Origin of the sequence: Bosea sp. RAC05, from assembly GCF_001713455.1 — a bacterium.
Classification (GTDB): Bacteria; Pseudomonadota; Alphaproteobacteria; order Rhizobiales; family Beijerinckiaceae; genus Allobosea.
This window is the reverse complement of record NZ_CP016464.1, coordinates 3,762,468-3,818,006: the sequence shown is the minus strand read 5'-3', so window position 1 is coordinate 3,818,006 and position 55,539 is coordinate 3,762,468. Positions and strand designations below refer to the sequence as shown.

Annotated in this window: 53 protein-coding genes (2 of these 53 running past the window's edge); 33 read left to right on the top strand and 20 right to left on the bottom strand. The window is 69.3% G+C overall.

The genetic code is table 11. The annotated features are described in order from the left end of the window. A protein-coding gene (locus tag BSY19_RS21555; RefSeq protein WP_069055937.1) for an aminotransferase class III-fold pyridoxal phosphate-dependent enzyme crosses the window boundary here: on the top strand, positions 1-326 show its 3' portion. Its footprint begins 1,069 nt before the window's first position; only the last 326 of its 1,395 coding nucleotides appear in the window; its start codon lies beyond the left edge, outside the window; its stop codon occupies positions 324-326. 118 nt (positions 327-444) lie between these two features. Next, positions 445-921: an Lrp/AsnC family transcriptional regulator gene (locus tag BSY19_RS21550; protein WP_210184465.1), complete on the top strand. Its 477-nt coding sequence runs from the start codon at positions 445-447 to the stop codon at positions 919-921. A gap of 107 nt (positions 922-1,028) precedes the next feature. Here the strand turns inward: BSY19_RS21550 and BSY19_RS21545 are convergent, their stop codons facing one another. Beyond that, positions 1,029-1,904: a GNAT family N-acetyltransferase gene (locus BSY19_RS21545; protein WP_069055935.1), complete on the bottom strand. Its 876-nt coding sequence runs from the start codon at positions 1,902-1,904 to the stop codon at positions 1,029-1,031. Positions 1,905-2,088: 184 nt separating this feature from the next. On the opposite strand from BSY19_RS21545, the gene BSY19_RS21540 reads away from it, so the two are divergent. After that, positions 2,089-3,366, top strand: a complete 1,278-nt coding sequence (locus BSY19_RS21540; protein ID WP_069055934.1) for an NAD(P)/FAD-dependent oxidoreductase — start codon at positions 2,089-2,091, stop codon at positions 3,364-3,366. A 169-nt stretch (positions 3,367-3,535) separates the two neighbouring features. On the opposite strand, the gene BSY19_RS21535 is transcribed toward BSY19_RS21540, so the two are convergent. The 5 genes from BSY19_RS21535 to BSY19_RS21515 all read right to left on the bottom strand — a co-directional run bounded on the left by BSY19_RS21535 (position 3,536) and on the right by BSY19_RS21515 (position 9,998). After that, positions 3,536-5,005, bottom strand: a complete 1,470-nt coding sequence (locus BSY19_RS21535; RefSeq protein WP_069055933.1) for an aldehyde dehydrogenase family protein — start codon at positions 5,003-5,005, stop codon at positions 3,536-3,538. Between the two features lie 4 nt (positions 5,006-5,009). Next, a complete protein-coding gene (locus tag BSY19_RS21530; RefSeq protein ID WP_069055932.1) occupies positions 5,010-5,678 on the bottom strand; it encodes a haloacid dehalogenase type II in 669 nt (222 codons plus the stop codon). Positions 5,679-5,838: 160 nt separating this feature from the next. Next, entirely contained in the window at positions 5,839-7,161 is a 1,323-nt protein-coding gene (locus BSY19_RS21525) for an NAD(P)/FAD-dependent oxidoreductase (RefSeq protein WP_069055931.1), read from the bottom strand. Positions 7,162-7,232: 71 nt separating this feature from the next. After that, on the bottom strand, positions 7,233-8,576 hold the full coding sequence (locus tag BSY19_RS21520) for an amidase (RefSeq protein WP_069055930.1): 1,344 nt from the start codon (positions 8,574-8,576) through the stop codon (positions 7,233-7,235). A gap of 87 nt (positions 8,577-8,663) precedes the next feature. Continuing rightward, positions 8,664-9,998 carry an NAD(P)/FAD-dependent oxidoreductase gene (locus BSY19_RS21515; protein ID WP_069055929.1) on the bottom strand — a complete coding sequence of 445 codons (1,335 nt, stop codon included), beginning with the start codon at positions 9,996-9,998 and terminating at the stop codon, positions 8,664-8,666. Between the two features lie 232 nt (positions 9,999-10,230). On the opposite strand from BSY19_RS21515, the gene BSY19_RS21510 reads away from it, so the two are divergent. The 4 genes from BSY19_RS21510 (at position 10,231) to BSY19_RS21495 (ending at position 14,527) form a co-directional block, all read left to right on the top strand. Then, positions 10,231-11,922, top strand: a complete 1,692-nt coding sequence (locus BSY19_RS21510) for a peptide ABC transporter substrate-binding protein (RefSeq protein WP_083247758.1) — start codon at positions 10,231-10,233, stop codon at positions 11,920-11,922. A 51-nt stretch (positions 11,923-11,973) separates the two neighbouring features. Next, positions 11,974-12,930 carry an ABC transporter permease gene (locus tag BSY19_RS21505; protein WP_069055928.1) on the top strand — a complete coding sequence of 319 codons (957 nt, stop codon included), beginning with the start codon at positions 11,974-11,976 and terminating at the stop codon, positions 12,928-12,930. A gap of 62 nt (positions 12,931-12,992) precedes the next feature. Next, positions 12,993-13,817 (top strand): ABC transporter permease, encoded by an 825-nt coding sequence (locus tag BSY19_RS21500; protein WP_069057296.1) that lies wholly within the window; start codon positions 12,993-12,995, stop codon positions 13,815-13,817. After that, the gene (locus BSY19_RS21495) at positions 13,814-14,527 is read left to right on the top strand and encodes an MOSC domain-containing protein (RefSeq protein WP_069055927.1); all 714 of its coding nucleotides are present in this window, start codon (positions 13,814-13,816) and stop codon (positions 14,525-14,527) included. The genes BSY19_RS21500 and BSY19_RS21495 overlap by 4 nt, the downstream gene beginning before the upstream one ends. A gap of 115 nt (positions 14,528-14,642) precedes the next feature. Here BSY19_RS21495 and BSY19_RS21490 read toward each other — a convergent pair whose 3' ends face one another. The 4 genes from BSY19_RS21490 to BSY19_RS28530 all read right to left on the bottom strand — a co-directional run bounded on the left by BSY19_RS21490 (position 14,643) and on the right by BSY19_RS28530 (position 19,914). Then, positions 14,643-16,613: a hydantoinase B/oxoprolinase family protein gene (locus BSY19_RS21490; protein WP_069055926.1), complete on the bottom strand. Its 1,971-nt coding sequence runs from the start codon at positions 16,611-16,613 to the stop codon at positions 14,643-14,645. Positions 16,614-16,615: 2 nt separating this feature from the next. Further along, positions 16,616-18,667 (bottom strand): hydantoinase/oxoprolinase family protein, encoded by a 2,052-nt coding sequence (locus BSY19_RS21485; RefSeq protein WP_069055925.1) that lies wholly within the window; start codon positions 18,665-18,667, stop codon positions 16,616-16,618. Between the two features lie 76 nt (positions 18,668-18,743). Further along, on the bottom strand, positions 18,744-19,667 hold the full coding sequence (locus tag BSY19_RS21480) for a LysR family transcriptional regulator (protein WP_069055924.1): 924 nt from the start codon (positions 19,665-19,667) through the stop codon (positions 18,744-18,746). 124 nt (positions 19,668-19,791) lie between these two features. Next, positions 19,792-19,914 carry a hypothetical protein gene (locus tag BSY19_RS28530; RefSeq protein ID WP_257785729.1) on the bottom strand — a complete coding sequence of 41 codons (123 nt, stop codon included), beginning with the start codon at positions 19,912-19,914 and terminating at the stop codon, positions 19,792-19,794. A gap of 77 nt (positions 19,915-19,991) precedes the next feature. Here BSY19_RS28530 and BSY19_RS21475 point away from each other — a divergent pair, with 77 nt between their 5' ends. From BSY19_RS21475 to BSY19_RS21450, 6 genes are all read left to right on the top strand, one after another. Further along, on the top strand, positions 19,992-21,581 hold the full coding sequence (locus BSY19_RS21475) for an ABC transporter substrate-binding protein (protein ID WP_069055923.1): 1,590 nt from the start codon (positions 19,992-19,994) through the stop codon (positions 21,579-21,581). Positions 21,582-21,717: 136 nt separating this feature from the next. After that, positions 21,718-22,731 (top strand): ABC transporter permease, encoded by a 1,014-nt coding sequence (locus BSY19_RS21470; RefSeq protein WP_069055922.1) that lies wholly within the window; start codon positions 21,718-21,720, stop codon positions 22,729-22,731. A gap of 13 nt (positions 22,732-22,744) precedes the next feature. After that, the gene (locus BSY19_RS21465; RefSeq protein WP_069057295.1) at positions 22,745-23,644 is read left to right on the top strand and encodes an ABC transporter permease; all 900 of its coding nucleotides are present in this window, start codon (positions 22,745-22,747) and stop codon (positions 23,642-23,644) included. Positions 23,645-23,756: 112 nt separating this feature from the next. Further along, the gene (locus BSY19_RS21460; RefSeq protein ID WP_069055921.1) at positions 23,757-25,460 is read left to right on the top strand and encodes a dipeptide ABC transporter ATP-binding protein; all 1,704 of its coding nucleotides are present in this window, start codon (positions 23,757-23,759) and stop codon (positions 25,458-25,460) included. A 157-nt stretch (positions 25,461-25,617) separates the two neighbouring features. Continuing rightward, complete coding sequence (gene hpxZ / locus BSY19_RS21455) at positions 25,618-25,998, top strand: oxalurate catabolism protein HpxZ (protein ID WP_069055920.1); 381 nt, start codon at positions 25,618-25,620, stop codon at positions 25,996-25,998. Between the two features lie 67 nt (positions 25,999-26,065). Beyond that, complete coding sequence (locus tag BSY19_RS21450; RefSeq protein ID WP_069055919.1) at positions 26,066-26,752, top strand: GntR family transcriptional regulator; 687 nt, start codon at positions 26,066-26,068, stop codon at positions 26,750-26,752. Positions 26,753-26,785: 33 nt separating this feature from the next. Here the strand turns inward: BSY19_RS21450 and atzF are convergent, their stop codons facing one another. Further along, positions 26,786-28,582 carry an allophanate hydrolase gene (gene atzF / locus BSY19_RS21445; protein ID WP_069055918.1) on the bottom strand — a complete coding sequence of 599 codons (1,797 nt, stop codon included), beginning with the start codon at positions 28,580-28,582 and terminating at the stop codon, positions 26,786-26,788. 317 nt (positions 28,583-28,899) lie between these two features. Here atzF and BSY19_RS21440 point away from each other — a divergent pair, with 317 nt between their 5' ends. Genes BSY19_RS21440 through BSY19_RS21430 form a run of 3 tightly spaced genes read left to right on the top strand, consistent with a single transcriptional unit; the run spans position 28,900 to position 31,186 of the window. Next, complete coding sequence (locus tag BSY19_RS21440) at positions 28,900-29,577, top strand: cysteine hydrolase family protein (protein WP_083247964.1); 678 nt, start codon at positions 28,900-28,902, stop codon at positions 29,575-29,577. After that, entirely contained in the window at positions 29,574-29,798 is a 225-nt protein-coding gene (locus BSY19_RS21435; RefSeq protein ID WP_171905188.1) for a DUF4089 domain-containing protein, read from the top strand. Before BSY19_RS21440 ends, BSY19_RS21435 begins: the two co-directional genes overlap by 4 nt. After that, positions 29,795-31,186: an AtzE family amidohydrolase gene (locus BSY19_RS21430; RefSeq protein WP_069055915.1), complete on the top strand. Its 1,392-nt coding sequence runs from the start codon at positions 29,795-29,797 to the stop codon at positions 31,184-31,186. Before BSY19_RS21435 ends, BSY19_RS21430 begins: the two co-directional genes overlap by 4 nt. Before the next feature lie 21 nt (positions 31,187-31,207). Here the strand turns inward: BSY19_RS21430 and mbfA are convergent, their stop codons facing one another. Beyond that, the gene (mbfA, locus tag BSY19_RS21425) at positions 31,208-32,200 is read right to left on the bottom strand and encodes an iron exporter MbfA (RefSeq protein ID WP_069055914.1); all 993 of its coding nucleotides are present in this window, start codon (positions 32,198-32,200) and stop codon (positions 31,208-31,210) included. A gap of 144 nt (positions 32,201-32,344) precedes the next feature. After that, complete coding sequence (locus tag BSY19_RS21420) at positions 32,345-33,091, bottom strand: superoxide dismutase (RefSeq protein ID WP_069055913.1); 747 nt, start codon at positions 33,089-33,091, stop codon at positions 32,345-32,347. Positions 33,092-33,334: 243 nt separating this feature from the next. Here BSY19_RS21420 and BSY19_RS21415 point away from each other — a divergent pair, with 243 nt between their 5' ends. The 15 genes from BSY19_RS21415 (at position 33,335) to BSY19_RS21340 (ending at position 46,311) form a co-directional block, all read left to right on the top strand. Next, complete coding sequence (locus BSY19_RS21415; RefSeq protein WP_083247755.1) at positions 33,335-34,789, top strand: methyl-accepting chemotaxis protein; 1,455 nt, start codon at positions 33,335-33,337, stop codon at positions 34,787-34,789. A 69-nt stretch (positions 34,790-34,858) separates the two neighbouring features. Then, positions 34,859-35,326: a response regulator gene (locus BSY19_RS21410; protein ID WP_069055911.1), complete on the top strand. Its 468-nt coding sequence runs from the start codon at positions 34,859-34,861 to the stop codon at positions 35,324-35,326. A gap of 170 nt (positions 35,327-35,496) precedes the next feature. Continuing rightward, positions 35,497-35,778 (top strand): STAS domain-containing protein, encoded by a 282-nt coding sequence (locus BSY19_RS21405; RefSeq protein ID WP_069055910.1) that lies wholly within the window; start codon positions 35,497-35,499, stop codon positions 35,776-35,778. Positions 35,779-35,783: 5 nt separating this feature from the next. Next, the gene (locus tag BSY19_RS21400; protein ID WP_054210774.1) at positions 35,784-36,143 is read left to right on the top strand and encodes a response regulator; all 360 of its coding nucleotides are present in this window, start codon (positions 35,784-35,786) and stop codon (positions 36,141-36,143) included. An 11-nt stretch (positions 36,144-36,154) separates the two neighbouring features. Further along, positions 36,155-36,775 carry an Hpt domain-containing protein gene (locus BSY19_RS28655; RefSeq protein ID WP_083247754.1) on the top strand — a complete coding sequence of 207 codons (621 nt, stop codon included), beginning with the start codon at positions 36,155-36,157 and terminating at the stop codon, positions 36,773-36,775. Positions 36,776-37,157: 382 nt separating this feature from the next. After that, positions 37,158-38,456, top strand: coding sequence for a chemotaxis protein CheA (locus tag BSY19_RS21385; protein WP_171905186.1), 1,299 nt, complete (start codon positions 37,158-37,160; stop codon positions 38,454-38,456). Between the two features lie 4 nt (positions 38,457-38,460). Continuing rightward, entirely contained in the window at positions 38,461-38,973 is a 513-nt protein-coding gene (locus BSY19_RS21380) for a chemotaxis protein CheW (RefSeq protein ID WP_069055906.1), read from the top strand. Between the two features lie 72 nt (positions 38,974-39,045). Then, positions 39,046-40,953: a methyl-accepting chemotaxis protein gene (locus BSY19_RS21375; protein ID WP_069055905.1), complete on the top strand. Its 1,908-nt coding sequence runs from the start codon at positions 39,046-39,048 to the stop codon at positions 40,951-40,953. 5 nt (positions 40,954-40,958) lie between these two features. Next, the gene (locus tag BSY19_RS21370; protein ID WP_236840422.1) at positions 40,959-41,822 is read left to right on the top strand and encodes a CheR family methyltransferase; all 864 of its coding nucleotides are present in this window, start codon (positions 40,959-40,961) and stop codon (positions 41,820-41,822) included. Further along, the gene (locus BSY19_RS21365; protein WP_069055904.1) at positions 41,819-42,412 is read left to right on the top strand and encodes a hypothetical protein; all 594 of its coding nucleotides are present in this window, start codon (positions 41,819-41,821) and stop codon (positions 42,410-42,412) included. Before BSY19_RS21370 ends, BSY19_RS21365 begins: the two co-directional genes overlap by 4 nt. Then, complete coding sequence (gene cheB / locus BSY19_RS21360; protein ID WP_083247752.1) at positions 42,412-43,503, top strand: chemotaxis-specific protein-glutamate methyltransferase CheB; 1,092 nt, start codon at positions 42,412-42,414, stop codon at positions 43,501-43,503. The genes BSY19_RS21365 and cheB overlap by 1 nt, the downstream gene beginning before the upstream one ends. Before the next feature lie 10 nt (positions 43,504-43,513). Continuing rightward, positions 43,514-43,903 carry a response regulator gene (locus BSY19_RS21355; RefSeq protein WP_069055903.1) on the top strand — a complete coding sequence of 130 codons (390 nt, stop codon included), beginning with the start codon at positions 43,514-43,516 and terminating at the stop codon, positions 43,901-43,903. Positions 43,904-44,062: 159 nt separating this feature from the next. Further along, positions 44,063-44,632 carry a glutathione peroxidase gene (locus tag BSY19_RS21350; RefSeq protein ID WP_069055902.1) on the top strand — a complete coding sequence of 190 codons (570 nt, stop codon included), beginning with the start codon at positions 44,063-44,065 and terminating at the stop codon, positions 44,630-44,632. 103 nt (positions 44,633-44,735) lie between these two features. Beyond that, a complete protein-coding gene (locus BSY19_RS21345) occupies positions 44,736-45,665 on the top strand; it encodes an N-carbamoyl-D-amino-acid hydrolase (RefSeq protein WP_069055901.1) in 930 nt (309 codons plus the stop codon). Between the two features lie 4 nt (positions 45,666-45,669). Beyond that, positions 45,670-46,311, top strand: coding sequence for a flavin reductase family protein (locus tag BSY19_RS21340; RefSeq protein ID WP_069055900.1), 642 nt, complete (start codon positions 45,670-45,672; stop codon positions 46,309-46,311). A gap of 12 nt (positions 46,312-46,323) precedes the next feature. Here the strand turns inward: BSY19_RS21340 and BSY19_RS21335 are convergent, their stop codons facing one another. The 5 genes from BSY19_RS21335 to fliK form a co-directional block, all read right to left on the bottom strand. Then, on the bottom strand, positions 46,324-47,307 hold the full coding sequence (locus BSY19_RS21335; protein WP_069055899.1) for a Bug family tripartite tricarboxylate transporter substrate binding protein: 984 nt from the start codon (positions 47,305-47,307) through the stop codon (positions 46,324-46,326). Between the two features lie 160 nt (positions 47,308-47,467). Beyond that, positions 47,468-48,013: a molybdopterin adenylyltransferase gene (gene mog, locus BSY19_RS21330; protein ID WP_069055898.1), complete on the bottom strand. Its 546-nt coding sequence runs from the start codon at positions 48,011-48,013 to the stop codon at positions 47,468-47,470. A gap of 49 nt (positions 48,014-48,062) precedes the next feature. Next, complete coding sequence (locus BSY19_RS21325) at positions 48,063-49,214, bottom strand: GNAT family N-acetyltransferase (RefSeq protein WP_069055897.1); 1,152 nt, start codon at positions 49,212-49,214, stop codon at positions 48,063-48,065. Next, positions 49,211-49,528 (bottom strand): EscU/YscU/HrcU family type III secretion system export apparatus switch protein, encoded by a 318-nt coding sequence (locus BSY19_RS21320; RefSeq protein WP_069055896.1) that lies wholly within the window; start codon positions 49,526-49,528, stop codon positions 49,211-49,213. Before BSY19_RS21320 ends, BSY19_RS21325 begins: the two co-directional genes overlap by 4 nt. Next, entirely contained in the window at positions 49,525-51,129 is a 1,605-nt protein-coding gene (fliK, locus tag BSY19_RS21315) for a flagellar hook-length control protein FliK (protein ID WP_069055895.1), read from the bottom strand. Before fliK ends, BSY19_RS21320 begins: the two co-directional genes overlap by 4 nt. A 218-nt stretch (positions 51,130-51,347) precedes the next feature. Here fliK and BSY19_RS21310 point away from each other — a divergent pair, with 218 nt between their 5' ends. Next, on the top strand, positions 51,348-52,361 hold the full coding sequence (locus BSY19_RS21310) for an aldo/keto reductase (protein WP_069055894.1): 1,014 nt from the start codon (positions 51,348-51,350) through the stop codon (positions 52,359-52,361). A gap of 92 nt (positions 52,362-52,453) precedes the next feature. Next, the gene (locus BSY19_RS21305) at positions 52,454-54,262 is read left to right on the top strand and encodes a monovalent cation:proton antiporter-2 (CPA2) family protein (RefSeq protein WP_069055893.1); all 1,809 of its coding nucleotides are present in this window, start codon (positions 52,454-52,456) and stop codon (positions 54,260-54,262) included. A gap of 26 nt (positions 54,263-54,288) precedes the next feature. Here BSY19_RS21305 and BSY19_RS21300 read toward each other — a convergent pair whose 3' ends face one another. Both BSY19_RS21300 and BSY19_RS21295 read right to left on the bottom strand, forming a co-directional pair. Then, complete coding sequence (locus BSY19_RS21300; protein ID WP_069055892.1) at positions 54,289-55,125, bottom strand: MBL fold metallo-hydrolase; 837 nt, start codon at positions 55,123-55,125, stop codon at positions 54,289-54,291. Positions 55,126-55,241: 116 nt separating this feature from the next. After that, positions 55,242-55,539 carry the 3' end of a Bug family tripartite tricarboxylate transporter substrate binding protein gene (locus BSY19_RS21295; RefSeq protein WP_069055891.1) on the bottom strand. 665 nt of this gene lie beyond the right edge of the window, so 298 of the gene's 963 nt are visible here — the last part of the coding sequence; the start codon falls outside the window, past its right edge — the gene reads right to left on this strand; its stop codon occupies positions 55,242-55,244.

Genomic DNA, 55,539 nt, shown 5'->3' with positions numbered 1-55,539 from the left:
AGAGGCTCGCCACCCTGGCCGACCATCCGCTGGTCGGCGAAGTGCGGGCGCGCGGCCTGCTCGCCGGCATCGAACTCGTCGCCGACAAGGCGAGCAAGGACAAGCTGCCGCGCAGCGTCAAGCTGGCCGACCATCTCTTCGCTCGCGGCTATGCCAATGGCGTGATCTTCCGCGCCTTCGCCGACGACATCATCGGGCTGGCGCCGCCGCTGTGCTGCAGCGAGAGCGAGATCGACCTGATCGTCTCGCGCCTGCGCCAGACGCTCGACGACATGCTCGATCTGCCCGAAGTGCAGGCGGCTCTTGCGCCCGCAAAGGCGGCCTGAGGCGGCGCGATCCTTGCTTTGCCGGGAGGCGCCGACGGTCTAGGTTGACGCGACGGCGGCGGCTCCGCGAGGGGCTGCGCGCCGGGGGTGGGGTGAGGCTTTCGACGTGACACCGGGCGTGCGGCTCGACCGCATCGACATGAAAATCCTGATCGAGCTGCAGAACAACAGCCGGATCACCAACGTCAATCTGGCCGATGCGGTCGGCCTTTCGCCGAGCCCCTGCCTGCTGCGCGTCAAGCGGCTGGAGCAGGCGGGGTTCATCTCCGGCTATGGCGCGACGATCAACCTGCAGAAGCTCGGCGAGACGATCACCGTCTTCACCGAGGTGACGCTGGCCGACCACACCAAGGAGTATTTCATCCGCTTCGAGACGGCCCTGCGCCGGGTCGACGAGGTGGTGGAGTGCCACATGGTCAGCGGCGGCTACGACTATCTCGTCAAGTTCGTCACGCGCGGGCTGACGCATTACCAGTCGCTGATCGAGACCCTGCTCGACCGCAACATCGGCATCTCCAAGTACTTCAGCTATGTCGTGATCAAGTCGCCGATCCAGAAGCCGGGTTATCCGCTGCCGGTTCTCTTCGACGTATGAGCGACGCGGGTCCCTGACCCGTCATTGCGAGCGTAGCGAAGGAATCCAGGGGGACGTCGGGCGAGCGGAGCTGGATTGCTTCGCTGCGCTCGCAATGACGAGTGGATTCAGCCCAGCGCCTGGTTGACCAGCCCGAAGATGCGCGCGGGGCCGCTGGGGCCGTGGCTGCGGCCGCGGATCATCGGGGTGACCGTATCGAAGATCGTCAGGCCGCAGGATTCGAGGAAGGCGCCGAAGGCGCCCTGTTCCTGCGCGGTGTCGACGCGCAGGAATTCGCCCTGATGGGCCTCGACATGCGGCGTGAGCAAGGCGATCGCCATCGCATCATCCTCCGCCACGATGGGCCCGACGACATGGCCGCGGCCGAAGGGGCGGCAGAGGGCGAAGCCGACGATCGCGCCGTCACGCTCCACGAGCGTGCCGACCGAGGTCGAGAGCAGCGCGGCGAGGGCCTGATGACGGTCGGCGCCATAGGCGCTCGCGTCGAGGCGGGCGAGCGCGTCGAGATCGCCGGGGACCACCGGGCGCAGGCCGGGCAGGGCGGCGACCGGGGCAGCGGGCGGCAGCGCCTTGCCCTGATGCTGGAAGACGCGGCCGATCGCCTCGAAGCCGAGCGAGCGGTAGAGCCGGTAGCCGGCCTTGGTGGAGTTGAGGCGCAGGTCGCGCGTGCCCGACTGCGCGAAGATCATGTCCATCAGCTCGCGGCCGGCACCTTGCGCCTGCAGGCGCGGCGAGGTGATGACCATGCCCACCGTCGCGAAGCTCTCGCCGAAGGGCCACCACATCGCCGAGCCCAGCACCCGGCCGATCGCGTCGCAGGCGACGACGCCGTGGCCGAGCCCGATGACGAGGCGCCAGTCCTCGGGGCGATGCGGCCAGCCGACGCCGATCGAGAGCTGATGCAGCTGGTCGAGATCGGCCTCCGCCATCGGCCGGATGGCGATCTCGTAGCCGAGCCGGCGCTTTGCCGTTCTGTAAGCCAAGGCCTGTGCCTCACGGGAAGTCGCCGATCATAGGGCCGCCGAGGCCGCTCGGGAATAGCATAATTCATACAATACAGCGGGTTAGGCTCGTGCAAGCTATGTGTTCTCCGCCCCGGCGCGGCGGCCCGTCGCGCCTGCGCGCGGGTGCCGGCCGGGCCCTGCTCCCGATCGAGGCCGATCCGCGATGAAGCTCGAACCCTATTGGCTGGCCTCCGCGCCGCGCTTCACTTCGGGCTCGACGGAGCCGGTCGAAGGCCAGGTCGACGTCGCGGTGATCGGCGGGGGCTTCACCGGTCTGTCGGCCGCGCGCAGCCTGGCGAAGGCCGGCGCGCGCGTTGCCGTGCTGGAGGCCGGACGCGTCGTCGGCGAGGCCTCGGGCCGCAATGGCGGGCATTGCAACAACGGTCTGGCGCATGATCTCGGCGGGCTGGCGGCGCAGATCGGCATCGAGCGGGCGAGCGCGCTCTACCGGGTCTTCGACGACGGCGTCGACACGGTCGAGGCGCTGGTGAAGGAGGAGGCGATCGACTGCGACTTCACCCGCACCGGCAAGATCAAGCTCGCGGCCAAGCCCGGCCATTTCGCCAAGCTCCAGAAGAGCGCCGAGTTGCTCAAGTCCACCGTCGAGCCCGATCTCGAGGTCGTCGCGCCGGGCGATGTCCAGAGCGAGATCGGCTCCTCGGGTTTCCATGGCGGGCTCGTCTTCCCGCGCAGCGCGCATATGCATATGGGCCGCTTCGGCGTCGGTCTGGCGGAGGCCGCGGCCCGGGCGGGGGCCCAGATTCATGAAGGCGCCGCGGTCACGTCGCTTCAGCGGATCGCCGGGCAGGCGCATCGCGTCGTCACGACGCGCGGGTCGCTGGAAGCCAGTCAGGTGCTGCTGGCGACCGGCGCCTCGCGCCAGGGGCCGTTCGCCTGGCTGCGCCGCCGGATCGTGCCCGTCGGCAGCTTCATCATCGCGACCGAGCCGCTCTCGGACAATCTCGCCGCCTCGATCATGCCGACGCGCCGCACGGCGACGACGACGATGAACATCGGCAACTACTTCCGGCTGACGCCCGACAACCGCCTGATCTTCGGCGGGCGGGCCCGCTTCGCCCTGTCGAGCCCGTCGTCCGACGCCAAGAGCGGCGCCATCCTGAAGGCGCGGATGCTCGAGCTGTTCCCGCAGCTCGCGCAGACGCGGATCGACTATTGCTGGGGCGGGCTCGTCGACATGACCGCCGACCGGCTGCCGCGCGCCGGTGAGCGCGACGGCGTGTTCTACGCGACCGGCTATAGCGGCCACGGCACGCAGATGTCGGTGCATATGGGGAAGATCATGGCCCGGGTGATGGGCGGGGACACCGCCGCCAACCCGCTCGCCGGGCTCGACTGGCCGGTGGTGCCCGGCCATTTCGGCCCGCCCTGGTTCCTGCCCTTCGTCGGGATGTATTACCGCTATCAGGACTGGCGGCACTGAGGCGGATCGCTTCGCGCACGAACCGCGGCGTCATCCCGGACAAGCGGCGAATGCCGCGCCGCTCCGGGATCCATCATCGGGCGCCGAGCCCTCCGATGGATCCCGGCGCTCCGCTTCGCTGCGGCCGGGATGACGCGGTGTTTCCGAGGCGAGCGGGCAGGCTGTTCGCTCACCCGCCGATGTCGATCAGCACCGTCTTGTGGCGCAGATTGGCCTCCACCGCCTGGCGGCCGAGGTCCTTGCCGATGCCGGAGCTCTTGTAGCCGCCGGTCGGCAGGATGAAGTCGAGCGTGCGGCTGTAGCGGTTGATCCAGACGGTGCCGGCCTTGAGCGCCCGCATGGCGCGCAGGCCGCGGCCGAGATCGGCGGTATAGACGCCGGCCGCGAGCCCGTATTCGGGATGGTCGGCGAGGCTCAACCCCTCGGCCTCGTCGTCGAAGGCCTGGATCGTCAGCACCGGGCCGAAGATCTCCTCGCGCACCGCCGCCGTCTGTGCGGTCACGCCTGCAAGCAGCGTCGGCTGGTAGAAAGCGCCGCCATGGCCCTCGATGCGCGCCCCGCCGAGCAGGCATTCCGCGCCCTGCAGGCGGCTGCGTTCGAGGATGTCGTCGATGCGCCGGGCCTGCGTCTCCGAGATGATCGGCGCATAGCCCGTCGCGGCCTTCCAGGTCGGGCCCGGCGTGACCGTGGCGAGCCTCGCCTGCAGCCGCGCCACCAGTTCTGCCATGACCGGGCGCTGGACGATCAGCCGCGAGCCGGCGACGCAGGCCTGGCCGGCATTGGCGAGCAGCGAACCGGCGATGCAGGCGGCGGCCTTGTCCAGATCGGCATCGGCGAAGACGAGTTGCGGGCTCTTCCCGCCGAGTTCCAGCGTCACCGGCTTGATGCCGCTTTCGGCGGCCGCCTTCATCACGGCGATGCCGGTGCGGGTCGAGCCGGTAAAGGAGAGCTTGGCGATGCCCTGGTGGCGCGACAGCGCATCGCCGGTGACGACGCCATTGCCCTGCACGACATTGAAGATGCCGGCAGGGATGCCTGCTTCCACGGCGAGTTCCGCCAGCCGCACAGTCGAAAACGGCGTCAGCTCCGAGGGCTTCAGCACGATGGCGTTGCCCGCCGCGAGCGCCGGGCCGACCTTCCAGGAGGCCATGCTGAGCGGGAAGTTCCACGGCGTGATCGCGCCGACGACGCCATAGGGCTCCGAGACGATCAGGCCGAGATGGTCCTGGCGGGTGGCCGCGACCTCGCCGCCGAGCTTGTCGGCCCATTCGGAGAAGAAGCGGATGCCCTCGGCGACGCTGGCGACGTCTCCCGTCACAGCCTGGGCGATCGGCCGGGTTGAGCCGACCGACTCGAGCCGGCCGAGTTCGACCGCGCGCTCCTCGATCAGGTCGGCCCAGCGGCGCAGGACGCGGGCGCGTTCGCGCGGCGGCTGCGTCGCCCAGCCGCTCGCCGCGACCGCCTTCGTCGCATTGGTGACGGCGCGGTCGACGATGGCGGCGCCGGCGATCGGCAGATCGGCGTAAGTCGTGCCGTCCGAAGGGCGGGCGACGGCGATGCGCTCGCCCGCCTGGACGACCTCGCCGCCGATGTAGTGGCCGGTCGAAAAGGTGACCGAATCCGGCGCGAAATCGGTCATCGCCTCAGAGCCCGACGAGGCCGGGGAGCCCGTCGATGCCGCTGATCTCGCTGTAGCCGTAATAGGGGTTGGGCGGCTCGTGGCCGCGATTGACGAAGACGCGCTGGCCGATCTTCATGTCATGGGCCGTCATCAGGTCGTAGCGGAAGCTGGACGAGCAGTGCATCACGTCCTGCGGCCCGCAGCCGAGCTGGTCGAACATGTATTCGAAGGCCTGCATGCGGGGCTTGTAGGCCTGGGCCTCCTGCGCCGTGTAGGCAGCATGGAAGGGCGCGCCGAGCCGGGCGACCGAATGCGGGATCAGGTCGGTCATCGAGTTCGAGAGGATGACGAGGGGGATTTCCTTCGCGACCTTGGCGAGGCCGGCCGGCACGTCGGGATGCGGGCCCCAGGTCGGGATCTCGTCGATGATTGCCTGGGCATCGGCGGGGTCATAGGCGAAGCCGTGGAGCTTGCAGGTGCGCGCGACGGCGTTGCGGACGACGTCCTGATAGGGCTTCCAGGGGCCGAGCACCTCATCGAGGCGATAGCTGCTGAAATCCTCGACGAAGGCGTCCATCTGCGCAGGCGACAGGCGCGCGCCATAGACGCGACGCGCGGCGGGGCCCATCTCGAAATAGATCAGGGTGCCGTAGCAGTCGAAGGTGATGAATTTCGGCCGCCAGGTGGTCATGGTCCGCACTCGCTCTGTCGAAGGGGCGGACACAGCCGCCGATGAGGCGAGACTAGCGACAGGAGGCAGGGGCGGGCGCGGATTTGCGGGCGGGCCGCCCAAGAATCTGCCGATCAATCGGGCATCGGCAGCATGGATTGCCACGCCGCCGGTGGGCGCTTCAGAACTCGCCGACCTCGCCCTGCGACCCGTCGAGGAGGCGGGCATGGCGGAAGGGGCGGGGGTCTACGATCGGGGTGTCGCCGGTGGCGAGATCGGCGGCGAGATGGCCGGCACCGGGGCCGAGCCCGAAGCCATGGCCGCTGAGGCCGGCGGCCAGGACGAGGCCCTTCAGGCCCACGGTCGGCGAGATCACCGGCACGGCATCGGGCGTCGAGTCGATGTAGCTGCCCCAGCTTTCGCGCACAGGGACGGCGCGCAGGGCCGGCACGAGCGCATGGGCGCGCTCCAGCAGGGTCGCGATCGCCTTCTGGCTGGGGGCGGGGTCGAGCACGCGGATGCGCTCGAACGGGGTTTCCTTGTCGAGCGTCCAGCTGCCCAGAGCTTCAGGCCCGTTGAAGAAGGAGGAGCCGATGCCGAACTCCACCGCCTTCAGCCGCTTGACGAACATCGGCATGAACTGGCGGGCGAAGCGGATGCCCTGTGGCGTCAGCTCGAGCGTGCCCTTGCCGCTGATGGCGATGGTGTAGCTGCCGTCGAGCCGTCGCGTCAGGGCGATCTCCGGGGTGTAGAAGGCTTCCAGCCAGGCCGGCGCCACCTCCGTGCGCAGGCTGGTGGCGCGGATGCTGGCCTGCGGGAAGACGACGCCGTGATGGCGGCAGAATCCCGAGGCCCAGGCGCCGCCCGCGAGGATGACCGACTGTGTGCGGATCGTGCCTGTCTCGGTCACGACACCGGTGACGGTGCCATTGGTCACGTCGAGCCCGCGCGCTGCGCAGCCCTGATGGATCGTCGCGCCATGCTTGCGGGCGCCGAGCGCGAGCACCGGCGCGGCGAGCGCCGGCTCGGCCTTGCCGTCGGTCATCGAATGCACGCCGCCGAGCCAGGTGCGGCCGGTGCCCGCCGTCATGGCGGAGGCTTCCGGGCCGCTCAGCATCCGCGTCTCGACGCCGAACTGCCGGGCCGTCTCGCGCCAGCGCTCCCATTGCGCGATCTGCGCGGCGTCGTTGCTGGTGTAGACCAGTCCGCAGCGGCGGAAGCCGGGATCCTCGCCGATCTCGGCGGCAAGTGCGTCCCACAGCTCCATGGAGCGGATCGCGAGCGGCAATTCACGGGCGTCGCGGTTCTGCTGGCGGCACCAGCCCCAGTTGCGGCTGGACTGCTCGCCGCCGACGACGCCCTTCTCGACGAGCGCCACCGAGCGGCCGCGCTTCGCCAGAAAATACGCCGCCGCTGCGCCGACGATGCCGCCGCCGATGACGACGACATCGGCCTGAGCGGGCAGGGCGGCGTCGCTGGCGATGGGCTTGATCGTGGGGCTCATGGCAGGTCTCCGGCGGATCCAGGCCGGACCACTAGCGGCGTTTGGTGCCGCTGCCTTGGATCATTTTCGCATCAGGCGGCCAATGCCGCCTCGACGGCGGCCGCGACCGCGAACAGAGCCGCGTCGCCACCGGTCTCCCCCATCAGCATCAGGCCGACGGGGGCCTCGCCGGGGCGGTTGCAGGGCAGGCTGATGGCGCAGCGGTCGAGGAAGTTGCCGAGGCTGGGATTGCGCAGCAGAAGCGCGTTGAGACGGTAGTATTCCACGTCCTCGGCCAGCTCTGCGATGCGCGGCGCCACGATCGGGCAGGTCGGCATCAGCAGCGCGTCGAAGGGGGCGGTCCGCGCGTCCATCGCCGCGATGATGCGACGGCGTGCCGCGGTCAGGGCGACATAGTCGGCGGCTGTCATTGCGGCGCCGGCCTCGATGCGGCTGCGCACGCGCGGATCGTAGAGCGCGCCCTTCGCGGCGAGCAGATCGCGATGCCAGTCATAGGATTCCGGGCCTGTGAGGCCGCCGCGGCTCATCGCGGGCGCGATGTCGAGCAGCGGCGCAAACGAGGTCTCGGTGATCCGGGCGCCCAGCGCCGCCAGCGCCGCGACGGCGCGTTCGAAGGTGGTGGCGACGGTTGCGTCCATGCCGTCGCGCATGATCTCGCGGGGAATGGCGAGGCGCAGGCCCGCGAGTGGGCGCGGCGCCGGAAGGGCAGGGACGTCTCCGGCGAGGATCGCATCGACGATCGCGCAGCAGGCGACGCTGGCGCCGAGCGGCCCGAGCGAATCGAGGCTGCCCGAGAGCGGCACGACCCCGTCGAGGGGCACGCGCCGCGCGGTCGGCTTGTAGCCGACGATGCCGCAAAGCGCGGCGGGGATGCGGCAGGAGCCGCCGGTGTCGCTGCCGAGCGCGACGACCGCCATGCCGTCGGCGACCGCCACCGCCGAGCCGGAGGAGGAGCCGCCGGGGATGCGCGCGGAGGCGCGGTCCCAGGGGCTGAGCGGCGTGCCGTAATGCGGGTTGGCGCCGATGCCGGAATAGGCGAACTCGGTCATGTTGGTGCGGCCGACAGGGATGAAGCCGGCCGCCAGCATGCGCGCGATCGTCGGGGCATGGGCTCTGGCCGGGGTGGCGTCGGCGAGCGCGCGCGAGCCCGCCTTCGAAACCTCGCCGGCGACGTCGAACAGATCCTTCACCGCGAAGGGGATGCCGGCATAGGGCGATGGCTGACGGCCGGCCCGGCGCAGGGCGTCATGGGCGTCGGCCGCGGCACGAGCGGATTCGGCTGAAACGGAGATGAAGGTGCGGGCACCTTCGCCTGCCCGATCGGCGATCGCCGTCAGGGAGTCCTCGACCAGGGCGCGCGACGTCGTGGCGCCGCTCGCGAGGGCCTCGGCGCAGCCTTGCACGGTCCGCAGCATGATCGTCTCTCCTGATGCAGTCAGGCGTCCGGCTTACCGCTGCGCGCCGGCGAAATCCATGCCGGCGCCGGGGGGCCTAACCCCCGCTCACATCAGACCGGGTTCGCCCAGATCGGAGCCGTCGACGAGGCGGCTGTAGCGGTAGGGGTGGGGATCGACGATGGGGGCGTCGCCGGTGATGAGGTCGGCCGCGAGCTTGCCCGCGGCCGGCCCGACGCCGAAGCCGTGGCCGCTGTAGCCGGCGGAGACATAAAGGCCCGGCAGCTTGTCGATGGGAGAGATCACCGGCACCCAGTCGGGCGTGAAGTCGATCAGCCCGCCATATTTCTGCACGATCTTCACATCGGCCAGCTGCGGATAGATCTCGGCGATGCGCTTCAGCGCGAAGGTGATCAGCTTCTCCTGCGGCGGCGGATCGAAGGTGCGCATCCGCTCGAAGGGCGAGATGCTGTCGTTGCTCCAGCGCATCAGCGCCTCCGGCCCGGCGAAGAAGGTCTTATCCGCGGTGATGGTCAGAAGCTTGTGGCGCTTCTTGAAGGTGCGCCAGAACGGCCTGGCATACATCATCCCCTGCGGGCTGAGCCGCAGCAGGCCGCGGCCGCTGATGCCGATGGTGTAGCCGCCATCGAGCCGGCGACGGAAGGTGACGTCCGGCGTCGAGATGCCGCCCAGCGTGATGTCGGGGCCGGAAATCGGCGCGGTGAACATCGACGTCGACTGCACGCCTGCAAGCGGCATGTCGATGCCGTGATGGCGGCAGAACATCGAGGTCCAGACGCCGCCGGCGACGAGCACGCTGCTGGTCCTGATCGTGCCCTTTTCGGTGACGACGGCCGAGACACGCCCTGCGGTGGTTTCGAGACCGCGCGCCGCGCAGTCCTGGTGGATGGTGACGCCGAGCCGGCGCGCGGCCTCGGCGAAAGCCGGCACGGCCAGCGCCGGCTCGGCCTTGCCGTCGCTGGGCGAATGCACGCCGCCGATCCAGTTCTCGGTCGAGCCCGGGGACATCTCCCTGGCCTCGGCGGCGGAGAGGACGCGGCTGTGCATCTGCATCTCGCGGGCCTTGTCGATCCAGCCGGACCAGGCCGCGAGATCGGACGGCTTGGTCGTGACATAGACGAGGCCGGTGTGGCGGAAGCCGGTCTCGGCGCCGAGTTCCTCGTTCATGCCCTTCCACATTTCCAACGCGCGCTGGGCGAGGGGGAGTTCGCGCAGGTCCCGGTTCTGCTGGCGGCACCAGCCCCAGTTCCGGCTCGACTGCTCGCCGGCGACATAGCCCTTCTCGACCACCGCGACCGAATGGCCCTTCTTGGCGAGATTATACGCCGCGGTGATGCCGGCGACGCCGCCGCCGATGACTACGACGTCGGCCTGAGGGGGCAGCGTCTCGTCGCTGTGGATGCGTGTGACCGGGGGCGACATGGCAGCGTTCGATCCTTCGGCATGGGCCGGAAACGGGGCCTCGATAGCACCGCATCGCGGCAGAAGCCTATGCCAAAGGCGTGCCGTCAAACGGCATAATCTGTGCACCTGTCCGAGATCATCGGTGTTCGATACCGCCGACCTCGCCTAGCGTGAAGGGAAGGCCGACAATCGGCCAACCGCGAGTGCCTGCCGCAGACGCGGGCTCATCGCTCATAACGAGGGGTTTCCGATGACCAAGAAGTCCGACGGCAGCGTGACGTCCGCTTTCCCGATGCCCGCCATTCACCGCCGCGACCTGCTCGCGCTCGGCGCGGGCGGCCTCCTCGCGGCCTCGGGCGTGGGCAGCGCCCGCGCCCAGACCAGGCCCGCGCCGCCGCCGCCGGCCAAGCCCACGGGACAGGTCGTCGTCGGCCTCTCGCAGGAGCCGACCGCCTTCAACCCGCTGATGCCCGGCATCGAGGTCGACGAGACGGTCTGGATGCAGATCTTCAACACGATGTGGGTGGCCGACCCCAAGGGCAACCTGATCCCCGACCTTGCCGTCGAGATTCCCAGCGAGGCCAATGGCGGCATCTCGGAGGGCGGCCTGGCCTGGAAGGTGAAGCTGCGTCCCGGCGTGACCTGGCATGACGGCACGCCGTTCACGGCGGAAGACGTCAAGTACACGCTCGAGCTGATCAACGCGCCAGGCTTCAAGGCCCGCACGCGCGTCGGCCACGCCTTCGTCCGGGACATCAAGGTCACCGGCCCGCTGGAGCTCTCCTGGCGGATGGAGAAGGCCTATGCGCCCTATCTGGCGCTGCTCTCCAACACCTTCATCGTGCCCAAGCACATCCTGGAGAAGGCGGCCGACCCGAACACCGCGCCGTTCAACCAGGCGCCGGTCGGCACCGGCCCGTTCAAATGGGGCACGCGCACGCCGGGTGACAACATCCAGCTCGTCGCCAACGACAAGTTCCACGGCAAGGGCCCCTATCTGGAGCGCGCCGTTCTCAAATACGTGCCGGAGCAGACCTCACTCTACGCCCAGTTCCGCACCGGCCAGGTCGATCTGATCATCGGCACCGGCATCCCCGCCAACTTCTATGCCGAAGCCGTGAAGCTGCCCGGCCGCAAGGTCGTGAAGATCCCGAGCGCTTCGCTCGAAATGCTGATGCCGAACCTCGAGCATCCGGTGCTGAAGGACAAGGCGGTGCGCAAGGCGCTGTACGCCTCGCTCAACAAGCAGGCGATCATCGACATCATCTATTACGGCCTGCACATCCCCACCGAATCCTTCTCGCCGCAGGATTCCTGGGCCTACAATCCCAACCTGCCCAAGCACGTCTACGATCTCGCGCTGGCCAACAAGATCCTCGACGACGCTGGCTGGAAGCGCTCGGGCTCCGGTACGCGCATGAAGGACGGCGTGCCGCTGACCTTCGCCGTCTCGACCACGACCGGCGCGGCGCTGCGCGAACAGGCCCAGCAGCTGATGATGCAGGATTGGGCCCAGATCGGCGCCAAGATGACGATCAACAACATGCCGGCGGCCGTGATCTGGGGCGAGTTCTATACGCGCTCCAAATTCGAATCGCTGATCGTCGGCACCGCCTTCCGCACCGTGATCGATCCCGATCCGGCGGCGCGCTTCGCCTCCGATGCGATTCCCGCCAAGAGCGGCGCCGGTGCCAACCAGATGCAGTGGGCCAACGCCGAGGTCGACCAGCTTCTGAAGGATGGCCAGACGACGTTCGACCAGGAGAAGCGCAAGGCGATCTACTGGAAGCTTCAGGAGATCGCGCGCGAGGAACTGCCGATCCTGCCGATCTTCCAGTACGCCCCGGTCGAGGGCTACAAGGAAGGCCTGATCGGCTACGAGCCCAACGTCAATGCCCGCCAGAACACCTGGAACATGGGCAGCTGGTACTGGGCGCGCTGAGACCATGACGCGCCCCCGCCCGGACCAACGCACCGCGAAGCCGAGCGCGCCATGAGCGGCTTTCTTCTGCAAAGGCTGATGCAGGCCCTGCTGCTGCTGCTGATCGTCTCGATGATCGGCTTTGCGATCCTGCATCTGGCTCCGGGCGGGCCGCTTTCGCAATTCGCGGCCGGCGGCGAGATGACCCAGGAGGATCTCGACCGCATCACCGAGCAACTCGGGCTGAACCGGCCGCTGCCGGTGCAGTATGCCGAGTGGCTCTGGCGGATGCTGAGCGGCGATTGGGGCCGCTCCTACCGCGACCAGCAGCCGGTGCTGCACATCATCGGCGGCCATATCGGGCCGACGCTCGAGCTGATGCTGAGCTCGACGCTGCTCGCCATGCTGATCGGCGCCTGGATCGGCATCATCGGCGCGGTGAAGCGGTATTCGCTGTTCGACGGCATCGCCACGATCGGCACGATGATCGCGCTGTCGATCCCGACCTTCTGGTTCGGGCTCGTCGTCATCTATGTCTTCTCGGTGGGGCTGGGCTGGCTGCCCTCGGGCAACCGCTTCACCATCGGCGACGGCTCCTTCCTGAACCGGCTGCACCATCTGATCGGGCCCTGCATCGTGCTGGCGCTGGTCTCGACCGCCGTCTGGAGCCGCTACATGCGCTCTTCGATGCTGGACGTGATCAACCAGGATTTCGTCCGGACCGCCCGGGCCAAGGGCGTGCCGGAGCGGCAGATCCTGATGAAGCATGTGCTGCGCAACGCGCTCCTGCCGATGATCACGATCACCGGCCTGCATGTGCCCTCGCTGCTCTCGGGGGCGCTCGTCACCGAGACGGTGTTCACCTGGCCCGGCATGGGCCGGCTCTTCCTCGATTCGATCAGCTACCGCGACTATCCGGTGGTGATGGGCATCCTGATGTTCACCGCCGTGATGGTGCTGCTCGGCAGCCTGCTCGCCGACCTGCTCTACGGCGTCGCCGATCCCCGCATCGCCAGGAGCGGCCGATGAGTCTCGAACCGACCCTGGACGCCCTGCCCGCCCGATCGGAGGGCTTCTGGAACGGCCGCGGCATGCGCCGCTTCCGACGCCACAAGCTCGCGGTCTTCGGGGCCGTGACGATCATCCTGATGACGCTCGCCTGCGTGATCGGGCCCTGGCTCCTGCCCTATAGCGACACCTTCATCGACATCCGCCAGCGTTTCGCGCCGCCGTTCGGTGGACCGCATATCCTTGGCACGGACCCGCTCGGGCGCGACATCCTCGCCCGGCTCCTGATGGCGGGGCGGATCTCCCTGTCGGTCGGCTTCTGCGCGATGGTGCTGGCGATGGGCATCGGCATCGCGGTCGGCGTCGCGGCGGGCTTCTACGAGGGCGTGATCGGCGCGGCGCTGATGCGCTTCGTCGACGCGATGCTGTGCTTCCCGACGATCTTCCTGCTGCTGGCGATCTCGGCGCTGATCCAGCCCTCGGTGCCGTCGATCGTGATGCTGATCGCGATGACCTCCTGGATGGAGGTCGCCCGCGTCGTCGAGGCGCAGATCCGCTCGCTGCGGACGCGGGAATTCGCCCAGGCCGCGGTCGCGATGGGGTCGAGCAACATGCGCATCATGGTGCGCGAACTCCTGCCCAATGCGATCGCGCCGATCGTGGTCGCGGCCACGCTCAACGTCGCCCATGCGATCCTGGCCGAGAGCTACATCTCCTTCCTCGGCTATGGCATCCAGCCGCCGACGCCGAGCTGGGGCAACATGCTGGAGAACGCGCAGAGCTACCTGACGAGCGCGCCCTGGCTCGCCATCATTCCCGGCGCCGCGATCACGCTGGCGGTGACGAGCTTCAACTTCGTCGGCGATGGCCTGCGCGACGCACTCGACCCGCGCATGGATCTGCCGTGACGGGATCGGTCGCCTCGCTCTGGCGCTATCCGGTCAGTTCGATGGGCGGAGAGCGGCTGGAGCGGGCGCCGGTCGGCCCGTCGGGCATCACCGGCGATCGCATCTGGGGCCTTATGGATGCGGCGACCGGGCGGATCGCCTCACCGGGGCGCGAAAACCATTTCATCCAGGTGCCGCGTGGCCATGCGCGCTTCACCGGCAAGGGCGTGGCCATCTCCGCCGATGGCGAGAGCTGGGCGGAGCCTGACGATCCGCGGACGATCGAGGCGCTGGCCGACATCTTCGGATTCCGGCCGCTGCTGAAGCCCTTCGATCCCGTTCCCGGCGAGGGATTCCGGCCGCGCTATGAGCATGCCCCGCTGCACGTCGTCACCACGGCGGCGATGCGCAGCCTCGAACGGGATCATCCCGAGAGCGTCATCGACGAACGCCGCTTCCGCCCGAGTCTCGTCGTCGACTGGCCCGATGGGGCCGAGGCGATGCCGGAGCAGGACTGGATCGGCCGGGAGATCCACATCGGCGACGTCGTGCTGAAGGGGCGCGAGCCCTGCGGGCGCTGTGGCTTCATCACGATCGAGCAGGAGGGGCTGCCGCTCGATGTCGAACTGCTGCGAACGATCGTGAAGCGCTACGGGCGCAATTTCGGGATCTATTGCGATGTGGTCGTGCCCGGCGAGATTCGGGCCGGCGATGTGGTGAGCCTGTCGTAACGCTCGGGAGGCTGGCGAGCCCTTTCCGCGTCATTGCGAGCGCAGCGAAGCAATCCAGACGGGTTCGCTCGACGGCTCCTGGATTGCTTCGCTGCGCTCGCCATGACGGTGCGGCTCAGACGACCTCCGGCACCTGCGGATAGTCGCGCCGCACGGCGGTGAAGGCCGTTGCCACGTCACCCGCATTGGCAGTCTCGCGCATCGCGGCGAAGAGCTTGGTCTTGACGAAGAAGCGCCAATGGACCGGCAGGGCGGCGAGCAGACGCGTCAGGGCGTCGTAATTCTGGGCCGTCCAGAGGCACTCGAAGGCGTCGCGCTCCGGGCCGAAATGGAAATGGGTGGTGTGGACGTCCTTGCGTAGGGTTGCGCGCAGGACTGCCGTCGCCTCGGCATCGACGACGCCGTCGGTCATCACCACGCCGTAGCGCGCCTTAGCCGCTGCCAGCCCGACATAGCCGCGCTCGACATCGAGCCGCACCCGCTCCGGCTCGCGCTCCAGCGGGCAGCCGCGCCCGCCGCCGCCCGGCGAGTGGATGTGGATGACGTCGCCCGGCTCGGCGATGGCGATGTCGGTGTTGCCGAGGATGCGCTCGCCGGCCGCGCCGGGGTTGATGATGAAATTCGAGGTTTCGGCCGACAGGCCACCCAGCGTGCCCCAGGGCCGGAAGATCGAGCGGTCGCGGTTGCGCACGGTGATGCGCGAGTTCGGCGCGAAGACCTTGAACTCCATCACGGTGGCGAGGCCGCCGCGCCAGCGGCCGGGGCCGCCCGAATCCGGCAGCAGGCCATAGCGGGTGAACTGGATCGGCACCTCGGTCTCGGTGATCTCGATCGGCGTGTTCTTGAGATAGGCGGCGTCCGCGCCCGAGCCGTTGGTGCCGTCGCGATGGGGCATGCCGCCGCCGCCGCCGACGACCGGGTTGATCGCGGCGATGACACTGCGATGGGTGCGCTCGTCGGTGGTCATGACGTTGACGATGGAACTCGACCCCGCCGGCGCGGCGGGCATGCGCTCGGGCACGGCGAGGCTGAAGGCGCCGAAGACCAGGCTGCGCAGCCTTGCGCAGGTCAGGCTGCGCATGCCGACGGCCGCCGGGAAGGTCGGGTTCAGCACCGTGCCCTCGGGCGCGATACAGGTGAAGGGCCGGGTCAGGCCGGAGTTGAGCAGGATCTGCGGATTGAGCGTGTAGAGGACGTAGTAGACGCCGACGAGCAGCAGGGTGTGGCGCGGGTCGGAGCCGGTGGGCACGTTGAGCGAGGAGCCCAGCTGCGGGTCCGAGCCGGTGAAATCGAGGATCGCCTCGTCGCCCCTGATCGTCAGCGTCAGCTTGAGGCGGCAGGGATTGCCGTCGACGCCGTCCTCGTCGGCATAGTCGGCGAAGACGTATTCGCCATCCGGCATACCGCGCAGGATGTCGCGGGCCTGATGCTCGGCATAGTCCATCAGCCCGTCGAGGCCGTCCATGAAGCCCTTCGCGCCGAACTTCCTGACCATCGCCAGGATCTTGCGCTCGCCGGTGTTGAGCGCGCCGGCGAGCGCCTTCAGGTCGCCCATGTTGAGGGCGGGCTTGCGGACGTTCATCGTCATGATCCGCAGGATCGTCTCGTCGAAGGCGCTGTCGCGCATCAGCGTCATCGGCGGGAAGCGGATGCCCTCCTGGTGGATCTCCGTCAGCGAGCGGGAGAGCGAAGCCGGCACCGCGCCGCCCATGTCGGTGTTGTGGACATGGCCGCCGACGAAGCAGACGATCTCGCCCTCATGGAAGATCGGCTTCCACAGATGCGTGTCGGGCGCGTGGGTGGCGAGGTAGCCGCTATAGGGATCGTTGGTGAAGGCGATGTCGCCGGGCCGGTATTCGTCGACGAGGTCGATGGCGCGGTTGTAGTTCATGCCCGGATACCAGGTCGCGCCGAGATCCATCGGCACAGCGACGACGCGGCCGGTCCGGTCCATCACCATCACGGTGAAGTCCTCGGTCTCCTTGACGAAGGTCGAGTGGGCCGTGCGGTAGAGCGTGTAGGCCATGTTCTCGGCCGCCGCCCGGCAGTGGTTGGCCAGAACCTGCAAGGTGATCTTGTCGACCATGATCAGGCCTCGCTGCGCAGGATGAGGTGGAGGTTGAGGCGGGCATCGACCTCGGCGTCGAAGCCTTCGGGGATGCAGATCGTCGTGTCCTGCTGGGCGACGACGGCCGGCCCTGAAAAGCGGTGGCCGTTGCGCAGGGCATCGCGGTGATGGAGATCGACCTCGCGGCTGGCGCCGTCGAGCCAGACCTCGATCCGGCGTGCGGGCGTGGCCATCGCCGCCGGCTGGTCCGCCGCCGCTGCGGGCCGCGGCCGCGGCGTCGCGCCGCTGACGACCAGGCGCAGATTGACGATCTGCACCTCGGCGCCGACGTCGTTGAAGTCGTAGATGGCGAGATGCTGGCTGTGGAAGGCGGCCGTCATGGCGGCGAGGTCACCATCGCGCAGCCAGGCTTCATCCAGCGACACCTCGATCTCGAAGGACTGGCCGTGATAGCGCATGTCGGCGCTCAAGGTTTCGACCACGGGGCCGTCAAAGCCCTGGTCCTGCCGGATCCAGGCCAGCCCATCCGCCTTGAGTTTGGCCAGCGCCTCGCGCAGCAGCGGCAGCGCATCCGGCACGGCCGCGGCGAAGACGGTCTGGATGAAGTCGCCCTTCACATCGGCGATCAGCCCGCCGAGCGCGCTGACCACGCCCGGCCGGTGCGGCACCAGAACGCGGGGGATGCCGAGTTCGCGCGCCAGGAAGCAGCCGAGCATCGGCCCTGCGCCGCCGAAGGGCATCAGCGTGAAGTCGCGCAGATCGACGCCGTAGCGCGCCACGAGCTTGTTGACCTCGACGAACATCTCGGAGACCGCCACCGCGATGATCGCCTCGGCGGTGGCCTGCGGCGTCTGGTCGAGCTTCGCGGAGAGGTCGCCGATCACCGCGTCGGCGCGGGCGCGGTCCATGCCGATCTGGTCATAGGCGAGGGGGGTGTGGCCGAGGAAGCCGCTCGCCGCCATCGCGTCGGTGACGGTGGCGCGGGTGCCGCCGCGGCCGTAGCAGGCGGGCCCCGGCGTCGAGCCGGCGCTTTCGGGGCCGACCTTGAGCACGCCGAAATCATCCGCCCAGGCGATCGAGCCGCCGCCGCTGCCGATGGAGGTCACGGAGACGCTCGGAAGGAAGAGCGGGAAGTCGCCGACGACCTCGCCGGTGCCGAATTGCGGCTGGCCGTCGATGATGAGCGCGAGGTCGGCGCTGGTGCCGCCGATGTCGAGCGTCAGCACGTTGCCGACGCCGGCCTGCTCGGCCAGCCAGGCCGCGCCGATGACTCCCGACGCCGTGCCCGAGAGCAGCATGTTGACGCAAGCGCGCTTGCCCGTCGGGGCGTTCATGATGCCGCCGTTCGACTTGGTCAGCATCGGGGCTGCCGGCACGCCGCGCGAGGCTAGCGCCTCTTCCAGCGCGGTCAGATAGCCCGCCACGCGAGGATGGACATAGCCGTTCAGGATCGCGGTGGTCGTGCGCTCGTATTCGCGGATCACCGGCCAGACCTCGCTGGTGGTGAAGACGAAGAGCTCGGGCGCCAGTTCCGCGATCAGCGCCTTGGCCTGCGCCTCATGGGCACCATTGCGATAGGCATGGAGGAAGGAGACGATGACGCCGTCGACGCCCTTGGCGCGGATGGCGGCCACGGCGGCGGCGAGCCCGTCGGCGTCGAGCGGCTCGGCGATCTCGCCGCTGGCGAGCTGGCGCTGGCGGACGCCATGGATGCGGTCGCGCGGGATCAGCTGCTCGGGCCTGGCGCAGAATAGCGAGTACATCTCGGGCATGCGCAGCCGGGCGAGCTCGATGACATCCTCGAAGCCGGCCGTCGTGATCAGCGCGAGCCGGCTGCCCTTGCGCTGGATGATGGTGTTGATGCCGACGGTGGTGCCGTGGACGAAGGAGACGACCTCCCCGGGCGCGATGCCGTGGCGCTCCTGCAGCAGGCGCAGCCCGTCGAGCAGTTCCTTGCCCGGTTCGTCCGGCGTGGTCAGGACCTTGATGGTCTCGACGCGGTCGGTGCCAGTCTCGAGGGCACAGAAGTCGATGAAGGTGCCGCCGATGTCGACGCCGATACGCCAGCTCATGATGTGCCTGTCCGTGGAGTGCGCGGCAGTGTCGGGTCGCGCCCGCCTCGCCGTCAAAGAGCAAGGCCACCCCGCTTCATAAGGCGGGCTTATGGTCGGGCTTGTCCGCCTCCGCCAGGCCGAGATTGCGGCAGGCGGTGCGCAGATGGGCGCGCAGGAGATCGTGGCTGCGCGAGAGCGGGCGGCGCGCGCTGGTCAGCAGGCACAGCGGCAGCGAGACCTCGGGGAGGAAGGGCCGGGTCACGAGGCCGGGAAAGCTGTGCCAGGGCAGGAGACCGTCCACCACCGCGACCCCGAGCCCCTGCTGGACGAAGGCGAGCCCGATGATCGAGACGTCGATCTCCATTTCCGGCTGGAAAACGAGCCCCTCGCGGCCGAAGGCCTCGCGCAGCAACCGCCCCTGCAGGGAGGTGGCGCGGTAGGAGATCAGCGTCTCGTCCTGCAGGTCGGCGGCGGCGATCGACGCCTTTTCCGCCAGTTCATGGCCCGCGGGCAGGACGCAGACCATCCGCGTCCGCCCGATGATCTCGGTGTCGATCCCCGCCATCGGCTCGTCGGTCATGGCGACGCCGAGCCCGGCCTGGCCGTCGTCGAGCATGCGCATGATGATCTCGGCCGGCACGACATAGGAGAGCACCCGCAAGGCGGGGTGAGCGCTGCGGAAATGGCGCAGCGCCTCCGGCACGACCGAAAGCGAAGGCGGGGCGGAGGCGGCAAGCCTGACGATGCCGGCCTTGCCGTGGCGCAGGTCGCGGGCGCGGCCGCGCAGGGCCTCGAGGTCCCCGAACAGGCGTTCGACCTCGGGGTAGAGATCCTCGGCCTCCGGGGTCGGGATCAGCCGGCCCTTGACCCGCTGGAACAGCTTGAAGCCGAGTTCGTCCTCGGTGTGCAGGAGGATCTGGCTGAGCGCCGGCTGCGAGACGTTCAGGGCTTCGGCGGCGCTGGTGAGCGTGCCGCAGCGCATCACCATCCGGAAGACTTCGATCTGACGCGCGCGCATCCGCTTCACTCCGGCCCGGTGTCGCGGGCGAGGCAACTCCACAGGCGGATTCGCCGCGACGCAAGGGGGCGTGAGCCGGTGCGCAGGCGACCGAGCCGACTTCTGAACGAACAATTAAGCCCAGTCAGGAGGCGGCGGTGAGTTTGCCCATAAATTCATCACCATCTGCCGTCGTGCATACAATGGCATGCAAGGCAGGCAGGGCGACGGCGGTGATCGGCCCGAAGCCCTTGGAATCACAGGTCATCGGAATTGGCACGCTCCCTGCTAGCGAACCGGCGTGTTCCGTTCCTTCACCAGCCTGCCAACCGAGGACAGACCCCGATGATCACGCGCCGCACCGCCCTGGCCGCAGGCCTCGCTGCTCCCTTCGTGGCCAAGGGCAGTGCCCAGGCCCAGGCGCCGAGCCGGGCCGAAACCCTGCTGCTCGTGCAGGAATACGGGCCCAACAGCCTGGACATGCAGGGCATCGGCTCGTCGCAGCCGGTCAACGGCGTCTCGCTGAACTGCTATGATCGCCTGCTGCGCTTCAAGCCGGTCCCGATCCCGGGCGGCGGCGGCAACACCATTGCGATGGGTGAGCTCGAGGGCGAGCTGGCCGAGAGCTACCAGGTCGCCTCCGACGGCATGAGCGCCACCTTCAAGCTGCGCGACGCCAAGTTCCATTCGGGTCGCGCGGTCACCGCCAAGGACGTGAAGTGGTCGATGGACCGCGCGGTCTCGATCGGCGGCTTCGCCACCACGCAGATGAACGCCGGCTCGCTGGAGAAGCCCGAGCAGTTCGTCGCTGTCGACGACAAGACCTTCCGCATCGACTTCCTGCGCAAGGACAAGATGACGCTGCCCAACCTGGCGGTCACCATTCCGTTCGTCTTCGACTCCGAGCTCGCCATCGCCAACAGCGGCGGCGATCAGTGGGCGAAGGAGTACCTGAAGAACAACATCGCCGGCTCCGGCGCCTTCAAGGTCGAGAGCTGGAAGCCGGGCGTCGAGACGATCTATGTCCGCAACGACGCCTGGGCCTGCGGAAAGCTGCCGCAGCTGCGCCGCATCATCGCGCGCGACATCGCCTCGCCCTCGACGCGCCGGGCGCTGATCGAGCGCGGGGATGCGGACGTGTCCTACGGGCTGCCGCCGAAGGACTTCAAGGACCTGCTCGACGCCGGCAAGATCAACGTCGTCGGCGTGCCGATCCCCAACGGTGTCTGGGGCTGCTACCTCAACACGCAGGTCGGCCCGTTCAAGGATGTGCGCCTGCGCCAGGCCGTCGCCTGGGTGATGCCTTACGAGAAGATCATGCAGGCGGCGCTGTTCGGCCGCGGCGTCTCGATGGCCGGCGGCACGACCCCGAAGGTCGCCTGGCCGCAGCCCTTCCCCTACACCACCGACGTCGCCAAGGCGAAGGCGCTGGTCGATGCGGCGGGCGGCCCGTTCTCGACGACGCTGTATTTCGATGCCGGCAACGCGACCGTGGCCGAGCCGATGGCGGTGCTCATCAAGGAATCGCTCTCGCAGATCGGGATCACGGTCGAAATCAACAAGGTTCCGGGCGCCAATTTCCGCACCGAGATCGCCAAGAAGACCAATCCGATGGTGCTCAACCGCTTCGCGGGCTGGCTCGACTATCCGGATTACTACCTGTTCTGGACGATGCACGGCAACAACTCGATCTTCAACATCGCCGCCTACCAGAACCCGGCGCTGGACAAGCTCGTCGACGCCGCCCGCTTCGCCCCCGACAAGGCCTCCTACGACGCCAACGTCATCGACTTCATCAAGCTGATCAATGCCGAGGTGCCGATGGTGCCGATCAACCAGCCGACCCATGATGTCGCGCTGCAGAAGAACATCGGCGGCTACCAGTTCCAGCCCTGTCGCGAGCCGGACTTCCGCTACCTGACCAAGGGCGTGTGACGCCGATGGCCACTGGCCGTCATTGCGAGGCGGCGAAGCCGACGAAGCAATCCAGGGGCGGGCGCACGCTTCGTCCGCCTGGATTGCTTCGCTGCGCTCGCAATGACGACGTCTGCTGCGACGGGAGGATGACCCCATGCTTCGCCTGATCGGCCAGCGCCTGATGACGACGATCCCCTCGGTGATCGGCGTCATCATCGTCACCTTCCTGCTGACGCGGGTGCTGCCGGGCGATACGGCTGCCTATTTCGCCGGCCCGGCCGCCTCGCCGGAGGCGATCATCGAGATCCGCAGCAAGCTCGGGCTCGACCAGCCCCTGCCGGTGCAGTTCGTCTCCTATGTCACCGCCCTGGTGAAGGGCGATCTCGGCATGTCGCTGACGACCGGCCAGCCGGTGACGGCCGATCTCGCCCAGCGGCTGCCGGCCTCGGCCGAGCTGACGCTGGCGGGGCTCTTGCTGGCGATGTCGGTGGCGCTGCCGCTCGGCGTGCTCGCCGCCGTCCGCCAGGGCTCCTGGATCGACCATCTCTGCCGCATCGTGGCGACGGCGGGCGTGTCGCTGCCGGTGTTCTTCACCGGGCTGCTGCTGGTCTACGTGTTCTACTTCATCCTGGGCTGGGCGCCGGCGCCGCTGGGGCGGCTCGACGTCTTCGCTTCGGAACCCGCCCGCATCACCGGGCTCTACCTCGTGGATTCACTGCTGGCGCGGGATGGCGCGACCTTCCGCGCCGCGCTCGCCCAGATCGCGCTGCCGGCGATCACGCTGGCGATCTTTTCGCTCGCCCCGATCACGCGGATGACGCGGGCCTCGATGCTCGCCGTGCTCGGGGCCGACTTCGTGCGAACCGCGCGCGCCAGCGGGCTCTCCAGCCGCAAGGTCATCGGCACCTATGCCTTCCGCAACGCGATGCTGCCGGTCGTCACCACGCTGGGCATGGTGTTCTCCTTCCTGCTCGGCGCCAATGTGCTGGTCGAGAAGGTCTTCGCTTGGCCGGGCGTCGGCTCCTATGCGGTCGAGGCGCTGATCGCCTCCGACTATGCCCCGATCCAGGGCTTCGTGCTGACGATGGCGATCCTCTACGTCGCGCTGAACCTGATGATCGACGTGCTTTACGGCGTGATCGATCCCCGCGTCCGGCTGGAGGGCTGAGGGCATGAACGACATGACCAAGATCGACCCCGCCGCGGCTCCCGCGCTGCGCTTCGAGGCGCCGCCCTCGACCAGCCTGCTGGCGCATGCCCGCCACATCGTCTCCGAGAACCCGGTGACGGGGCTGGCCTTCGGGCTCTTCGCGCTGATCCTGTTTGCTGCGATCTTCGGGCCTTCGCTGGTCCCCTATGACCCGCTCGCCAGCAATACCAACTCGGCCCTGCAGGCGCCGAGCGCACGGCACTGGTTCGGCACCGACCAGCTCGGGCGCGACATCTTCAGCCGGGTGATCGTGGCGACACGGCTCGACTTCGCCATCGCGGTCTGCTCGGTCGCGCTCGTCTTCGCGATGGGCGGGCTCGCCGGTGTCATGGCCGGCTTCTATGGCGGCTGGGTCGACAAGGTCGTCGGGCGCCTCGCCGACACGATCATGGCCTTCCCGCTCTTTGTGCTGGCGATGGGCATCGTGGCTGCGCTCGGCAACAGCGTCACCAACATCGTCATCGCCACCGCGATCATCAATTTCCCGCTCTATGCCCGCGTCGCCCGCGCCGAGGCGAATGTGCGTCGCGAGGCCGGCTTCGTGCAGGCGGCGCGCCTCTCCGGCAATTCCGACTGGCGGCTGCTGCTGACGCAGATCGTGCCCAACATCATGCCGATCATGGCGGTGCAGATGTCGCTGACCATGGGCTACGCCATCCTCAACGCGGCGGGCCTGTCCTTCATCGGGCTCGGCGTGCGCCCGCCCACCCCGGAATGGGGGATCATGGTCGCCGAGGGCGCGAGCTTCATCGTCTCGGGCGAATGGTGGATCGCCTTCTTCCCGGGGCTGGCGCTGATGACGGCGGTGTTCTGCTTCAACCTGCTCGGCGACGGCGTGCGCGACCTCGTCGATCCGCAGCGGAGGAATTGAGGATGGCTTGGGTCCAGCAGGCCGTCATTCCCGACCAGAGCGTAGCGGAGAGTCGGGAATCTCCGGCACGAGATGCTCGGGTCATGCCCGAGCATGATGGAGATGTCCGCCCATGAGCTCTCCCCCGCTCCTCGACATCAAGAACCTCACGGTCGAGTTCGCCACGCGCCGGGGCACGGTGCAGGCGGTCAAGGCGATCGACGTCAGCGTCGCCAAGGGCGAGACGGTGGCGATCGTCGGCGAATCCGGCTCCGGCAAGTCGGTGACCTCCTATGCCGTGGTGCGGATCCTCGACCGGGCCGGCAAGGTCGCGGATGGGTCGATCTCGTTTTCCGGCGTCGACCTCGTGGCTGCCAGCGAAGCGCAGATGCGCGACATCCGCGGGCGCGAGATCTCGATGATCTTCCAGAACCCGCGCGCCGCGCTGAACCCGATCCGCAAGGTCGGCAAGCAGATCGAGGACGTGCTGCTCGAGCATGTCCAGGCGACGCGGGCGACGGCGCGGGAGAAGGCGATCGAGGCGCTGGCCAAGGTCAGGATCGCGCGGCCGGAGGAGCGCTACGACGCCTATCCGTTCGAGCTGTCGGGCGGCATGTGCCAGCGCGTCGTGATCGCGCTGGCGCTCGCCTGCCAGCCGCAGCTCCTGATCGCCGACGAGCCGACGACGGGCCTCGACGTCACCACCCAGAAGGCGGTGATGGACCTGATCGTCGAGCTCACGCGCGAGCGCGGCATGTCGACCATCCTGATCACCCATGATCTCGGGCTGGCGGCGGCCTATTGCGACAAGGTCGTGGTGATGGAGAAGGGCAACGTCGTCGAGACGGCCCAGGCCAGCGAGATCTTCCGCAATCCGCAGCACGCCTATACCCGCAAGCTGATGCAGGCGACGCCGCGCATCGGCATGAGCCTGCGCGACCTGCTGCCGGAGGCGCAGAAGGGACCGGCCGCACAGCCGGTGGCTGCGAAGGCTGCGCCGAAGCCGGATGCCGCTCCGCTGATGCGGGTCGAGAACCTCGTGAAGGAATATCCGCGGCCGCAGGGCGGCTCGCTCTTCGCGAAGCTGATGGGCAAGGCGGAGGCGCCGAAAGCCCCGTTCCGCGCCGTCGACGGCATCAGCTTCAGCGTGGCCAAGGGCGAGACGCTCGGGCTCGTCGGCGAGTCCGGCTGCGGCAAGTCGACGACCTCGATGATGATCACGCGGCTGATCGACAAGACCAGCGGCTCGATCCTCTTCGACGGCACGGATATCGGCGCGATTCCCGCCAAGCAGTTCGCGGCGTCCGCGCATCGCCGGCGCATCCAGATGGTCTTCCAGGACCCGACCGACAGCCTCAATCCGCGCTTCACCGCGGAGCGCGCGATCGCCGATCCGATCCTGCGGATGGGCGGGATTTCGGGGCGCGACGCGCTGCGGGCGCGATGCGAGGAGCTGGCGCGGCTGGTCGGCCTGCCGGTCGAGCTGATCGACCGCTTTCCGCACCAGCTCTCGGGCGGGCAGAAGGCGCGTGTCGGCATCGCCCGCGCCATCGCGCTCGACCCCGATCTCGTCATCCTCGACGAGCCGACGGCAGCGCTCGACGTCTCCGTCCAGGCGGTGGTGCTCAATCTGCTGCAGGAGCTGAAGGAGCGGCTCGGGATGAGCTATCTCTTCGTCTCGCATGATCTCAACGTCGTGCGGCTGCTCTGTGACCGGGTGATCGTGATGAAGACGGGCGCCATCGTCGAACAGGGCACGGCCGAGGAGGTGCTCGGCGACCCGAAGGCGGACTATACCAAGGAACTGCTGACGGCGATTCCCCATCCGCCGGCGTAAATGGTCCTCACAGCCCTCATCCCGAGGAGCCGCGAAGCGGCGTCTCGAAGGATGCTCCAGCGGTCGCTTTCTGGAGCATCCTTCGAGACGCGCCTGCGACGCTCCTCAGGATGAGGGCTGAGGAAGACAACGCGACAAAAGCCTGGAGACCTGCCCCATGATCCTCAACGATCCCGCCGTCGTCGCCGAAGTCGAGGCCGCCTTCATGGTCTATGAGAAGGCGCTGAACGAGAACGACGTCGCGGTGCTGGATGCCTGCTTCAAGGATGCGCCCGAGACGATCCGCTACGGCATCGGCGAAAATCTCTACGGCTTCGGCGAGATTGCGGCGTTCCGCGCGGCGCGCCCCTCCGCCGGGCTGAAGCGCACGATCGAGCGCACTGTCATCACCACCTATGGCGACGCCTTCGCCACGGCCAACACGCTGTTCCGGCGCGAGAGCATGGCGGGCAAGATCGGCCGCCAGAGCCAGACCTGGGTCAAGTTCCCCGAGGGCTGGCGCGTCGTCGCCGCCCATGTCAGTGCCATTACCGAGTGAGCGGCGACGGGAGACCGCGCACCCCCTTGCTCCTCCCGCCCCACCTTTCCCCGACGGCGACAGGGTCATGCAGCCAGTTTCCGCCCCCGTCCGAACCGCCAGGCCCGCCACGGCGCCGGTGACGCGCACCGAGGCGCTGCGGCTGCAGCTGTCCGATGCGATCGTTTCCGGCCAGCTCGAGCCCGGGACGCCGCTGGACGAACAGGAGCTTGCGACCCGCTTCGGCGTATCGCGCACCCCGGTGCGCGAGGCGATCCGCCAGTTGTCGGCCTCGGGGCTGGTCAGCGTCAGGCCGCATCGCGGCGCGGTGGTGGCGCTGCCGACGCCCCGCCAGCTCAACGACATGTTCGAGGCGATGGCGGAGCTGGAGGCGCTCTGTGCCGGCCTTGCCGCCCGCAACATGACCGTGCCCGAGCGGCGGGCGCTGGAAGCCCTGCACGAGGCCTTGCGGCTGCTCGTCCATGAGGGCGACCCGGCGAGCTATCACGAGAAGAACGAGGCCTTCCATGCTGCGATCTATGCCGGCTCGCATAACGGCTATCTCGCAGAGTTGACGCTGATGACACGCACCCGCGTCGCGCCGTTCCGGCGGGCGCAGTTCCGCGCCACGGGGCGGCTTGGCGGCTCCTATCGCGAGCACGACCTGATCGTGCAGGCGCTCCTGCGCGGCGACCAGCCGGGTGCGCAGGAGGCGATGCGCGCCCATATCGGCATCGTCCGGGATGCGTTCAGGAGCTATGCGGAGACGCGGTGAGGGCAGCCCGCAGGCGGTTGGTCAAACGCGCCATCACCCCACCTTCGCCTGCGCGGCCACGAAGGCGCGCCAGCCGCCGAATTCCGTCACGTCGCGCGCGCCTTCCGTGGCGATGGTCTCGCAGAGGAAGCCCTTGACGCTCGTGCCGTCGGCCAGCGCCAGCGTGCCGATGCCGAGCGGGGAGGGGATGCCGGCGACGAAGCGGCCGAAGCCCTCCGGCGGCAGCGACCAGACCTCGAGCGCGATCGCGGCGCCACCCGTCGCGACGCGGATCAGCCCCGGACGCGCCGGCGGTCCACCCGGCAGGGCGAAGAGGCGATAGTCGGCGGTGGTCGTGGTCGCCCGCAGGAAGCTGCCGCCCCGGTCCGTCAGTTCGCGGTTCAGCGGCATGCCCGACAGATGCGCGCCGACGACGGCGATCTCGATGGCGTCGGAAGCGGCCCGAACCGGCGCGGGTGTCACGGCGGGATGAGGCAGGCCGGTCGCGCCCAGCGGCAGCCCGGCGGCGGCGTGGAGCGCCTGCCCGATGCCCGCGAGCACGGCATCGTGCCCGGTGGGGGCGATCAGCGTCACACCTCCCGCCGTACCGTCGGCCGCCAGGCTGGCGGGGATGGCGAGCGCGCAGAGATCGAGCAGGTTGACGAAATTGGTATAGCGCCCGAGCAGCGAATTGGCGCCGATCGGGTCGGCGGCCATCTCGGCCAGCGTCACCGGGCGCGGCGCTGTCGGCACCATCAGCGCGTCGATGCCCTTCATTGCCGCTTTGGCGACCAGCGCTAGTTCGGCGACGCGGTAGCGCGCGGCGAAGGTCTCGGCTGCGTCGGGCAGGGGCCGCCCCGCGAGGACCTGCCGGATCACGGGCAGGATCGTCTCGGCGTCCTTCGCCAGGAGGTCGCGGATCGTCAGGTAGCGCTCGGCGACCCAGGGGCCCTCATAGAGCAGGCGCGCGGTCTCGTAGAACGGGGCCATGTCGAGCGGGACGATCTCGGCGCCGAGGCCCTTGGCGCGCTCGACCGCGGCGGCGAAGCTCGCGGCCGCCGCGGCATCGCCCGCGACGTCGAGATCCTCCGGGCGAGGCACGGCGACCCGCAGCTTTGGCGGCACGGCGCCGGGGCGGCCCAGCGGCAGGGCGCGGGACCAGGGATCGCCGGCGTCGGGGCCTGCGGCGACGGACAGCACCGTCCAGGCATCCCCGACGGTCAGGGCGAAGACGGAGACGCAGTCCAGCGTGCGGCAGGCCGGCACGACGCCTGCCGTCGAGACGAGACCGAGGCTGGGCTTGAGGCCGACGAGATTCTGCAATCCCGCTGGCACGCGGCCCGAGCCGGCCGTATCGGTTCCCAGCGCCACCGGCACGATGCCGGCTGCGACCGCGCTCGCCGAGCCGGAGCTGGAGCCGCCGGGGATGAGATCGGCGCGGAGCGCATTGCGCGGCACGCCATAGGGCGAACGGGAGCCGTTCAGACCGGTGGCGAACTGGTCGAGATTGGTCTTGCCGATGACGATCGCACCGGCCGCGCGCAGTCGCGCGACGACGGTTGCGTCGCATTCCGGCTTATAGGCGAAGGCGGGGCAGGCCGCGGTGGTGGGCAGTCCGGCGACGTCGATGTTGTCCTTCACCGCGACGGGGATGCCCCAGAGCGCGCGGCCGCGCGGCCCTTCCGCGTGCAGGGCCTCAGCCTCCGCCAGCACCTCGGCTTCCGGCCGCAGTGTGATGAAGATCGCGGCGTCGCCATGGGCGCGGTGGCGGGCATAGCAGGCGGCGATGGTCTGCGGGATGGTGGCACTGCCATCGAGATGGGCGGCGAGCAGGCTGGTCAGGGTCGTCACGGGGCTCTCTTTCGCAGCGCCTATCGATTAGGCAAAACTAAAGGGATTGCATGCAAGGATTATGCAACGAACACGCTTGGCCGCCGCCTTGTCTACTGCAGCGGGCCAGGGCGTTTCGGCTCAGATTTCGGATCGCCGGGATTTCCCCGTTCCGGCAATGGGTTCGGCTGCGCTTCTCATGATCTGATTCCGCCCTGGTGCTGACTCGCTCTCAGGCATGGGCCTTGCAAAGCCCGTTCCGCTGATCCGCGACCGGGGGGCGCCGCACCGTGAGCCGCATCGACATTCCTGCCCGGCCCTTCCCGCTCGGCGTCGACATGGCGCGCACCGCGCTGATCATCATCGACATGCAGCGGGACTTCCTCGAGCCCGGCGGCTTCGGCGCTGCGCTCGGCAACGACGTCTCGCGACTGATGGCGGCGGTCGAGCCCTGCCGGGCGATCCTGGCGGCGGCGCGTGCGGCGGGGCTGCTCGTCATCCACACCCGCGAGGGCCACCGGCCCGACCTTGCCGACGCGCCGCCGGCCAAGGTCCTGCGCGGCCCGGCCGACAAGCGCATCGGCGCCTGCGGGCCGATGGGGCGCATCCTGATCCGCGGCGAGGCGGGGCACGAGATCATCCCCGCGCTGGCGCCGCTGCCTGGCGAGCCGGTGATCGACAAGCCGGGCAAGGGCGCCTTCTACCAGACCGACCTCGAGCTGATGCTGCGCAACCGCGGCATCGAGACGCTGATGGTGACCGGCGTCACCACCGAGGTCTGCGTCCACACCACGGTGCGCGAGGCGAACGACCGGGGCTATCGCTGCCTCGTGCTGGGCGATGCCTGCGCCTCCTATTTCCCGGAGTTCCACGAGGTGGGGCTGCGCATGATCGCGGCCCAGGGCGGGATCTTCGGCTGGGTTTCGACGACGACGGAGGTGCTGGCCGCGCTCTCCGGGGCGACAGCCGAACCCCCGCTGCAGGAAGCCGAAGATCGATGGGAGCCGGCAGCGTGAGCGAGACCCACCCCAAGACGGCGTTCGACGCCGCGCGCCATTGCGACGCGATGGCCCCGGTGCTGGGACTGACCATCACGGAGGCGCAGCGGCCGGTGGTGCTGCAGTTCCTCGCCATCGCCCATGGCATGGCCGAGATCGTCGCCGCCGCGCCGATCGATGAAGCGTCGCTCGAACTGGCCCCGGTGTTCCGGCCGGGTGCGCCGGAGGTGACCGCGTGAGCCTGGATGTCTTCGCGCCGGCCCATCGCATCGCGGCGCAGGTCCGGGAGGGGGAGGTCACGGCCCTGGCCGTCACCGAAGCCTTCCTCGCCCGCATTGCGGCGCTCGATCCACTCGTCAACGCCTTCACCGACGTCACCGCCGGGCGGGCGCTGGCGCAGGCGCGCGCGGTCGATGCCGCCCGCGCCGCGGGGGCGCCGCTCGGGCCGCTGGCGGGCGTGCCCTTCTCGGCCAAGAACCTGTTCGACATTGAAGGCCTGCCGACGCGGGCAGGCTCGAAGATCAATCGCGAGCGAAAGCCGGCAGCACGCGACGCGGTGCTGGTCGAGCGGCTGACGGCGGCGGGTGCCGTGCTGCTCGGCGGGCTCAACATGGGCGAATACGCCTACGACTTCACCGGCGAGAACGCCCATGACGGGCCCTGTCGCAACCCCCACGACCCGGCCCGCATGGCGGGCGGTTCCTCCTCCGGCTCGGGGGCGGCGACGGCGGCGGGGTTCAGCCCGCTCTCGCTGGGATCCGACACCAATGGCTCGATCCGCGTGCCGAGTTCGCTCTGCGGCATCTTCGGCCTCAAACCCACCTATGGCCGGCTGCCGCGCACGCGCAGCTTCCCCTTTTGCGACTCGCTCGACCATCTCGGCCCCTTCGCGCGCGACGTCACCGATCTGGCGACCGCCTATGACGCGCTGCAGGGGCCGGATTCGCATGATCCGGCCTGCGCGCAGCGGCCGGTCGAACCGACGCTGCCGTCTCTGCAGGCGGGCATCGGTGGTTTGCGGATCGCGGTGGCGGGCGGGCATTTCGCGACCGAGGGCATGCCGGAGGCGGCGGCAGCCGTGGCGCGGGTGGCGCAGGCTCTGGGCGCGACGCAGCGCGTGGCGCTGGAGGGTGCGGCGATCGCCCGCGCAGCCGCCTTCCTGATCACCAACAGCGAGAGCGCGACCTTCCATCTCGACCGGCTGCGGGAGCGGGCGGATGAGTTCGACCCGGAGACCCGCGACCGCTTTCTGGCCGGGGCGATGCTGCCGGTGGCCTGGTACGTTCAGGCGCAGCGGGCGCGGCGCTGGTTCCATGACGCGATGATGCGCGTCTTCGCCGATGTCGACCTGATCATCGCGCCGGCCACGCCCTGCCCGGCGCCGCTCGTCGGACAGAAGACGCTGGAACTGCGCGGCGAGACCGTGCCGCTGCGGCCCAATCTCGGGCTGTTCACCCAGCCGATCTCGGCCATCGGCCTGCCGGTCGCGGCGGTGCCGGTCTTCGGGACGGGCCTGCCGATCGGCGTGCAGATCATCGCGGCGCCCTGGCGCGAGGATCTCTGCCTGCGGGCGGCCTTCATGCTGCAGCGGGAGGGCGTCTGCGAGGCGCGGGCGCCGGCCTTGTGATGCCCCGGCCGGGCCGGCGCGCTAGGATCCGCCGATGAGGATTCCGGCCGCCAGCACCAGCCCGCCGCCCAGAATGATCTGGAAGGCGGCACGCAGGAAGGGCGTCTCCATGAAGCGGTTCTGGATCCAGACGATCGCCCAGAGCTCGACGAAGACGACGATCAGCGCCACCGTGGTCGCGGTCCAGAAATGCGGGATGAGATAGGGCAGGGCATGGCCGAGCCCGCCCAGCGTCGTCATCACGCCCGAGGCCAGGCCACGCTTCCAGGGTGCACCGCGGCCGGAGAGCTTGCCGTCGTCATGGGCGGCCTCGGTGAAGCCCATCGAGATGCCGGCACCAACCGAGGCCGAGAGGCCGATCAGGAAGGTGGTGTGGGGATCCTGGGTCGCGAAGGCGGTGGCGAAGATCGGGGCGAGTGTCGAGACCGAGCCGTCCATCAGGCCGGCGAGACCGGGCTGGACCCAGGTCAGCACGAACTGGCGCTTGGCGGCGAGGTCCTCGTCGGCGCGGGCGTCCTCGCCGAGATGCTCGGCGGTGAGGCCCTGGGCTTTCGCCTGATGACCCGCTTCGGCGGCAGCCAGCGTGCCCAGGAGCTTGCGCGTCTCGACATCGGTCGAGCGGCCGGCGGCGGTGACGTAGAAGTCGCGCGCCTGGCGCTCCATGTCCTCGGCTTCGGCGCGGATCTGGTCGAGACCGAGGTTTTCGACCAGCCAGACCGGCTTGCGCGCATAGAAATCGGCGACGTGCTCACGACGGATCGGCAGGACGACGTCGCCGAAGCGCTGCTGGTAGAGCGCGAGCAGGCGCTGGCGGTGGCCGTCCTCCTCGCTGGCCATGCCGTCGAAAATCGCAGCCGAGGCCGGATAGGCCGTGCGCAGCTTCTGCGCGTAGATCGCGTAGATGCGGCCATCCTCCTCTTCCGACGCAATCGCCAGGGCCAGGACCTCCTTCTCGGAGAGTTCGTCGAAGCGACGCTTGCCGCCGAAACCCGGAAGGGAAAAACGAGAAAGCATCGGGCGCCTCATAATTTAGAATGATTCTAAATTAAGCCGGCCGAGCCGCCGACGCAAGGGCGCAGGACGGGGGCCGCCCAGGCCCGAAACGACAATACCCGGCCGAGGGGCCGGGTATCGATCCTGATCGCGATGGTGCGCCGTTCAGACGGTCAGCTTGCCGGCCTTGGCGGCGGCGTAGCGCTCGTTGACCTTCGCCCAGTTGACCACGTTCCACCAGCTCTTGAGGTAGTCGGCGCGGCGGTTCTGGTATTTCAGGTAATAGGCGTGCTCCCAGACGTCGTTGCCGAGCAGGACCATGTGCTTGTCCATCAGCGGGCTGTCCTGGTTGGGCTTGGCGAGCAGGGCGAGCTTGCCCGCCTTGTCGACCGTGACGAAGACCCAGCCCGAGCCGAAGACGCGCAGGCCCGCCGCCTCGAAATCGGTCTTGAACTTGTCGAAGCCGCCGAGGTCGCTGGTGATCGCCGCGGCGACGTCGCCCGTCGGCGCGCCACCGGCGCCGGGGCCCATGATCTCCCAGAACATGCTGTGGTTGGCGTGGCCGCCGCCGGCGTTGCGGATCGGCACGCGCACGGCCTCCGGCAGGGCGCCGATGTCGCCGAGGAGTTCATTGATCGGCTTGGAGGCGAGGACGCCATGGTCCTTGGCGACGTTGTTGAGCGCCGTGACGAAGGCCGCATGATGGCGGGTGTAATGGATGTCCATCGTCATGGCGTCGATATGCGGCTCCAGCGCGGCCGCCTCATAGGCGCGCTTGGGCAGGGAGAACGGGCCGGCCGGTGCGGCGGGAGCGGCGGCCTGGGCCCAGACCCGCGGGGCCGCGGCCAGGGTCAGGGCGGCGGCCCCGAAGCCGAGGAGCGAGCGGCGTGAGACGGAATGCGTGATGGTCATCGAGATCCTCCATGAGGGTGTCGGCATCGGACTTGCCCCAACGGTATGCCGGAGCCGCGTTCGCGGATGCAGAGCATATACGGATTCTCGGGCGAGGCGGTTCCCGAAATCTGCCGTTCGGTCCCGGGGACTGACCACGACCTGTGGGTCGCGGATGCGCCTGAAGGTTGCATTAACGCTCGGTTTACCGCGTTTCCCTAAGGTCTGGTGGGATTGCTGAGGCCCGCAAAGGACCCGACGACCATGCATGCGCTTGCGCGAGTTGCTCCTGAGCCGGCCAATGAGGATCACCCGGCTGAGGGCGCCGCGGCAGCGGCCGTGCGGGACATCGCCGAGCGCTTCGGCAAGCTCGGCGCCGAAATCACCGACATCTCCGGGCGCATCGGCGACGTCACCCGCCAGCTCGACGGCCAGACCCAGGGCCTGCACCGGGTCGTGACCGCGGTCGACCAGGTCTCGCGGGCGAACCGCGCGATCCAGCAGGCCGCCGAAGGCGCGCAGGCGACCGCATCGTCCGTTCGCAACGGCCTGGAGCGGGTGACCGGTTCCGTCAGGCTCGGGCTGAACTCGGCGCAGTCCGACATCGAGGCCCTCTCGCAGGGGGCCCAGTCGATCTCGCAGGCTCTCGCCCAGGCTGTCGCGGATGCGCACAAGGTGCGGGCCTCCAGCGATGCGATCCAGGCGATCACCCGCGAAATCCAGCTTCTGTCGATCAACGCCGGCGTGGAAGCCGCGCGCAGCGGGGCCGCCGGCCGCGGCTTCGCCGTCATTGCCGCCGCCGTGAAGCATCTCGCCGAGCAGACGCGCGATGCGACCGCGCTCAGCTCCAAGCAGCTTGATGCGCTGGTGAACTCGGTCGATCTGCTGGCGAGCAAGAGCGAGGAGAACGCCCTGACGGCCCGGCGGGCCAGCGACGAGAGCCAGTCGATCTCGCAGCAGATCGGCGAACTCGACAGCTTCAGCCGCGGCGTCGTCGAACTCATCGGCGAGATCGACGCGATCTCCAACCCGACCCGGGACAACGCGATCGCCTTCGCCAAGGTCGGGGAGGACCTGCGGGCCCTGGTCGACGGCGTCGACCATTCCAGCGAAAACCTCGACAAGGCATCCCAGCGCGCGGAGACTCTCGTCTCGATCAGCGAGGGCATCCTCGGTGCCATCGCGGCATCGGGTGTCCGCACGGCCCAGTCGGAGCTGATCGCCACGGCGATGGCGACCGCCACCCGCATCGGCGGGCTGTTCGAGCAGGCGCTGGACCGGGGCGAGCTGTCTCTGGCCGATCTCTTCGACGAAGGCTACCAGCCCATTCCCGGCAGCGATCCGGTCCAGCACATGACGCGCTTCGTCAAGCTCTGCGACCGCGTGCTGCCGCTGATCCAGGAGCCGCTGCTGGCGTCCAACCGCCGGATCGTGTTCTGCGCGGCGGTCGACCGCAATGGCTTCCTGCCGACGCACAACGTCAAATATTCCCATCCCCAGGGGAATGACCCGGTGTGGAACAACGCCAACTGCCGCAATCGCCGGATCTTCAACGACCGGACCGGCCTGTCGGCGGCCCGCAACCGCAAGCCGTTCCTGCTCCAGACCTACCGGCGCGACATGGGCGGCGGCCAGTTCCTTGTCATGGAGGACCTGTCGGCCCCGATCCTGGTGAAGGGCCGTCACTGGGGCGGCTTCCGCTTCGGCCTGAACGTGTAGCGAGAGGCCTTCCGTCCGACCGGTTTCGTTGTGTCAGTTGTTGTCGAGTGAGTTGTCGGGCCCCGCGTCATGCATATCGCGCCCTCCTTTCCGAATCTGTCGGTGCTCCTGATCGATCCGAGCCCGCATTACCGGCGCATCGTCCGGACGATGCTGTATCAGGCGCAGCTGCACCGCATTTTCGAGGCGTCCGACCTTCCCTCCGCCGCGACGATGTTCATCCAGAAGCAGCCCAACATCGTGATCCTCGACTGGGACATGCCGGACAACGGCAGCACCAAGTGCCTGGCCGCGATCCGCTCCTTCAAGACCTCGCCCTTCGCGAAAGCCCCCGTGCTGGTGATGATGGAGAAGCCGGACCGCCGCTCGGTCGTCCAGGCGGCGAAGCTCGGCGCCCACGAGATCATCACCAAGCCGATCTCGCCGAACAACCTGTGGCTGCACCTGTCGGGGATCATCAACATTCCCCGCAAATACCGCGAAGCGAACGGCAGCATCACCCTGGTTCCGCGGGCGATCAGCAACAGCATGTTCTGAGCGGCGCGTCCTTCGGGACATGCCGGAACGGCCGGCGGTTGACGATCAGAGGCCCGGAATGCGGCCAACCACCCCCCTCTTGCCTAAAAAGTTGACGCAACGTCGTCCGGTTAGGAAAATTTTTACCAGTCGGACGTGATGCTGAGTGGCGCAATCCTGGGTCGTGTCTCATGGTCATCACCGTCTCGCTTCCGACGTTTCTAGGCCGCTCCGAAGCGGCCACCTTCCGCAACCAGCTGCTCGTGGCGCTGGAGCAGAAGGAAAGCATCGCCGTTGAATGTGCCGAAGCCGGGCCCCTGCCCAGCCTCTGGGTCCAGTTGCTGCATTCCGCCGCGACCAGCGCCAAGGCGCGCGGTCTGTCGGTCTCGCTCAAGGCGGCTTCCGCAGAATGCCGCGAATCCCTGCGGGCGATCGGTTTCGATCCCGCTCACAGCGCTCTCGTTCTGGAGTGATTTGAATGCGCATTCTCGCGATCGACGACACCAAGACCCTGCTCAGTCTGCTCAGCCTGACTCTGCGCAATGCCGGCCATGAGGTGGCCGAGGCGGAGAACGGCGAGGACGGGCTGGCCAAGTTCGACCAGTTCAAGCCCGATCTGGTCATCACCGATCTCAACATGCCGCTGATGGACGGGATCGAGTTCACCCGCGCCTGCCGCGCCCGCCCGGCCGGGCAGAACACGCCCATCATCGTGCTCACCACCGAGAACGGTGCCGAGATCAAGGCCGAGGGCCGCCGCGCCGGAGCCAGCGCCTGGATGGTCAAGCCCTTCGAGCCGAACACGCTGCTCGGCCTCGTCGCCCGCTACCAGAACTGAGGCTTGCGTCCATGGATCCGTTGGCGGAACTCAAACAGACTTTCTTCCAGGAGTGCGAAGAGCTCCTGGGGGCCCTCGAGATGCGCCTGCAGGCGCTGGACGAAGGCTCGACGGATCCCGAGGATGTCAACGCCGCCTTCCGGGCGATCCATTCGATCAAGGGTGGCGCCGGTGCCTTCGGCTGCACCGAGCTGGTCGCCTTCGCGCATGTCTTCGAAGCCTCGCTCGACCATCTGAGGTCGGGCCGCGTCGCGATCGAGGATGCGCCCTTCACCCTGTTCCTGCGCTGTTCGGACGCGGTGGCGGACCTCGTGTCGGCCGCCCGCAACGACGAGCCGGCCCGTCCCCGCCCTGATCTCCTCGAGGAACTCGAGCAGGTCGGCAAGGCGCCCGGCGAAGCCCCCGTCGCTGCCGCTGCGCCGCCCCCGCCGCCCCGGCCGCTCCGGCCCCCGCCAAGGACGAGCCGCCCGGCGTCGCCGCGCTCGGCAATCTGCTGGCGATGGTGGAGGCCAAGACGGCGTCCGGGTCCGATGCGGGCTGGGACGACGAGCCGGCCAAGGCCGCTGCCAGCAAGCCGGGCCGCGACGTCATCCTGCGCATCCAGCCCGAGGCGGACCTGTTCCGCCGGGTGATCGAGCCGCGCGTGGTGTTCGCCTCGCTGCCCGCTGACGACATCGTCTCGATCGCCTGCGATCTCAGCCACGTCCCCTCGCTCGAGACGATCGACGTCTCGGACTGCTTCATGCGCTTCGTCGTGACGATGCGCACCGAGCTGTCGATCGAGGAAATCTGCAGCCGCTTCGACTTCACGCTGGCGACCGAGGAATTCCAGATCGAGGTTCTGGCCAGCGAGGCTGCGCCGGCGCCTGCGCCCGCCGCGGCGGCACCCGCCGCCAGCGGCGAAGTGTCCGGTTCGGTCGCGGCTGACCTCTCCGCCATCCTCGCCAAGCTCGGACCGGCCCCGCTGCCGTCGCGACGCCCGACATCCAGCCGGCCGCGGCTGCGCCCGCGCCGGTGGCCAAGCCCGCCGCTCCGGCTGCCGAGGCTCCGGCCGCCGCTGCCAAGGCGGCTCCCCGCGCGCCCGCCAACGATGCGGCCGCCGCGCGCCAGCGCACCGCCGTCAGCGTGCGTGTCGACCTCGACCGCATCGACAAGCTGATGAACCTGGTGGGCGAGATCGTCATCACCCAGTCCATGCTGGTCGAATGCGTCCGCTCGCTGCCCTACGACGTCTATGCCAAGACCGCCGAAGGCATCCTGACGCTCTCGCGCCAGACCCGCGAGCTGCAGGACCACGTCATGGCGGTGCGCGCGCAGCCGGTGAAGGCCGTGTTCCAGCGCATGCCGCGCCTCGTCCGCGAACTCGCCCAGACGCTGGGCAAGGAAGTGCGCCTGGTGCTGGAGGGTGAGAACACCGAGGTCGACAAGACGATCATCGAGGAACTCGCCGATCCGCTGACGCACATGATCCGCAACTCGATGGATCACGGGCTCGAGACGCCGGAAGACCGCGTTGCCGCCGGCAAGAGCCCGGAAGGCACGATCAAGCTCATCGCCGAGCATCGCGCCGGGCGCATCGTCATCTCCGTCACGGATGACGGGCGCGGCATCGGCCGCGAGAAGCTGCTCGCGAAGGCGAAGTCCCGCGGCCTCGTCGGGGCCGACGAAAAGCTCGCTCCGGAGGAGATCGACCAGCTCATCTTCGCCGCCGGCCTCTCCACGGCCGAGGTCATCAGCGACGTCTCGGGTCGCGGCGTCGGCATGGACGTGGTCCGCCGGAACGTCGAATCGCTCGGCGGGCGCATCAGCGTCGACTCCGAGCCCGGACGCGGCTGCAAGTTCACGCTCGCCCTGCCGCTGACGCTCGCCGTCCTCGAGGGCATGGTGATCCGCTGCGGGTCCGACCGCTACGTCATCCCGATCGCCAGCGTGATCGAGACGCAGCACCTGGCCTCGACGCCGATCGAGCATCTGACCTTCGGCCAGGAGGTTCTGCGCTGGCGCGGCGAGATCACGCCGCTCCACCGTCTCGGCGCCGTGATGGGATCTTCGGGCACCCGCAACGAGAACATCATCATCATCGCGGAGACCGAGCGCGGCGACAATGTCGGCATCGCCGTCGACGAGATCCTCGGCCAGCAGCAGGTGGTCGTGAAGAGCCTCGAGGGCAATTACGGCACGGTCCACGGCGCCTCCGCCGCCACCATTCTGGGCGACGGCCTCGTCGCGCTCATCCTCGACGTCGACTCCATGCTGCGTCTCGCCGCGTCCGGCGAGCGTCATCCCGCAACCGAACTGAAACTGGCTGGATAATCCAATGACCCTGCAACTCGGCGAAAAGCATTTCTCGTCGGCGCAGCCGGAATCGGCGGCGCGCCGGATCGTCACCTTCAAGGTGGGTGACCGCACTTTCGGCATCGATGTCGGCATGGTCCGCGAGATCAAGGGCTGGCAGGCCACGACCCCGCTGCCGCATGCGGCCCCGCATGTCCGCGGCGTGCTCAACCTGCGCGGCGTGATCCTGGCGGTCTACGACCTGCGCACCTCGATCGGCCTGGGCACCACCAACGCCACGGCCACCCATGTGATCGTCGTCGTCGACGTCGAGGACAAGGTCGCCGGCCTCCTGGTCGATTCGGTGTCCGACATCGTCGACGTGCCGGTCAGCGCGGTTCGCCCGGCGCCCGATCTGGAGCGCGACGAGCACGGCCTGATCGAGGGCCTCGTGCTGCTCGACACCGACATCGTCGCCCTGCTCGACCTCGCCGCGGTGATCCGCGACGGCGGCGCCGAGGGCCAGCAGGTGGCAAAGGTCGCCCGCGCGAGCTGAACGACTCAACAACGACGGGCCCGAGGAGTGGCGTTGCTGGAAGCGCGGGCCGAGCAAGAAACGACATCAGAAATGGGCAGCGCCCTCGGTCCATCAACACGCCACGGCTTCGAACTGCCGCTGCTGCTCGCCGCCACCGTCGCGGTGGCGGCCGGCGCGGCCGGCAGCCTCGCCTACCAGGCCGCCCTCGGCCGCCTCGACACGATCTCGCTGACCGCCCTCGGGGCCGCGGGCCTGTGTGCCGTCGGCCTCTGCACCTGGATGGCCGGCCGTCGGATCCAGTCTCCGCTGCGGCGCTTGCGCGAGGCTGTCGCGAAGCTGCAGGCCGGCGAGGACGTCGCTGTCGCCGGGATCGAGCGCGGTGACGCGGTCGGCGATCTCGCCCGTTCCCTGAAGGCGCTGCACGAATCCGGCGAAGAGGCTGCGCGCATTCGCGCCGCGCTCGACGGTTGCCGCACCAATGTGATGGTCTGCGACGCGGAGGGGCGGGTGGTCTATGTCAACGCCTCGCTGCTGCGCTTCTTCGGCGAGGCTCAGGAGGATTTCCGCATCGCCTTTCCGGGCTGCTCGGCCAAGGACATGCTCGGCCGGGTCATGGAGAGCGTCCAGGCGCGGGCCGGGCTGCCGACGGGCGGCCAGCAGGCGATCCGCTTCGCGCTCGGGCGCCGCACGGTCTCGCTCTCGCTGTCGCCGGTGACGCAGGCCAATGGCCGCCGGCTCGGCACCGCCGTCGAATGGGTCGAGCTGACCGACGAACTGGCTGCTGCCGCCGAGGTCGCCGACATGGTGGCCGCTGCCGTCGAGGGCGATTTCTCGCGCCGCGTGCCGGTGGCGGGCAAGCCCGATGGGCTGCAGCGCATCGCCGAGGGCATGAACCAGATCAACGCGGTCGTCGAAAGCGCCGTCGCCGAGTTCGCCCATGTCGCCGGCGGCCTGGCCGAGGGCGACCTGACTCGGCGCATGAGCGGTGACTATCGCGGCCGCCTCGCCGAGCTGAAGGCCAGCCTCAATGAGGCCCTGGCGCATCTGGGCGAGACCGTCGCGACGATCCAGGGCACGGCCGGCCATGTCGCCCGTGCCGCCTCAGAGATCGACTCGGGTGCCGGCGACCTCGCCGAGCGCACCGAGCAGACGGCCGCCAATCTCGAGGAAACCGCGGCCACGACCGAGCAGCTGGCGGCTTCGGTCAAGCATAGCGCCGGCCGCTCGCGCGTCGCCACTGACCTCGCCAACGAGGCGATGGGCGTGGCGCAGGACGGCAAGACCGTCGTGGCGCAGGCGGTCGGGGCGATAGAGCGGATCGAGAGCTCGTCGGTGCGGATCTCCGAGATCGTTTCGGTGATCGACGACATCGCCTTCCAGACAAACCTGCTCGCCCTCAACGCCGCGGTCGAGGCGGCACGCGCGGGGGATGCCGGCCGCGGCTTCGCCGTGGTGGCCTCCGAAGTGCGCGCGCTGGCGCAGCGCTCGGGGCAGGCGGCCAAGGACATCAAGGGGCTGATCGTCAGCTCCAACGAACAGGTCGGCGAGGGCGTGCGCTTCGTCCGCTCGACCGGCGATGCGCTGGAGCGGATCGTCGAGGCGACCGGCAAGGTCTCGACCACGATCGTCGAGATTTCGCAGGCCGCCGCCGAGCAGGCCCATGGCATCGAGGAAATGAGCCGCGCGGTCGCCCAGATGGACGAGACCACGCAGCAGAACTCGGCGCTGGCGGAGCAGAGCGCGACCTCCGCGACCGAGCTGATGGACGAGATCGCGACGCTGCGGCGGCTGGTCTCCTTCTTCAGGGCCGACGGGTCGGCGGCGCGCGGCGCGGCCGAGCCGGCCAGGGCCGTACGGGCCCCGACGCCGGCGGCACCGGCCCGGCCCGTTCCGAAAAACAGCGACGTCCGGCGGCCCGAGCCGGCGACGAAAACCTGGCAGGAGCCCCGTCGGCGTGTCGCCGGCGGCGGACGTGCCGATGATTGGGCGGAGTTCTAGTGGCCATGTCGAGATCCAGCGCAGCCCTCGCGCAACCGCAGCTGACCGACGTCACGCTGACGCGCGATGACATGGGCTTCATTTCCAAGCTCGTCTACGAGCATGCCGGCATCGTCATCCGCGAGCACAAGGAGGCGATGACGCGCGGGCGGCTGGCGCGGCGCGTCAAGGCGCTGGGCCTCAATTCGGTGGCCGAATACTGCGCCTATCTGAAGACGCCGCAGGCGGCCGACGAGATCCCCGAGCTGATCAACGCGGTCACGACGAACCACACCTCGTTCTTCCGCGAGCGGCACCACTTCGACCATCTGCGCAAGGACGTGCTGCCGCGGCTCGTGCAGGAGCGCGCCGGTCGGCGCGGGCGCATCCGGATCTGGTGCTCGGCGGCCTCCTCGGGCGAGGAGCCCTACAGCATCGCCGCGGTCTCGCGCGACGTGCTCGGCAACCGCAGCGACGTCGACTTCAAGATCCTGGCGACCGACATCGACACCGACATCCTCGCCAAGGCCGAGGCGGCCATCTATTCGCCGGATCAGTTCGACCGCCTGCCGTCTGACGTCAAGCCGCTGCTCAAGCTCGAGAATTCCAGCCGTGGCGAAGCGCGCATCAGCGACGATCTGCGCCGGATGATCGCCTTCAAGCGCCTGAACCTGATCGAGCGGTGGCCGATGAGCGGGCCGTTCGACGTGATCTTCTGCCGCAACGTCTTCATCTATTTCGACACCCAGACCAAGGCCTCGATCCTCGACCGCTTCGTCACGCTGCTCGCGCCTGGTGGCTTCCTCTATCTCGGCCACTCGGAATCGCTGCCCCAGCCCCACCCTCAACTCCGGCTGATCGGCCGCACGATCTATGAGAGACTGCCATGAGCGTCGCGCGTTCCTCCCGCCGCTATTTCGACCCGCGCTTCGAGGCGACCATCATCACGGTCGCCCCGGGCGAACATGAGATCACGGCCGCCAAGGACGAGATCGTCGCCACCGTGCTGGGGTCGTGCATCTCGGTGTGCATGCGCGATCCGCAGGCCGGCGTCGGCGGGCTCAATCATTTTCTGCTGCCGAAGAACAACGGCGCCTCGGACGCCAGCGCCGGCGAGCGCTACGGCGACACCGCGATGGAGGTGCTGATCAACGGCCTGTTGAAGCGCGGGGCAAGGCGAGGCAATCTCGAGGCCAAGGTGTTCGGTGGCGCGCGTGTCCTCTCGGGGGCGACCATGCTGGCGATCGGCGACGGCAACATCGCGTTCGTGACCGAGTTCCTCAACCGCGAGGGCATCCCGGTCGTCTCCAAGGATGTCGGGGGCACGCGCTCGCGGCGCATTCACTACCAGCCCTCCACGGGGCGGGCCTGGGTCCAGCACGTCCAGTCGACGGCGCGCGATCCCGACCATCAGCAGGAAGTCGCCTATCTCAACCGGCTCAAGACGCAGCCTGTGGCCGGTGAAGTGGAGGTCTGGTGATGACTGGCATGTCCCCCTCCGCCGCCAACCCGGTCAAGGTGCTGGTCGTCGACGATTCCGTCCTGATGCAGAAGCTCATGACGCAGATCATCGACGGGGCCCCGGGCTTCAAGGTGATCGGCATCGCCGGCAGCGCCGAGGAAGGCTGGGACAAGATCCAGGAACTGCGTCCGGACGTCGTCACGCTCGATCTCGAACTGCCCGGTCGCCATGGCCTCAAGCTGCTGGCGCGCGTCCTCAAGCAGGATCCGCTGCCCGTGCTGATCGTCTCGGCCTTCGGGGGCCCCGGCGCCGACAACACCATCCAGGCGCTCGAACTCGGCGCCATCGACTTCATCGAGAAGCCCGACGGCACGACCCATACGCTCGAAGGCTTCATGAAGCATCTGGTCGGCGCGCTGCAGCGCGCCTCCGCCAGCCGCCGGATGTTCGCCTCCCGGCGCGAGAGCGCGCCGGCGCGCGTGGCGGCGCCGCGCGAGCCGGCCCGGATGGGCGGCAAGGCCTCCTTCATTGCGATCGGCGCCTCGACCGGCGGCGTTCCGGCGGTGCAGGTGGTGATGCGCGACCTGGCGCATCTGCGCCTGCCGATCGCGGTCGTCCAGCACATGCCGCCGGGCTACACCGCGAAGTTCGCGGCGCGGCTGGCGACGGCGACCGGGCTCGACGTGCGCGAGGCCAGCGACGGCGACAAGCTCAGGCCCGGCATGGCCGTGGTCGCGCCGGGCGGGCCGCGCCATCTCGAGATCGAGGAGCGGCGCGGCGAATTCGTCTGCATGTTGCGCGAGGGGCCGCTGGTCAGCGGACATTCCCCCTCCGTCGACGTCATGTTCCATTCCGTGGCGCGCAGCCTCGGCGCAAATGCGATCGGCATCCTGCTCACCGGCATGGGGCGCGACGGTGCTGAGGGTTTGTTAGCCATGCGGAAAGCGGGAGCGGAGACGTTAATCCAAAGTGGGGAAACCTGCGTGGTAAACGGGATGCCGAAAGCGGCATTCGAAATCGGTGCCGCCGACCGGGTTGTCGCGCTCGACCAGATCGGAGCTGCGGTCAGCAACCTGCTCGGCGAGCGGTCGCATCTGCGGACCGCATAAGGAGATCGTGATGAAGGCGAGAAGCGAGTACAGGATCCTCGTGGTCGATGACCAGAAGAGCATGCGCGGCCTCGCGACGTACTTCCTGAAGCAGATCGAGTTTCAGGACATCGACGAGGCCGAGAACGCGCGCGAAGCGCTGATGAAGATGCAGACCAAGCGCTATGATCTGCTGCTCCTGGACTGGAACATGGACGGCATGAGCGGCATCGACCTGCTGCGCGCCATCCGTTCGGTGCCGGAACTCAACCAGATCAAGATCATCATGGCGACCTCCGAGCGCTCGGTCGACAAGATGGACGAGGCGACGTCGAACGGCGCCGACCATTACGTCGTGAAGCCCTACGAGCTGCGCGACCTCGAGGTGCGCGTGAAGAAGGTGCTGGCGCTCAGCTCCTGAGCCGCGCCGGCGCGCCGCGCTGCGTCCAAATGACTGTTCGGGATGTGCCCCGCGCCGCAAGGCCGCGGGGCACATCCATTTTTGGTTCGACGTCGTAGATGGCATGATCGCATGTTCCGGAAGGGGGCGGCCCCACCGGCAGCCAGGAGGGATCGTGTCATGACAGTGCGGCGTCGAGACGTTCTGGGCTGGCTGGCTGGCGCCAGCGCCCTGCCGGCCGTGGCGAGCCAGGCCCTGGCCCAGGGTGCGCCTTCCGCCTCCAGCTTCACCTTCGCGCGGGTCGGCGGCGGGCGGTTTTCGCTGGCCGATTATCGCGGCCGGCCGGTGCTGATCGTCAACACGGCGACGAATTGCGGCTTCGCGGGGCAGTTCGCCTCGCTGGAGCAGCTGTGGCAGCGCTATCGCGCGCGCGGCCTGATGCTGATCGCCGTGCCGAGCAATGATTTCGGCGGACAGGAGCCGCTGGAGGGCGCCGCCATCGCCGAGGCCGCGCGGCAGACCCATGGCGCGACCTACGCCTTCGCCGAGAAGACGGTGGTCAGGGGCCCCGAGGCGCATCCGTTCTATCGCTGGGCGGCCGCGCAGCGGCCGACCGAGACGCCGCGCTGGAACTTCCACAAATACCTCGTCGGCCGCTCCGGCGAGTTGCTCGGCGGATACTCCTCGATCACCGATCCGATCGGGCCGCAGCTGGTGCGGGCGATCGGTCAGGAGCTGCAGGCAGGCTGACAGCGCAGGCGTGGCGAGCGCCGCGGACATGGGCGCGGGATAGGCGGCTGGCACCGATTTCGCTAAGCCGCGTCGTTGCCCCCGCCTGCCGCCGAGGTTTTCCATGTCCCGCATCGTGACCGTCGCCGCCGCCCAGCTCGGGCCGATCCAGAAGGCCGAGACGCGGGAGCAGGTGGTCGCGCGCATGCTCGCGCTGATGGACGCGGCGAAGGCCAAGGGCGCGGACCTCATCGTCTATCCCGAACTGGCGCTGACGACCTTCTTCCCGCGCTGGTATCATGAGGACCGCGCCGAGGCCGATGCCTGGTTCGAGGCGGCGATGCCCAATCCGGCGGTGCAGCCGCTGTTCGACCGGGCCCGCGCGCATGGCATGGGCATGAGCTTCGGCTATGCCGAGCTGACGCCGGAGGGGCAGCATTTCAACAGCTCGATCCTGGTCGACAAGAGCGGCGCCATCGTCGGCAAGTACCGCAAGATCCATCTGCCGGGCCATGTCGAGTTCGATCCGACGCGGGCGCATCAGCATCTCGAGAAGCGCTATTTCGAGCCCGGCGACCTCGGCTTCCCGGTCTGGCGGACGATGGGCGGACTGATGGGCATGTGCATCTGCAACGACCGTCGCTGGCCCGAGACCTATCGCGTGATGGGGCTGCAGGGCGTCGAGATGATCGTGCTCGGCTTCAACACGCCCTCCGTCAACGGGCACAAGGCGAAGGAGGGCATGGCCCAGCGCCTGTTCCACCATCGTCTCTCGGTGCAGGCGGGCGCCTACCAGAATTCCTGCTGGGTCGTCGCGGTCGCCAAGGCCGGCAGTGAGGACGGCCACCATCTGATGGGCGGCACGCTGATCGTGAACCCCGATGGCGAGATCGTCGCCGAGCTCGAGGGCGAGGCCGACGGCCTCATCGTCCACGCCTGCGATCTCGACGACACCCGCTTCGGCAAGCAGACGATCTTCGACTTCAAGATGCACCGGCGGATCGAGCATTACGGGCCGATCACCGGCCAGGTCGGCGTGGTCGAGCCGGAGTGAACCGATGAGCGCCTTTACCGTCGCCTTTTCCGACCTCGCCCCGCGCGACCGCTACAAGCTGCTCTGCGCCAGCGTGACCCCGCGCCCGATCGCGCTCGTCACAAGCCTGTCGCCGGACGGCGTGGTCAACGCCGCGCCCTTCAGCTTCTTCAACGTCTTCTCGGAGGACCCGGCGCTGATCGTGCTCGGCCTGCAGCACAAGGCCGGCAACAACCCCAAGGACACGACGCGCAACATCGCCGCGGCCGGGGAGTTCGTCGTCAACCTCGTCGATGAGGGGATGGCCGAGGCGATGAACATCTGCGCGGTCGATTTCCCGCCGGAGGTCAGCGAGATCGACGCGGCGGGCCTGTCGCTCAAGCTCGGCGTCTCGGTCGGCGTGCCGCATATCGCGGAGGCGCCTTTCGCGCTCGAATGCCGCAAGACGATGTCGCTGGTGTTCTCCTCGACGCGCGAGATGCTGATCGGCGAGGTCGTGCGCATCCATGCCCGCGAGGGCCTCGTCGATCCCGCGACGCTGCGCGTCAGCCTGGACGACTACAAGCCGGTCGGGCGGATGTTCGGCGACGGCTATGCACGCCAGAACGACCGCTTCGACCTGACGCGCGGCACCTATGCGGAGTGGCTGGCGCAGCGCGAGGGCTGACGCCGGCGCCTCTTACTCGACCTTGCCGATCTTGCGCGTCGCCTCGATCAGCCGCGCGCTGTCGGCCTCGACGAAGCGGGTGAACTCGGGCGTGTCCTGATAGGCGGGCGGGCTGCCCGCCTTCTCGAAGATCTGCCGGACCTCCGGATCCGCCATGGCGGTGCGCATCGCCTCGCGGATGCGGGCGGCGACGGGCTCGGGCAGGTTGCGCGGGGTGAAGAGCCCGGCCCAGATGTAGAACTCGACATCGGCATAGCCGAGCTCCTTGAAGGTCGGCAGGTCGGGGAAGCTCGGCACACGGGCCGCGCCCCAGTTCGCGAGCACGCGCAGCGCGCCGGAGTCGACATGCGGCTTGAGGACGCCGGGCGCCGAGGCCAGCGCCTGGATCTGGCCGGAGAGCAGGTCGGTCAGGGCCGGGCCGGCGCCGCGATAGGGCACATGCAGCAGCTTGAGCCCGGCGGACGCCGCGAACATCTCCATCGCCACATGCAGCGTGCCGTAGGAGCCCGACGAGCCGTAGGGGATCGTGCCGGGCCGGGCCTTCGCATCGTCGACGAAGTCCTTCAGCGTCTTCCAGGGCGAGGCGGCGGGAACGGCGAGCAGGGTCGGGTCCGCCAGCACGCGGGCCACGGGCGCGAGCTGAGAGACCTCGTAGGACGGCGCACGGGCAAAGAGGCGCGACGATTCCGGCAGCACCGCCAGCGAGGACAGCGTCATCAGCAGGGTGTGGCCATCCGGCTCGGCCCGGGCGACGGCGGCGTTGCCGAGCGCCCCGCCGGCCCCGCCGCGGTTGTCGACAACGACGGCGGCCTTCAGCAGCTTCTCGAGCGCCTGGGCGATCGGCCGCGCTGCGAGATCGGCCTGTCCGCCCGGCGGGAAGGGCACGACCATGGTGATGGGGCGCGAAGGCCAGGGCGCCTGGGCGCGGGAGGGCCTGATCAGAAGGGCCCCGGCCGACGTCGCGGCGAGGCCGGCGAGCATGTCGCGGCGTTTCATCGTCTTTCCTCCCGATGCCGGCTCTTCTCGGCCGGCGCGTCACTGGCACCGTCATGGGTGCTCGTGAGGGAATGATGGACGATCGGCGCGCGCTTTGCACCCGTAACGGCGCATGCGTCCTCTGCGTGAAGCCGCAGCATCCGCACCCGGGAGGAGCGGCTCAGCCCTTGGGCTTCTGGCCGGGGCGGAAGGCGACGATCACGGCGGGATCGGTTTCCAGATAGGGGCCCTCGATCAGGTCGATGCAGTAGGGGATCGCCGGCATCACCGCGTCGAGGCATTCGGCGATGGCGCGGGGGCGGCCCGGCAGGTTGACGATTAGGCAGCGGCCGCGGATGCCGGCGGTCTGGCGCGAAAGGATCGCGGTCGGCACCTTGGCGAGGCTGACCTGCCGCATCAGCTCGCCGAAGCCCGGCATCGGCTTCTCGACGACATCCTCGGTCGCCTCGGGCGTGACGTCGCGGGGAGCGGGCCCGGTCCCGCCGGTGGTGACGACCAGGCAGCAGCCCTCCTGGTCCGCCAGTTCGATCAGGGTCTTTGCGATCAAGCCGCGGTCGTCGGGGATGACGCGGGCGACCGGCGTCCAGGGCGAGGTCAGCGCCCTCTCGAAATAGGCCCTGATCGCCGGGCCGCCCTCGTCCTCGTAGATCCCTGCCGAGGCGCGGTCCGAAACCGTGACGATGCCGATCCTGATACCGCCGTCCATGTCGTGCCCTCCGCTCTGGTTGGGCGCAGATGTGGCCGATCGCGGCGGCTCACGCCACCGTTTTCGCCCGCTTCCGCTGCAGCCGCGCGCGGAGCGCGCGCAAGCCCTGGCGCAGGCGGGCCGCGCCCTCGGGCAGGCCCGGCTCGGGCTCGCCCAGCCGGATCAGGGCGTTGCCCATCGCCCGACGCTCGCCCCAGACATAGGTGCCGGCGTCGACCCCGTCGCCCGCGCCGCTGTCGAAGAGCGCCGGAGGCGTGCCGGCGAAGTCCGCCTGCAGCATGGCGATCGTCAGGGCCCGGCCGGGGGAATGGCGCGCCTGCTCCTCGTCATAGGCGATCTTGAGGAAGTGGCGGGTGCCGGCGCTCTCGATCAGCAGGCCCATCGCGAGGGGGCGGCCGTCGAGCCGCAGCGTGTCGAGCTGGAGGGCGTCGCTGGCGGCGAACTGCGTGGCGAGGCTGTCGAAGTAGGCTCCGGCCTGGGGGAGGCGGGCGATGGCGGTGCCTGCCTTGCCCTTCCAGCCCGACGCCTCCAGCGCCAGGAAATCCGGCAGCGCGTCCCGCGCGGCGGCGCCCCGGAGGCGCTCGAAGCTCACCGTGCCGTGTCGCGCGATGGCGCGAAACTGCTGCATCCGCTTCTTGTAGCTCTGGCCCAGCGCGCGGCGCAGGTAGCGCTCGGCATCGTCCCCGGGCTGCGCCACCATCACCGGGCGCTGCCAGCGCTCGCTGGTGGAGAGGCGGCTGCCGGTGGCGCGGCAGCCCTCGCGCAGCGCCGCGAAGGCCGGCCCTTCCAGCGGCAGCAGCGGCAGCGACAGCGTGCGGGGCAGGTCGCCGGCCGCGAGGATGTGGCGCAGCATCGCCTGCATGACGTCCTGTGCCTGGTCGGCATCGAGCACCGGCAGCGAGGACACTTCATAGAGCGGCATAAGGGGGGCGGTGAGGGCGGCTGCGAAGCCGGTGCGCCAGTCGCGCTTTCGCTGCAGCGCCCAGAGGCCGGCCAGCCGCTCGGACCCCAGCGCTTCGCTGAGCCAGGCGGCGAGGATGACGATCCGGTCCTCGGGCACGAGGACGCGGGCGGCACTGACCGCCGCCGGTGACATATGCGGATTGGGCTCGCGCGACCGCGCGGCCAGCGCGGCGAAGCGCGCGCCATAGGCCGCGTAATCGGCGGCCCTGACGCGCCTGACGACGATGCCGGAGGTCAAACCGAACCGCCCTCCCGCCGATGCCGGCCGACCTCGCCGCGCAGCGAGAGCACGAAGGCGATGACCTGCGCCGTCGCGCGATAGAGCTCCTCCGGGATCTGGTCGTCGAGCTCGACCGCCGAGAGCGCCTGCGCCAGCACCGCGTTCTCCTCGATCGCAACGCCATGCTCGCGGCCGGTCTCGATGATGCGCTCGGCCAGTTCGCCGCGGCCCTTGGCGGTGACGCGTGGCGCATTCTGCCCGTCATATTCGAGCGCGATGGCGATCTGCCGCGACGGGGGGCGGAAGGGAGGCGGGGCGGGGGGGCTGGTCATGACATCCGGTCCAGGAACTGCCCGGCGGTGGGCTGGGCGATGCGCGGCTGGCCGGTGTGAATGTCGATGGAACGGTTCTCGAACCGCGCATCCGCCAGGGCGGCTTCGAGGCCGGGCGAGGCACCGCGCAGGAGCCGGCTGGTGTCCTCCCGTTCGGCCCAGAGCGTGATGCCGACGCTGCGGCCCTGCAGGGTGACGACGCCCTGGAGCGGCCCGAGCGGCTCGACATCGAGCGCGAAGCGGACGCGCCAGAGCGGGCCGGCCGCGGCGTCGACCTCGCGCCGGGGCGGTTCGCGCTCGATCTGGAGCGGCAGCATCGCCGCGCCGTTGTGAAAGGCGAGGGGGATCTCGGTGAGCCAGCGCTGGCCCTGCTGCGCCTCGGGCCGCGTGCCCTCGGCCGGTAGGGAGGCGTATTGCGAGAGCGTGATGCGGTCGATCGCGGCTTGCGTCTGCTCCAGCAGGGTGCCGACGACGGTGAGCGGCTTGTCGCCGGCCGAGAGGGTGGGCTCGGCGATCGGCTGCGGGACCGGCGCACCGTCGCGGCGCGGCGGGGTGGGCTTCGCCGTGACATCCCCGCCGGGTGTCTGCGCCGATGCGGCCGAGGATGCAGGCAGGCTGCCGGCCCTGCCGGCCTCGGGCGACGAAGCCGACTGGGCGAGCGGCAGGAGATGGTCGCGCAGGGTCTGGAGCGCCCCCTTGAGATCCGCCTGCGGCGGGGCCGGCGCGCCCTGCGCCCGGTTGGCCTCGAGGAAGAGCCCGGAGGTCTGTACCGCCGCCTGGAGGACCGGCCCGGTCAACGCCTTGCGCTCGACCGGCAGCGCGCGGGCCAGGACGCGATCGGCCAGCGCCAGCAGCGGCCGCGGCACGGTCAGCGCGACCGCCCCATTGGCGACAGCGCGCAGATTGGCCAGGAGCGGCGCCAGCGAATCCTGCCGCGCCAGGGCGGGGCCGAGCAGAGGCCCGGCCATGGCGCGTGGCGACGTCGCCCCCGCGGCGGGGTCGGCGCGCGCGGCCGCTCCCGCTGCGCTCGCGCTCTGACCAGGCACTGGCCCCACGCCGGGCGTTGCGGCGGGCCCGGCGCCTCCCGGTGCCGTCGGAGTGGCGGCAGGCGCCGCCAACCGACCGGGCATCGCCGCGGTCGGCGTCTGTGGAGGGGCGGCCTGGGCCGGGGTCACCTGGGCCTGCGTGCCCTGGGCCTGAGTGGCTTGGGCCGGCGGCGTCTGGCCGGGTGCCGTGGTGCTGGCCGTTCCGGGCAGCTGCATCGACTGTGCCGTCGCTGCGGCGGCGCGGGCCTGCTCGGGCGTCGGTGGGCGAACCTCGATCAGTGTCGCTGTCAGGCTCCCGCCGGGCGCGCCGGCGGGGCCGGGGTCGAGCTTCAGAACCAGCGTCGCGCCCGGCTGCAGCGCGGATTGACGGGCGGCGGGGCCGGCGAGCACGAGAGCGAAGGTTTCCTGGCCGAGCTGCGCGGTCGCGGTGCCATCGCTTGAGACCGAGAGCAGGCGCGCTTCCACCGTCCGGCCCGCGACGAGGCCGGTGGTGGGCGCGAGCGCCTGCAGCAGGGTGGCCAGCGTCTGGTTCTGGGCGAGCGTGGCGAGATTCATCGGCTCCGGCCGTGATGGCGACACGGCCAGCCTGACATCAAAGGTTAAGCATTTCCTTGCGGTTAGCCGTTCTGGGCCGTTCCCTGCATCCGGGATGGCGCGGCCTGCAGGGGGCGCCTGCGCGCAGATGGCTGGCGCGGCGGGCGGGGCTGGGGCAGGTTTGCCTGACGGGTGGGGCGCGTGCCGGGCGCGGCCGGCCGATTGCAGGGGATATGTCGATGGAATACCGCCAGCTCGGGCGCTCGGGCCTCAGAGTCTCGCCGATCTGCCTGGGCACGATGATGTTCGGCGGCGCCACCGACGAGGTCGCCTCGCGCGCGATCGTCGACCACGCCCGCGATGCGGGGATCAACTTCATCGATACCGCGGACGCCTACACGGATGGCCGCTCCGAGGAGATCACCGGGCGGGCCATCGCAGCCCACCGGCACGACTGGGTGCTGGCGACCAAGGTCGCCAATGCGATCGGCGAGGGTCCGAACCGCGCCGGCCTTTCGCGCAAATGGGTGCTCCAGGCCTGCGACGACAGCCTGCGCCGGCTCGGCACAGAGTTCATCGACATCTACTACCTCCACAAGGAGGACCTCGTCACGCCGCTGGCGGAGACGGTCCGCGCGATCGGTGATCTCGTGCGGCAGGGCAAGATCCGGCATTTCGGCGTCTCGAACTACCGGTCCTGGCGGGTCGCCGAGATCTGCCGCCTGTGCGACGAACTCGGCATCGACCGGCCGGTCGTCAGCCAGCCCTATTACAACGCGATGAACCGGATGCCGGAGGTCGAGCATCTGCCGGCCTGTGGCTATTACGGGCTCGGCGTCGCCTCCTACTCGCCGCTGGCTCGAGGGGTGCTGACCGGCAAATACGAGCCGGGCGAGACACCGCAGCAGGGCACGCGCGCAGCGCGCGGCGACAAGCGCATCCTGCAGACCGAATGGCGGCAGGAGAGCCTCGTCATTGCCCAGACGATCAAGCAGCATGCCGCCGCGCGCGGCATGACGCCGATCCAGTTCGCCGTCGGCTGGGTGCTCAACAACCGCCTCCTGACGGCGGCCATCGCCGGCCCGCGCACGCTGGAGCAGTGGCAGGCCTATCTGGCCGCGCTCGACGTCACCTTCACGTCCGAGGACGAGGCGCTGATCGACGGTCTGGTGCCGACCGGGCATCCCTCGACGCCGGGCTACAACGACCCCGCCTATCCGATCGAGGGGCGGCCGGCGCGCACGGCTGCGTGATCGGACGGCACCGCAATTGCCTTGTCGCTGCAGCGCACCTAACTGAGCGCGGTTGCGCCGGGCGGACGGCGTCGGTCTGGGAGGGCGGGTAGATGGCGGCCGAAGGTCTGACCGGCGATCTCATCAAGGTGGTGAGCCTGCTCGGCGCGGGCGTGGTCGCCGTGCCGCTGTTCCGGCGGCTCGGGCTCGGCTCGGTGCTGGGCTATTTCACGGCCGGCCTCGCCATCGGGCCCTATGGCGTCGGCCTGTTTCCGAACCCCGAATCCGTGCTGCACGTCGCCGAACTCGGCGTGGTGATGTTCCTGTTCATCATCGGGCTGGAGATGCAGCCCTCGCGGCTGTGGAATTTGCGGCGCGAGATCTTCGGCCTCGGCGTGGCGCAGGTCGCGCTGTGCGGGACGCTTTTGACCGGCGTCGGCTATGCCTATGGGCTGCCGCTGCCGGCTGCCTTCATCGCCGGCATGGGCTTCGTCCTGTCCTCCACCGCCGTCGTCATGCAGATGCTGAACGAGCGCGGCGAGACCTCGACGCCGCAGGGCCAGCAGGCGGTCTCGATCCTGCTGCTGGAGGATCTCGCCATCGTGCCGCTGCTGGCAGTGGTGGCGCTGCTCGCGCCGGCCTCGTCGGCGCAGAGCAACGGCTGGCTCTCGGTCGGCATCGCGGCGGCGGCCGTGGCGGGGCTGGTCGTCGCCGGCCGCTACCTGCTCAACCCGATGTTCCGCCTGCTGGCGCTCGCCCATGCGCGCGAGGTGATGACGGCCGCCGCGCTTCTCGTCGTGCTCGGCTCGGCGCTGACGATGCAGCTCAGCGGGCTCTCGATGGCGATGGGCGCCTTCCTCGCCGGCGTGCTGCTCTCGGAATCGAGCTTCCGGCACCAGCTCGAGGCCGATATCGAGCCGTTCCGCGGCATCCTGCTCGGGCTGTTCTTCCTCGCGGTGGGCATGTCGCTCGATCTCGGGGTGATCGCCCGCAACTGGATGCTGATCGCATGCGCGGTCGTTGCCTTCATGAGCGTCAAGGCTCTCGGCATCTTCATCGTCGCCAAGGTCTCGGGCTCGCGGACGCGCGAGGCGGTGACCCGGGTCGCGCTGTTCTCGCAAGGCGGTGAGTTCGCCTTCGTGCTCTATGCGGCGGCGGCGGCGGCCGGCATCTTCACCAGCCAGACCAATGCGGTGGTGAGCGCGACGGTGATCCTGTCGATGGCGCTGACGCCGCTGCTGGTGCTGGCGCTCGACCACTTCCTGCCGCCCGAGGAGACCTCGCTCGACGGCGTCGACCTCGCCGAGGGTCTCACCGGCCGCGCGCTGATCATCGGCTTCGGCCGCTTTGGCCAGGTCGCCTCGCAGGCCCTGCTCGCGCGGGGTTTCAGCGTCTCGATCATCGAGGTCGATGTCGAACTGATCCAGGCGGCGGCCGGTTTCGGCTTCAAGGTGCATTACGGCGACGGCACGCGGCCCGAGATCCTGCACGCGTCGGGCGCCGAGCGGGCCGAGGCGATCCTGGTCTGCGTCGACGATCGCGAGACCAGCAACCGCATCGTCGCCGTCGCGCAGGAGGCGTTCCCGCACGCCAAGCTGTTCGTGCGCGCCTATGACCGCGGCCACGCCATGGACCTGATCCGCGTCGGCGTCGATTACCAGATCCGCGAGACCTTCGAATCCGCGATGGCCTTCGGCACGGCGGTGCTGCTCGGCATGGGCGTGCCCGAACCGGAGGCGGCCGAGATCGCCGAGGATGTGCGCCGGCGCGACGCGGAGCGCCTCGACCTCCAGGTCGCCAGCGACATCTATGCCGGGGTGAGCCTGATCCGGGGCAATGCGCCGGTGCCGGCCCCGCTGACCAAGCCGAAGACCGCCGGCAAGATCCACGGCAACGTGCCGGACGATCTCGGCGACATGTGAGCGGCGTCGGTGCTGGAGCCTGGGGCTCAGTTCCCCGGCAGCACGATCATGGTCGGGCGCGCCGGCAGCCCGGCCTTGCTGACGGTCAGCACCGGCTGCTCGCGCCGCTCGATCGGCCAGTTGTCCTGAGAGCGGGCAAGGAAACGGCTGAGGGTTGCGCCGCCAAAGAAGTGCATCGGGATCATCACCCGCGCCTGGAGCGACTTCAGCACCTCGAGCATGCCCTCCTGGTCCAGCGTGTAGCTGCCGTCGACCGGGAAGAGCACGACGTCGACCCGGCCGAGCGCGCGCAGATGGCCGGGCTCCAGCGGGTGATGCAGGTGGCCGAGATGGGCGATGCAGAGCTCGCCGATCTCGAAGACGAAGATCGAGTTGCCGTCGAAGTCGGTCGAGCCGGAATAGGAACGGATGTTGGTCGGCACGTTGCGCACGCGCAGATCGGCCATGGTCACGTCATGTCTGGCGGCACCGCGGCCGGTCGGGTCCCAGCCCGGAAGCAGCTGCTTGATGCCGGGGTCGGGGTTGCGCGAGTAATGCGTGGAGTGGGCCTTGTTCATTGTGGCGACGTCGGGCGTCACCTGCGGCCGGACATAGTCGTTGTAGTCGGTCGCGACCTTCACCCCTGCGGGTGTCTCGATCAGGAAGGTGGCGTGGCCGACGAAGGTGATGCGCGCCTCGTCCTTGCCGAGGGCGGCGAGTGTCAGGTTGGCATGATGGACGGGGAGCCGCAGCGAGGCCATCTCCGGCCGGCAGCCCGGTTCGTCGGACTGGGCGCGGGCGGCCGCGGGCAGGAGCAGCACCAGGGCGGCCAGGGCGATGAGCCCGTCGCGGATTGCTGTCCAGGACCTCGTGGTTCCCCGCATCGCCGTTCTCCCGACCTTCGGCAAGACCACTGTGATGCATGGTCCGGGCCGAAGGGAAGCAGGCCGACGCGGCGATGTCGCGTTTGTGAAAGCGCCGCCGCCGGCCGGGGTGGTGCCTACTTGGCGAGGCCGAGATCCTTGAGGACGCCGACGCCGCGCTCGGTGAAGGTCTTGGCGTAGACGGCGAACTCGCCGGGCTTGTCCCAGACCGGCGTGATGCCGCGATCGGCCATCGCCTTGCGGACCTCGGGGCGCTGCATGGTGCGCTCGGCCGCTTCGAACAGGATCTTGCGGCGGTCGGCGGGGATGCCGTTGGGCGCCGCCAGCGCGAACCAGTTCTGATAGGTCCAGTTCAGCCCGGCCTCCTTGGCGCTCGGCACGTCCGGGAAGTTGGGATGGCGCTCCTCGGTCATG

Excerpts from the sequence above, each read along its gene's own strand:
- BSY19_RS21470 (WP_069055922.1), top strand. The coding sequence starts at position 21,718 with ATGCTTCGCCTGATCGGCCAGCGCCTGATGACGACGATCCCCTCGGTG.
- BSY19_RS21475 (WP_069055923.1), top strand. The coding sequence starts at position 19,992 with ATGATCACGCGCCGCACCGCCCTGGCCGCAGGCCTCGCTGCTCCCTTC.
- BSY19_RS21405 (WP_069055910.1), top strand. The coding sequence starts at position 35,497 with ATGGTCATCACCGTCTCGCTTCCGACGTTTCTAGGCCGCTCCGAAGCG.
- BSY19_RS21380 (WP_069055906.1), top strand. The coding sequence starts at position 38,461 with ATGACCCTGCAACTCGGCGAAAAGCATTTCTCGTCGGCGCAGCCGGAA.
- BSY19_RS21340 (WP_069055900.1), top strand. The coding sequence starts at position 45,670 with ATGAGCGCCTTTACCGTCGCCTTTTCCGACCTCGCCCCGCGCGACCGC.
- BSY19_RS21535 (WP_069055933.1), bottom strand. The coding sequence starts at position 5,005 with ATGACCGATTTCGCGCCGGATTCGGTCACCTTTTCGACCGGCCACTAC.
- BSY19_RS21370 (WP_236840422.1), top strand. The coding sequence starts at position 40,959 with ATGTCGAGATCCAGCGCAGCCCTCGCGCAACCGCAGCTGACCGACGTC.
- BSY19_RS21375 (WP_069055905.1), top strand. The coding sequence starts at position 39,046 with ATGGGCAGCGCCCTCGGTCCATCAACACGCCACGGCTTCGAACTGCCG.
- BSY19_RS21525 (WP_069055931.1), bottom strand. The coding sequence starts at position 7,161 with ATGAGCCCCACGATCAAGCCCATCGCCAGCGACGCCGCCCTGCCCGCT.
- BSY19_RS21500 (WP_069057296.1), top strand. The coding sequence starts at position 12,993 with ATGCGCCGCTTCCGACGCCACAAGCTCGCGGTCTTCGGGGCCGTGACG.
- BSY19_RS21365 (WP_069055904.1), top strand. The coding sequence starts at position 41,819 with ATGAGCGTCGCGCGTTCCTCCCGCCGCTATTTCGACCCGCGCTTCGAG.
- BSY19_RS21400 (WP_054210774.1), top strand. The coding sequence starts at position 35,784 with ATGCGCATTCTCGCGATCGACGACACCAAGACCCTGCTCAGTCTGCTC.
- BSY19_RS28655 (WP_083247754.1), top strand. The coding sequence starts at position 36,155 with ATGGATCCGTTGGCGGAACTCAAACAGACTTTCTTCCAGGAGTGCGAA.
- BSY19_RS21450 (WP_069055919.1), top strand. The coding sequence starts at position 26,066 with ATGCAGCCAGTTTCCGCCCCCGTCCGAACCGCCAGGCCCGCCACGGCG.
- BSY19_RS21485 (WP_069055925.1), bottom strand. The coding sequence starts at position 18,667 with ATGAGCTGGCGTATCGGCGTCGACATCGGCGGCACCTTCATCGACTTC.
- BSY19_RS21320 (WP_069055896.1), bottom strand. The coding sequence starts at position 49,528 with ATGACCAGCCCCCCCGCCCCGCCTCCCTTCCGCCCCCCGTCGCGGCAG.
- BSY19_RS21310 (WP_069055894.1), top strand. The coding sequence starts at position 51,348 with ATGGAATACCGCCAGCTCGGGCGCTCGGGCCTCAGAGTCTCGCCGATC.
- BSY19_RS21540 (WP_069055934.1), top strand. The coding sequence starts at position 2,089 with ATGAAGCTCGAACCCTATTGGCTGGCCTCCGCGCCGCGCTTCACTTCG.
- BSY19_RS21515 (WP_069055929.1), bottom strand. The coding sequence starts at position 9,998 with ATGTCGCCCCCGGTCACACGCATCCACAGCGACGAGACGCTGCCCCCT.
- cheB (WP_083247752.1), top strand. The coding sequence starts at position 42,412 with ATGACTGGCATGTCCCCCTCCGCCGCCAACCCGGTCAAGGTGCTGGTC.
- BSY19_RS21465 (WP_069057295.1), top strand. The coding sequence starts at position 22,745 with ATGACCAAGATCGACCCCGCCGCGGCTCCCGCGCTGCGCTTCGAGGCG.
- BSY19_RS21305 (WP_069055893.1), top strand. The coding sequence starts at position 52,454 with ATGGCGGCCGAAGGTCTGACCGGCGATCTCATCAAGGTGGTGAGCCTG.
- BSY19_RS21520 (WP_069055930.1), bottom strand. The coding sequence starts at position 8,576 with ATGCTGCGGACCGTGCAAGGCTGCGCCGAGGCCCTCGCGAGCGGCGCC.
- BSY19_RS28530 (WP_257785729.1), bottom strand. The coding sequence starts at position 19,914 with ATGACCTGTGATTCCAAGGGCTTCGGGCCGATCACCGCCGTCGCCCTG.
- fliK (WP_069055895.1), bottom strand. The coding sequence starts at position 51,129 with ATGAATCTCGCCACGCTCGCCCAGAACCAGACGCTGGCCACCCTGCTG.
- BSY19_RS21490 (WP_069055926.1), bottom strand. The coding sequence starts at position 16,613 with ATGGTCGACAAGATCACCTTGCAGGTTCTGGCCAACCACTGCCGGGCG.
- BSY19_RS21480 (WP_069055924.1), bottom strand. The coding sequence starts at position 19,667 with ATGCGCGCGCGTCAGATCGAAGTCTTCCGGATGGTGATGCGCTGCGGC.
- BSY19_RS21410 (WP_069055911.1), top strand. The coding sequence starts at position 34,859 with ATGCATATCGCGCCCTCCTTTCCGAATCTGTCGGTGCTCCTGATCGAT.
- BSY19_RS21510 (WP_083247758.1), top strand. The coding sequence starts at position 10,231 with ATGACCAAGAAGTCCGACGGCAGCGTGACGTCCGCTTTCCCGATGCCC.
- mbfA (WP_069055914.1), bottom strand. The coding sequence starts at position 32,200 with ATGCTTTCTCGTTTTTCCCTTCCGGGTTTCGGCGGCAAGCGTCGCTTC.
- BSY19_RS21350 (WP_069055902.1), top strand. The coding sequence starts at position 44,063 with ATGACAGTGCGGCGTCGAGACGTTCTGGGCTGGCTGGCTGGCGCCAGC.
- hpxZ (WP_069055920.1), top strand. The coding sequence starts at position 25,618 with ATGATCCTCAACGATCCCGCCGTCGTCGCCGAAGTCGAGGCCGCCTTC.
- BSY19_RS21335 (WP_069055899.1), bottom strand. The coding sequence starts at position 47,307 with ATGAAACGCCGCGACATGCTCGCCGGCCTCGCCGCGACGTCGGCCGGG.
- BSY19_RS21460 (WP_069055921.1), top strand. The coding sequence starts at position 23,757 with ATGAGCTCTCCCCCGCTCCTCGACATCAAGAACCTCACGGTCGAGTTC.
- mog (WP_069055898.1), bottom strand. The coding sequence starts at position 48,013 with ATGGACGGCGGTATCAGGATCGGCATCGTCACGGTTTCGGACCGCGCC.
- BSY19_RS21415 (WP_083247755.1), top strand. The coding sequence starts at position 33,335 with ATGCATGCGCTTGCGCGAGTTGCTCCTGAGCCGGCCAATGAGGATCAC.
- BSY19_RS21440 (WP_083247964.1), top strand. The coding sequence starts at position 28,900 with ATGGCGCGCACCGCGCTGATCATCATCGACATGCAGCGGGACTTCCTC.
- BSY19_RS21505 (WP_069055928.1), top strand. The coding sequence starts at position 11,974 with ATGAGCGGCTTTCTTCTGCAAAGGCTGATGCAGGCCCTGCTGCTGCTG.
- BSY19_RS21345 (WP_069055901.1), top strand. The coding sequence starts at position 44,736 with ATGTCCCGCATCGTGACCGTCGCCGCCGCCCAGCTCGGGCCGATCCAG.
- BSY19_RS21300 (WP_069055892.1), bottom strand. The coding sequence starts at position 55,125 with ATGCGGGGAACCACGAGGTCCTGGACAGCAATCCGCGACGGGCTCATC.
- BSY19_RS21355 (WP_069055903.1), top strand. The coding sequence starts at position 43,514 with ATGAAGGCGAGAAGCGAGTACAGGATCCTCGTGGTCGATGACCAGAAG.
- BSY19_RS21420 (WP_069055913.1), bottom strand. The coding sequence starts at position 33,091 with ATGACCATCACGCATTCCGTCTCACGCCGCTCGCTCCTCGGCTTCGGG.
- BSY19_RS21530 (WP_069055932.1), bottom strand. The coding sequence starts at position 5,678 with ATGACCACCTGGCGGCCGAAATTCATCACCTTCGACTGCTACGGCACC.